The 57,671-nt window shown below is 47.8% G+C and carries 54 protein-coding genes and 1 tRNA gene; 10 read left to right on the top strand and 45 right to left on the bottom strand.

Features of this window, described 5'->3' with window-relative positions; genetic code table 11:
• Positions 1 to 152 precede the first annotated feature (152 nt).
• The 11 genes from nagE to D1B31_RS13160 form a co-directional block, all read right to left on the bottom strand.
• Complete coding sequence (gene nagE, locus D1B31_RS13215) at positions 153 to 1,529, bottom strand: N-acetylglucosamine-specific PTS transporter subunit IIBC (RefSeq protein ID WP_118921269.1); 1,377 nt, start codon at positions 1,527 to 1,529, stop codon at positions 153 to 155.
• A gap of 258 nt (positions 1,530 to 1,787) precedes the next feature.
• Entirely contained in the window at positions 1,788 to 3,083 is a 1,296-nt protein-coding gene (gene eno / locus D1B31_RS13210; RefSeq protein ID WP_118921268.1) for a phosphopyruvate hydratase, read from the bottom strand.
• 41 nt (positions 3,084 to 3,124) lie between these two features.
• Complete coding sequence (locus D1B31_RS13205; RefSeq protein ID WP_142922588.1) at positions 3,125 to 3,367, bottom strand: hypothetical protein; 243 nt, start codon at positions 3,365 to 3,367, stop codon at positions 3,125 to 3,127.
• Between the two features lie 344 nt (positions 3,368 to 3,711).
• Positions 3,712 to 5,247 (bottom strand): 2,3-bisphosphoglycerate-independent phosphoglycerate mutase, encoded by a 1,536-nt coding sequence (gene gpmI / locus D1B31_RS13195; RefSeq protein WP_118921265.1) that lies wholly within the window; start codon positions 5,245 to 5,247, stop codon positions 3,712 to 3,714.
• Positions 5,247 to 6,002: a triose-phosphate isomerase gene (gene tpiA, locus D1B31_RS13190; protein ID WP_118921487.1), complete on the bottom strand. Its 756-nt coding sequence runs from the start codon at positions 6,000 to 6,002 to the stop codon at positions 5,247 to 5,249. Before tpiA ends, gpmI begins: the two co-directional genes overlap by 1 nt.
• Before the next feature lie 223 nt (positions 6,003 to 6,225).
• Positions 6,226 to 7,410 (bottom strand): phosphoglycerate kinase, encoded by a 1,185-nt coding sequence (locus tag D1B31_RS13185; RefSeq protein ID WP_118921264.1) that lies wholly within the window; start codon positions 7,408 to 7,410, stop codon positions 6,226 to 6,228.
• 329 nt (positions 7,411 to 7,739) lie between these two features.
• Positions 7,740 to 8,747, bottom strand: a complete 1,008-nt coding sequence (gene gap, locus D1B31_RS13180) for a type I glyceraldehyde-3-phosphate dehydrogenase (RefSeq protein ID WP_118921263.1) — start codon at positions 8,745 to 8,747, stop codon at positions 7,740 to 7,742.
• Positions 8,748 to 8,936: 189 nt separating this feature from the next.
• A complete protein-coding gene (locus D1B31_RS13175; RefSeq protein WP_118921262.1) occupies positions 8,937 to 9,962 on the bottom strand; it encodes a sugar-binding transcriptional regulator in 1,026 nt (341 codons plus the stop codon).
• Between the two features lie 148 nt (positions 9,963 to 10,110).
• Positions 10,111 to 10,365: a glutaredoxin family protein gene (locus D1B31_RS13170; protein WP_118921261.1), complete on the bottom strand. Its 255-nt coding sequence runs from the start codon at positions 10,363 to 10,365 to the stop codon at positions 10,111 to 10,113.
• 69 nt (positions 10,366 to 10,434) lie between these two features.
• Positions 10,435 to 11,739, bottom strand: coding sequence for an RNA polymerase factor sigma-54 (rpoN, locus tag D1B31_RS13165; RefSeq protein ID WP_240035259.1), 1,305 nt, complete (start codon positions 11,737 to 11,739; stop codon positions 10,435 to 10,437).
• A 195-nt stretch (positions 11,740 to 11,934) separates the two neighbouring features.
• Positions 11,935 to 12,006 (bottom strand) — tRNA-Arg (locus D1B31_RS13160).
• Between the two features lie 221 nt (positions 12,007 to 12,227).
• Here D1B31_RS13160 and clpP point away from each other — a divergent pair.
• Positions 12,228 to 12,833: an ATP-dependent Clp endopeptidase proteolytic subunit ClpP gene (clpP, locus tag D1B31_RS13155; protein WP_118921260.1), complete on the top strand. Its 606-nt coding sequence runs from the start codon at positions 12,228 to 12,230 to the stop codon at positions 12,831 to 12,833.
• A gap of 577 nt (positions 12,834 to 13,410) precedes the next feature.
• Here the strand turns inward: clpP and D1B31_RS13150 are convergent.
• The 12 genes from D1B31_RS13150 to hprK all read right to left on the bottom strand — a co-directional run bounded on the left by D1B31_RS13150 (position 13,411) and on the right by hprK (position 26,043).
• Positions 13,411 to 13,668 carry an HPr family phosphocarrier protein gene (locus tag D1B31_RS13150; protein WP_118921259.1) on the bottom strand — a complete coding sequence of 86 codons (258 nt, stop codon included), beginning with the start codon at positions 13,666 to 13,668 and terminating at the stop codon, positions 13,411 to 13,413.
• A gap of 188 nt (positions 13,669 to 13,856) precedes the next feature.
• Positions 13,857 to 14,804, bottom strand: coding sequence for a DNA-binding protein WhiA (gene whiA / locus D1B31_RS13145; RefSeq protein WP_118921258.1), 948 nt, complete (start codon positions 14,802 to 14,804; stop codon positions 13,857 to 13,859).
• A 259-nt stretch (positions 14,805 to 15,063) separates the two neighbouring features.
• On the bottom strand, positions 15,064 to 16,044 hold the full coding sequence (locus D1B31_RS13140; RefSeq protein ID WP_118921257.1) for a gluconeogenesis factor YvcK family protein: 981 nt from the start codon (positions 16,042 to 16,044) through the stop codon (positions 15,064 to 15,066).
• Positions 16,041 to 16,934: an RNase adapter RapZ gene (rapZ, locus tag D1B31_RS13135; protein ID WP_118921256.1), complete on the bottom strand. Its 894-nt coding sequence runs from the start codon at positions 16,932 to 16,934 to the stop codon at positions 16,041 to 16,043. Before rapZ ends, D1B31_RS13140 begins: the two co-directional genes overlap by 4 nt.
• A gap of 96 nt (positions 16,935 to 17,030) precedes the next feature.
• Positions 17,031 to 17,507 carry an NUDIX hydrolase gene (locus D1B31_RS13130; RefSeq protein WP_420846107.1) on the bottom strand — a complete coding sequence of 159 codons (477 nt, stop codon included), beginning with the start codon at positions 17,505 to 17,507 and terminating at the stop codon, positions 17,031 to 17,033.
• A 430-nt stretch (positions 17,508 to 17,937) separates the two neighbouring features.
• Positions 17,938 to 18,891, bottom strand: coding sequence for a thioredoxin-disulfide reductase (gene trxB / locus D1B31_RS13125; RefSeq protein ID WP_118921255.1), 954 nt, complete (start codon positions 18,889 to 18,891; stop codon positions 17,938 to 17,940).
• Between the two features lie 463 nt (positions 18,892 to 19,354).
• Positions 19,355 to 20,845 (bottom strand): tetratricopeptide repeat protein, encoded by a 1,491-nt coding sequence (locus tag D1B31_RS13120; RefSeq protein ID WP_118921254.1) that lies wholly within the window; start codon positions 20,843 to 20,845, stop codon positions 19,355 to 19,357.
• Positions 20,846 to 21,318: 473 nt separating this feature from the next.
• Entirely contained in the window at positions 21,319 to 21,870 is a 552-nt protein-coding gene (locus D1B31_RS13110; RefSeq protein ID WP_118921252.1) for an acyltransferase, read from the bottom strand.
• Positions 21,867 to 22,523, bottom strand: a complete 657-nt coding sequence (ppaX, locus tag D1B31_RS13105; RefSeq protein WP_118921251.1) for a pyrophosphatase PpaX — start codon at positions 22,521 to 22,523, stop codon at positions 21,867 to 21,869. The genes D1B31_RS13110 and ppaX overlap by 4 nt, the downstream gene beginning before the upstream one ends.
• 339 nt (positions 22,524 to 22,862) lie before the next feature.
• Positions 22,863 to 23,813, bottom strand: coding sequence for a nucleoside recognition domain-containing protein (locus D1B31_RS13100; RefSeq protein WP_118921250.1), 951 nt, complete (start codon positions 23,811 to 23,813; stop codon positions 22,863 to 22,865).
• A 358-nt stretch (positions 23,814 to 24,171) separates the two neighbouring features.
• A complete protein-coding gene (lgt, locus tag D1B31_RS13095) occupies positions 24,172 to 24,996 on the bottom strand; it encodes a prolipoprotein diacylglyceryl transferase (RefSeq protein ID WP_118921249.1) in 825 nt (274 codons plus the stop codon).
• A 108-nt stretch (positions 24,997 to 25,104) separates the two neighbouring features.
• Positions 25,105 to 26,043 carry an HPr(Ser) kinase/phosphatase gene (gene hprK, locus D1B31_RS13090; RefSeq protein ID WP_118921248.1) on the bottom strand — a complete coding sequence of 313 codons (939 nt, stop codon included), beginning with the start codon at positions 26,041 to 26,043 and terminating at the stop codon, positions 25,105 to 25,107.
• Positions 26,044 to 26,247: 204 nt separating this feature from the next.
• Here hprK and nagA point away from each other — a divergent pair, with 204 nt between their 5' ends.
• The 4 genes from nagA to D1B31_RS13070 all read left to right on the top strand — a co-directional run bounded on the left by nagA (position 26,248) and on the right by D1B31_RS13070 (position 29,798).
• Positions 26,248 to 27,441, top strand: a complete 1,194-nt coding sequence (gene nagA, locus D1B31_RS13085; RefSeq protein ID WP_240035258.1) for an N-acetylglucosamine-6-phosphate deacetylase — start codon at positions 26,248 to 26,250, stop codon at positions 27,439 to 27,441.
• A gap of 79 nt (positions 27,442 to 27,520) precedes the next feature.
• Positions 27,521 to 28,252 (top strand): glucosamine-6-phosphate deaminase, encoded by a 732-nt coding sequence (gene nagB, locus D1B31_RS13080; RefSeq protein WP_118921246.1) that lies wholly within the window; start codon positions 27,521 to 27,523, stop codon positions 28,250 to 28,252.
• A 315-nt stretch (positions 28,253 to 28,567) separates the two neighbouring features.
• A complete protein-coding gene (locus tag D1B31_RS13075) occupies positions 28,568 to 28,894 on the top strand; it encodes a YnfA family protein (protein WP_118921245.1) in 327 nt (108 codons plus the stop codon).
• 109 nt (positions 28,895 to 29,003) lie between these two features.
• Positions 29,004 to 29,798: an N-acetylmuramoyl-L-alanine amidase gene (locus D1B31_RS13070; protein WP_118921244.1), complete on the top strand. Its 795-nt coding sequence runs from the start codon at positions 29,004 to 29,006 to the stop codon at positions 29,796 to 29,798.
• Positions 29,799 to 29,881: 83 nt separating this feature from the next.
• On the opposite strand, the gene D1B31_RS13065 is transcribed toward D1B31_RS13070, so the two are convergent.
• The 10 genes from D1B31_RS13065 to D1B31_RS13020 form a co-directional block, all read right to left on the bottom strand.
• The gene (locus D1B31_RS13065) at positions 29,882 to 30,277 is read right to left on the bottom strand and encodes a hypothetical protein (RefSeq protein ID WP_204563015.1); all 396 of its coding nucleotides are present in this window, start codon (positions 30,275 to 30,277) and stop codon (positions 29,882 to 29,884) included.
• The gene (locus D1B31_RS13060; protein ID WP_118921242.1) at positions 30,264 to 30,614 is read right to left on the bottom strand and encodes a phage holin family protein; all 351 of its coding nucleotides are present in this window, start codon (positions 30,612 to 30,614) and stop codon (positions 30,264 to 30,266) included. Before D1B31_RS13060 ends, D1B31_RS13065 begins: the two co-directional genes overlap by 14 nt.
• 34 nt (positions 30,615 to 30,648) lie before the next feature.
• A complete protein-coding gene (locus D1B31_RS13055) occupies positions 30,649 to 31,779 on the bottom strand; it encodes a DUF4097 family beta strand repeat-containing protein (RefSeq protein ID WP_118921241.1) in 1,131 nt (376 codons plus the stop codon).
• A 190-nt stretch (positions 31,780 to 31,969) separates the two neighbouring features.
• The gene (locus D1B31_RS13050) at positions 31,970 to 32,284 is read right to left on the bottom strand and encodes a magnetosome magnetite crystal formation protein family (protein WP_118921240.1); all 315 of its coding nucleotides are present in this window, start codon (positions 32,282 to 32,284) and stop codon (positions 31,970 to 31,972) included.
• Positions 32,285 to 32,389: 105 nt separating this feature from the next.
• On the bottom strand, positions 32,390 to 33,301 hold the full coding sequence (locus D1B31_RS13045) for an ABC transporter permease subunit (protein WP_118921239.1): 912 nt from the start codon (positions 33,299 to 33,301) through the stop codon (positions 32,390 to 32,392).
• Positions 33,298 to 34,248, bottom strand: a complete 951-nt coding sequence (locus tag D1B31_RS13040) for an ABC transporter permease subunit (RefSeq protein ID WP_118921238.1) — start codon at positions 34,246 to 34,248, stop codon at positions 33,298 to 33,300. The genes D1B31_RS13045 and D1B31_RS13040 overlap by 4 nt, the downstream gene beginning before the upstream one ends.
• A gap of 219 nt (positions 34,249 to 34,467) precedes the next feature.
• Positions 34,468 to 37,350 (bottom strand): excinuclease ABC subunit UvrA, encoded by a 2,883-nt coding sequence (gene uvrA, locus D1B31_RS13035; RefSeq protein WP_118921237.1) that lies wholly within the window; start codon positions 37,348 to 37,350, stop codon positions 34,468 to 34,470.
• Between the two features lie 7 nt (positions 37,351 to 37,357).
• Entirely contained in the window at positions 37,358 to 39,337 is a 1,980-nt protein-coding gene (uvrB, locus tag D1B31_RS13030) for an excinuclease ABC subunit UvrB (protein WP_118921236.1), read from the bottom strand.
• Between the two features lie 447 nt (positions 39,338 to 39,784).
• Positions 39,785 to 40,018, bottom strand: coding sequence for a CsbA family protein (locus D1B31_RS13025; RefSeq protein WP_118921235.1), 234 nt, complete (start codon positions 40,016 to 40,018; stop codon positions 39,785 to 39,787).
• Between the two features lie 30 nt (positions 40,019 to 40,048).
• On the bottom strand, positions 40,049 to 40,894 hold the full coding sequence (locus D1B31_RS13020) for an STAS domain-containing protein (RefSeq protein WP_118921234.1): 846 nt from the start codon (positions 40,892 to 40,894) through the stop codon (positions 40,049 to 40,051).
• Between the two features lie 173 nt (positions 40,895 to 41,067).
• Here D1B31_RS13020 and D1B31_RS13015 point away from each other — a divergent pair, with 173 nt between their 5' ends.
• Entirely contained in the window at positions 41,068 to 41,877 is an 810-nt protein-coding gene (locus D1B31_RS13015; protein WP_158587538.1) for a YqjF family protein, read from the top strand.
• 102 nt (positions 41,878 to 41,979) lie between these two features.
• Here D1B31_RS13015 and D1B31_RS13010 read toward each other — a convergent pair whose 3' ends face one another.
• Both D1B31_RS13010 and D1B31_RS13005 read right to left on the bottom strand, forming a co-directional pair.
• Positions 41,980 to 42,840: a YwqG family protein gene (locus D1B31_RS13010; RefSeq protein ID WP_240035257.1), complete on the bottom strand. Its 861-nt coding sequence runs from the start codon at positions 42,838 to 42,840 to the stop codon at positions 41,980 to 41,982.
• Between the two features lie 187 nt (positions 42,841 to 43,027).
• Entirely contained in the window at positions 43,028 to 44,488 is a 1,461-nt protein-coding gene (locus D1B31_RS13005; protein WP_118921479.1) for a spore germination protein, read from the bottom strand.
• 197 nt (positions 44,489 to 44,685) lie between these two features.
• On the opposite strand from D1B31_RS13005, the gene D1B31_RS13000 reads away from it, so the two are divergent.
• Positions 44,686 to 45,018, top strand: a complete 333-nt coding sequence (locus D1B31_RS13000; protein ID WP_158587537.1) for a hypothetical protein — start codon at positions 44,686 to 44,688, stop codon at positions 45,016 to 45,018.
• Between the two features lie 169 nt (positions 45,019 to 45,187).
• Here D1B31_RS13000 and speD read toward each other — a convergent pair whose 3' ends face one another.
• Positions 45,188 to 46,084, bottom strand: coding sequence for an adenosylmethionine decarboxylase (speD, locus tag D1B31_RS12995; RefSeq protein ID WP_118921231.1), 897 nt, complete (start codon positions 46,082 to 46,084; stop codon positions 45,188 to 45,190).
• A 268-nt stretch (positions 46,085 to 46,352) separates the two neighbouring features.
• Here speD and D1B31_RS24870 point away from each other — a divergent pair, with 268 nt between their 5' ends.
• Positions 46,353 to 46,814, top strand: a complete 462-nt coding sequence (locus tag D1B31_RS24870; RefSeq protein ID WP_275670719.1) for a PCYCGC motif-containing (lipo)protein — start codon at positions 46,353 to 46,355, stop codon at positions 46,812 to 46,814.
• A gap of 214 nt (positions 46,815 to 47,028) precedes the next feature.
• The gene (locus D1B31_RS12980; RefSeq protein ID WP_338036473.1) at positions 47,029 to 47,484 is read left to right on the top strand and encodes a PCYCGC motif-containing (lipo)protein; all 456 of its coding nucleotides are present in this window, start codon (positions 47,029 to 47,031) and stop codon (positions 47,482 to 47,484) included.
• Positions 47,485 to 47,559: 75 nt separating this feature from the next.
• On the opposite strand, the gene D1B31_RS12970 is transcribed toward D1B31_RS12980, so the two are convergent.
• From D1B31_RS12970 to D1B31_RS12955, 4 genes are all read right to left on the bottom strand, one after another.
• Complete coding sequence (locus D1B31_RS12970) at positions 47,560 to 47,880, bottom strand: four-helix bundle copper-binding protein (RefSeq protein WP_192894781.1); 321 nt, start codon at positions 47,878 to 47,880, stop codon at positions 47,560 to 47,562.
• A 264-nt stretch (positions 47,881 to 48,144) separates the two neighbouring features.
• Complete coding sequence (locus D1B31_RS12965) at positions 48,145 to 49,083, bottom strand: F510_1955 family glycosylhydrolase (RefSeq protein WP_118921225.1); 939 nt, start codon at positions 49,081 to 49,083, stop codon at positions 48,145 to 48,147.
• Between the two features lie 27 nt (positions 49,084 to 49,110).
• A complete protein-coding gene (locus D1B31_RS12960) occupies positions 49,111 to 50,496 on the bottom strand; it encodes a 4Fe-4S binding protein (protein ID WP_118921224.1) in 1,386 nt (461 codons plus the stop codon).
• Entirely contained in the window at positions 50,462 to 50,833 is a 372-nt protein-coding gene (locus D1B31_RS12955; RefSeq protein ID WP_118921223.1) for a hypothetical protein, read from the bottom strand. Before D1B31_RS12955 ends, D1B31_RS12960 begins: the two co-directional genes overlap by 35 nt.
• 300 nt (positions 50,834 to 51,133) lie before the next feature.
• Here D1B31_RS12955 and D1B31_RS12950 point away from each other — a divergent pair, with 300 nt between their 5' ends.
• On the top strand, positions 51,134 to 51,718 hold the full coding sequence (locus D1B31_RS12950; RefSeq protein ID WP_118921222.1) for a hypothetical protein: 585 nt from the start codon (positions 51,134 to 51,136) through the stop codon (positions 51,716 to 51,718).
• A gap of 554 nt (positions 51,719 to 52,272) precedes the next feature.
• Here the strand turns inward: D1B31_RS12950 and D1B31_RS12945 are convergent.
• From D1B31_RS12945 to D1B31_RS12920, 5 genes are all read right to left on the bottom strand, one after another.
• Positions 52,273 to 54,711 carry a heavy metal translocating P-type ATPase gene (locus tag D1B31_RS12945; protein ID WP_118921221.1) on the bottom strand — a complete coding sequence of 813 codons (2,439 nt, stop codon included), beginning with the start codon at positions 54,709 to 54,711 and terminating at the stop codon, positions 52,273 to 52,275.
• Between the two features lie 124 nt (positions 54,712 to 54,835).
• Positions 54,836 to 55,042 (bottom strand): copper chaperone CopZ, encoded by a 207-nt coding sequence (gene copZ / locus D1B31_RS12940; protein ID WP_118921220.1) that lies wholly within the window; start codon positions 55,040 to 55,042, stop codon positions 54,836 to 54,838.
• A gap of 179 nt (positions 55,043 to 55,221) precedes the next feature.
• Positions 55,222 to 55,605: a metal-sensitive transcriptional regulator gene (locus D1B31_RS12930; protein WP_118921219.1), complete on the bottom strand. Its 384-nt coding sequence runs from the start codon at positions 55,603 to 55,605 to the stop codon at positions 55,222 to 55,224.
• A 117-nt stretch (positions 55,606 to 55,722) separates the two neighbouring features.
• The gene (locus D1B31_RS12925) at positions 55,723 to 56,742 is read right to left on the bottom strand and encodes a YVTN family beta-propeller repeat protein (protein WP_118921218.1); all 1,020 of its coding nucleotides are present in this window, start codon (positions 56,740 to 56,742) and stop codon (positions 55,723 to 55,725) included.
• Entirely contained in the window at positions 56,732 to 57,256 is a 525-nt protein-coding gene (locus tag D1B31_RS12920) for a hypothetical protein (RefSeq protein ID WP_118921217.1), read from the bottom strand. The genes D1B31_RS12925 and D1B31_RS12920 overlap by 11 nt, the downstream gene beginning before the upstream one ends.
• Positions 57,257 to 57,671 lie beyond the last annotated feature (415 nt).

The following is a 57,671-nucleotide window of genomic DNA, read 5'->3' as shown; positions in this document are numbered from 1 at the left end:
ATTGACGCACAAATTAAGTAGCCTGCATCCCCGGTATCAGGAAGGATGACCCATCCATAAGGCGAAAAGTGTTTAAAGCAAGCCACAAGGTTCATTTTGCACATGTAAAAACACCCGGCGGTACGGGGACCGCCAGGCGCTGTCTTCGATTCTTATAGTTTCTTGATTTCGTTTGCAAGGAATTCGACGTCTGTGCCGACGATGACTTGGACGTCTTGCTTCGTCAATTTAAGAACACCTTTGGACCCGAGCTGCTTGAGGCGTGCTTCGTTGACGACCTCGCTATCCTTGACGCGAAGACGCAGACGGGTGACGCAGTTGTCAACATTGAGAAGGTTTGCTTTTCCGCCTAATGCATCAACGTATTGGACTGCTGCTGTATGGTAGTCGCCTTTGATGCTTGTGCTTTCTTCGAATTCTCCTTCTACTTCGTCTTCACGGCCTGGTGTTTTCAGGTCAAGCTTCGTGATAAGGAAGTAGAAGATGACAAAGTAAATGGCTGCGTACACAAGGCCGACGAGCGCGAGTAGGAGCGGCTTTGTGGCGATTCCAAAGTTCAGGAAATAGTCGATGGCGCCTGCCGAGAATCCGAATCCGTGCCTGATGCCCATCAGATAAGTGACGGCAAGTGAAATTCCAGTCAATAGGGCGTGCGCAACGTAAAGGACTGGGGACAGGAACATGAATAGGAATTCGATTGGTTCAGTGATCCCTGTCAGGAATGATGTGAAAGCAAGACCAATCATGACCCCGGCAACCGCTTTGCGCCTTTCTTTCTTGGCTGCGGCAACCATGGCGGCAGCTGCGGCTGGAAGGCCGAACATCATGACTGGGAAGAAGCCTGTCATAAAGATGCCCGCATTCGGATCTTTCGCGAAGAAGCGGGACAGGTCGCCTTTGACGATTTTACCGGCTGCGTTTGTGAATTCACCGAATTCGAACCAGACGAGTGTGTTGAGAACATGGTGCAGTCCGAGCGGGATGAGCAAACGGTTCAAGAAGCCGAACGCCCCAACCCCAAGTGCGCCTGCGCCGACGATCCAGTTGCCTAGAGAGTTGATCGCATGCTGTACAGGCGGCCAGACGTATCCGAAGACTCCGGCAAGGACGAGCATGACAAGCGCGGTAATAATCGGGACAAAGCGGCGTCCGCCGAAGAATCCGAGCCAGTCAGGCAGTTTCGTATCATGATATTTGTTGTACAGGAGACCCGCGATGACCCCGGCAAGGATCCCGCCGAGAACAGCCATGTTGATATCTTTGTTGATGGCTGCTGTACCGTTTGTCAAAATAAGGTAACCGATGGCGCCGGCGAGACCGGCGGCACCGTTGCCGTCTTTGGAAATTCCGACAGCAACACCGATGGCAAAGAGCAATGCAAGGTTTGCGAAGATGGCGTCACCTGAGGCCGCTATAAATTTAATATCCAATAAGTCCGGCTGGCCAAGGCGCAGCAATAGCGCAGCTGCAGGCAACACAGCGATCGGCAGCATGAGCGCACGTCCGATCCGCACCAAAAATCCTAACATACAAATCCACCTCTTCTTTCTGATTTTTATTAGAACTCTTACAACAAAAGGCAAAAAGGATAAATAGTCCCTTTAACCCCCTACCTTTATATTAGCACTATATTTGTACAGGTTAAATAATATGTGTCGAAAATTCGCAATTTTTAATATTATTCTATTTTTATATGTGCAAAATCGGACATTTTCCAAATAGATGGAAAAAAGGGCACGCATTTGGCTGCGTGCCCCTTTTGTTTCATCTAACATTTTATTCAAAGATTATTTCTTCAAGTTATAGAAGCTCTTCAGGCCGAGGTATTGTGCTGTTTCAGCAAGCTGGTCCTCGATACGGAGAAGCTGATTGTATTTTGCCACACGGTCGGTACGGGATGGCGCACCTGTCTTGATTTGGCCTGCATTCGTCGCAACAGCGATGTCCGCGATGGTCGCGTCTTCTGTTTCACCTGAACGGTGGGAGATGACAGCTGTATAGCCCGCGCGCTTCGCCATTTCGATCGCGTCGAATGTCTCGGTGAGTGTACCGATTTGGTTTACTTTGATCAAGATGGAGTTGCTGACCCCCTGCTCGATTCCCTGCGCCAATTTCTTCGTGTTTGTCACGAACAAGTCGTCACCAACAAGCTGGACTTTGTCGCCAAGGCGCTCAGTCAGAAGTTTGTGGCCGTCCCAGTCGTTTTCATCAAGGCCGTCTTCAATCGAAATGATTGGGTACTTAGATGCCATTTCTGCATACCAGTCGACCATTTCTTCTGAGGTTTTCACAACGCCTTCACCGGAAAGGTGGTATTTGCCGTCTTCTCTGTTATAGAACTCGGAAGCAGCCGCATCCATAGCAAGCATGATTTCTTCGCCTGGCTTGTAGCCGGCTTTTTCAATTGCTGTAACGATTGTTTGAAGTGCCTCTTCGTTGGAGCCAAGGTTCGGTGCAAATCCGCCTTCGTCACCAACCGCTGTGTTCAAGCCTTTTTCTTGCAAAACAGATTTCAGGCTGTGGAAAATTTCCGCACCCATGCGAAGCGCTTCACGGAAGTTCGGCGCGCCAACAGGCATAATCATGAATTCCTGAATATCGACGTTGTTGTCCGCATGCTCCCCGCCGTTAACGATGTTCATCATTGGAACTGGCAGCTGCTTGGAGTTGAAACCGCCAAGGTATTGGTAAAGCGGGATGTCAAGGTAGTCTGCTGCAGCGTGAGCGACTGCCATGGAAACACCCAGGATTGCGTTCGCGCCAAGCTTTCCTTTGTTTTCAGTGCCGTCCAGCTCGATCAGCGCGTGGTCAACGCCAACTTGGTCAAGGACGCTGTACTCACCGATTAGTTCAGGCGCAATCAGGTCATTCACGTTTTCAACAGCTTTCAGGACACCTTTTCCAAGGTAACGTCCTTTGTCTCCGTCACGAAGCTCGACTGCCTCGTGCTCGCCTGTCGACGCACCGCTTGGGACAAGCGCGCGGCCAAATGCGCCGGAATCAGTGAAAACTTCTACTTCAACAGTTGGGTTACCGCGGGAATCAAGTACTTCGCGCGCATATACATCAATAATAAATGGCATGGATTATCTCTCCTTTTAGTTGGTTTTGCTTGTGTTGCTGGTTACTTCGAGTTTGCAATCATCGTTAATTGGCGCATAAACACCGCTTTTTGGCGCATAAATCGCCGAAATTGGAGCATAAACACCGCTAATTGACGCATAAATCGCCGAAATTGGAGCATAAACACCGCTAATTGACGCATAAACCGGAGAAATTGGCCCATAAGCATTGCGAATTGACGCATAAACACGGTATGCTGCCCGAGTTTATAAGGAAGCGCCACGCACAAGCGGCTTTTTTGCAAAAACTCCCCCATCTAACACGGTATGCTGCCCGTGTTTTTTAAGGAAGAACCGCGCGATTAAAGCAGCTTTTGCAAAAAATCCCCATCCAGCATGGTATGCTGCCCATGCTTTTAAGGAAGAGTTGCGATTAAAGCGGCTTTTGCAAAAATCCCATCCGGCACGGTATGCTGCCCGTGCTTTTGAGGAAGAAACGTGATTAAGCGGCCTTTTGCAAAAACCTATCCGACACGGTATGCTGCCCGTGTTTTCAAGGAAGATTCGCGTACAAGGCGGCTTTTTTGCAAAAATGGCTTGGTTCGCTCCTGCAATCAACCGCCAAACGGGTCAAATTTCCCCACGAGGCTTACTTCTTCAGCAGTGTATTTCCGGTCATTTCCTTCGGCTGTTCCAGTCCGAGCAAATCAAGAATGGTCGGAGCGAGATCGCCAAGGATGCCGTCTTCACGCAGCTCCACATCTTTCTTTGTCAAGATGACTGGTACTGGGTTGGTCGTATGCGCGGTCATCGGGTTGCCTTTGATGGTGACGACCTCGTCGGCGTTGCCGTGGTCCGCTGTAATGATGGCCGTTCCGCCTTTCTGCAAAAGGAGGTCGACGATTTTACCGAGACATTCATCAACGACTTCGACCGCCTTAATTGTCGGCTCGAGCATGCCCGAGTGGCCGACCATATCAGGGTTGGCGAAATTGAGCAGAATGCATTCGAACTTATCTGCTTCAATTTCTTTCAAAAGGGCATCCGTCACTTCGTATGCGCTCATTTCTGGCTTCAGGTCGTACGTTGCAACCTTTGGTGAATTAATGAGAATCCGCTCTTCGCCAAGGAACTTTTCTTCCCGGCCGCCGCTCATAAAGAACGTGACGTGCGGATATTTTTCGGTTTCCGCGATGCGGAGCTGTTTCATTTTGTTCTGTGAAAGTACTTCACCGAGAGTGTTATCAAGATTCGATGGTTTGAAGGCCACGTAGCCATCAACCGATTCACTAAAGTGTGTCATGCAAACGAAATACAAGTTTTTCGGATGTTCGGGGCCCCGGTCAAAGGCGCGGAAATCTTCATTTGTAAAGGTGTTTGAAATCTGGATGGCTCTGTCTGGACGGAAATTATAGAAAATGACCGCGTCATTGTCTTTGATTTTGCCAACCGGCTCACCCTCAGCATCTGTGATGACAGATGGCAGCACGAATTCATCGAAAATCCCGTGCTGGTAGGAGTCCTCGACTACCTGCATTGGTTCAGAGTACTTTGGTCCGTCGCCATAAACCATTGCCCGGTAAGCTTTCTCGACACGGTCCCAGCGTTTGTCACGGTCCATCGAGTAATAGCGTCCGGAAATGGTCGCGAATTGGCCGACGCCGTACTCTTTGATTTTCTCCAATGTCTGCTCAATGTATGTCCCTGCCGTCTGCGGGCCGACATCACGGCCGTCCAGGAAAGCATGGAGAAATACTTTCTCGACGCCTTTATCGGCAGCAAGCTTCAAGAGCGCGAACATATGTTCAATATGGCTATGAACGCCGCCGTCTGACAAGAGGCCGAACAAATGGAGCGCTCCGCCATTCTTATTGATGTGCTCCATTGCGCCGTTAAATGTTTCATTTTCCGCAAATGCGCCTTCACGGATGGCGATGTTCACCCTCGTCAGGCTTTGATAGACAATCCGGCCGGCCCCAATATTGAGGTGCCCGACTTCGGAGTTGCCCATCTGCCCTTCAGGAAGGCCGACCGCTTCCCCACTTGCCCGTAGCTGGGCGTGCGGGTACTCATTCCAAAAACGTTCGAAATTCGGTTTTTTCGCTTGTGCGATTGCATTTCCGTAACGTTCGCCGCGCAGGGCGAAACCGTCAAGGATGATTAAGGCTACGGGGGATTTCTTCATTACTTCCCCGCCTCCAAGAGCTGAAGGAATGATTGTGGTTCAAGGCTCGCGCCGCCGACGAGCGCTCCGTCGATATCCGGCTGGGCCATGTATTCCCCAATATTTTCAGGCTTTACGCTGCCGCCATACTGGATGCGGACTGCTTCAGCCGCTTCCTGTGAAAACTTGTCTGCCACGACTTTACGAATATGGGCGCACACTTCGTTCGCATCTTCAGCTGTTGATGATTTGCCAGTGCCGATCGCCCAAATTGGTTCGTATGCAATGACAGTTTGTTTGACTTGTTCTTCCGTCAGGCCTTCGAGAGCTTTCTCAATCTGGCCGCCGACGAAGTCATTTGTCTCGCCGTTTTCACGCTGTTCGAGCGTTTCTCCGCAGCAGACGATTGGAACAAGGCCATGTTTGAATGCAGCAAGCGTCTTTTTGTTTACTGCTTCATCTGTTTCGTTGAACATTTCGCGGCGCTCCGAATGGCCGAGAATGACGTATTTTACGCCAAGATCAGCAAGAGCGACAGCGCTGATTTCCCCTGTGAAGGCGCCATTTTCTTCAAAGTGCATATTTTGCGCGCCGATTCCAACCTGAGAATCCTTGATTTCTTCGACTAATGGCTGCAAAAACAGTGCCGGGGCACAGATGACTGATTCGATCTGGCTACTGTCCGGTACAAGGCCTTTTACTTCTTCAACAAAGCTTTTTGCTTCGGTTAATGTTTTATGCATTTTCCAGTTACCCGCAATAATTGGTTTCCGCATTGTTGGGCACATCCTTTCTACGAACTTCCCTCTGTTGATTTCCGCTCCGGGCACACGCTTTCCGCGGAGCGTCAGTGGAGCCTCCTCGGCGCTAAAAGCGCCTGTTTGGCTAGCTGCAGCGCCTAGCCCCTCGAGGTCGCTTCCGCTTTTCATGGGGTCTCCACCTTGCCGCTACATCCCGCCGGAGTCGGTGCCCTGCGCTTCAATCAACCAGAATAAAAATTTATTTATCATTCAATGCGACTACGCCTGGGAGGTCTTTGCCTTCCATGAATTCAAGGGAGGCGCCGCCGCCGGTGGAGATGTGGCTCATCTTGTCTGCAAGGCCGAATTTTTCGACCGCTGCAGCTGAGTCGCCGCCGCCGATGACCGAATATGTACCTTCGGATTCAGCAAGGGCTTTAGCAACTGCTTTCGTTCCTTCGGCGAATATATCAAACTCGAATACACCCATCGGCCCGTTCCAGATGACCAGCTTCGAGCTCTTGATGACGTCACTGTAGAGTTCACGTGTTTTCGGCCCGATATCGAGTGCTTCCCAGTCGGATGGGATTTCGTCGATTGAAACAATTTTGGTATTCGCATCCGGTGAGAAGTCATCCGAAATCACGACATCAACCGGCATATGGAACGAAACGCCTTTTTCCTTTGCCTTTTCCATAAACGATTTTGCTAGATCGATCTTATCTTCTTCAAGCAGCGATTTGCCAATCTCATGGCCCTGGGCTTTGACAAACGTATACGCCAGGCCGCCGCCAATAATCAGGTGGTCCACTTTATCAAGAAGGTTTTCGATGACGCCAATCTTGTCCTTTACTTTAGCGCCGCCGATAATGGCCGTGAATGGGCGTTCCGGATCGGAAAGGGCTTTGCCAAGTACGTCAATTTCCTTTTCCATCAGGAACCCTGCGACCGCTGGCAGATAATGGGCAATTCCTTCTGTAGAAGCATGAGCCCTGTGCGACGTGCCGAATGCATCATTGACATAGATGTCCGCGAGCGAAGCAAATTCTTTTGCCAGCTCAGGGTCGTTTTTCTCCTCACCCGGATAAAAGCGGACGTTTTCGAGAAGAAGGACATCTCCCTCGCTCATGCCGTCGATTTGCTTTTTAACCGAGTCGCCGTACGCTTCATCGGCTGTGAGGACAGTTTTGCCCAAATGCTCGCTAAGGCTTGCGCCAACAGGTGCGAGGCGCATTTCTTCAACCACTTTGCCTTTCGGACGGCCGAAGTGGCTTGCAAGGATGACTTTTGCGCCCTGGTCCATTAAATACTGGATGGTCGGGATGACAGCGCGGATCCTTGTTTCGTCCGTGATTTTGCCGTCCTGCATCGGAACGTTTAAGTCCGCCCGGCAAAATACGCGTTTCCCTTTCACATCCACATCTTTTAACGTCTTCTTGTTCATGGAATCCCTCCTGGAACGTTGATTTCTCAAACATTTTAAATAAAGGCTGTGTTAAAAATGTATATGGATTTATAACTACGTTGATTGGAGCGCAGGGCACCGACTCCTGCGGGATGAAGCGGCAAGGTGGAGACCCCGCAGGCGCTTTTAGCGCCGAGGAGGCTCCACTGACGCCCCGCGGAAAGCGTGTGCCCGTAGCGGAAATCAACAAACAAATTTAACACAGCCTAAATAAAAAAGGAGAGGGGGAATCATCCCCGCTCCCCGTTAAAAGCAACTTCATTATAGATGTTTTTTTATACGATAGCCAATTTTACCCGTAGGACGGATTAAATGCCTTTTTCAGCGATGTATTCGCAAAGGTCAACTACACGGCTTGAGTAAGCGAACTCGTTGTCGTACCAAGAAAGGACTTTCACCATGTTGCCTTCTAGAACCATCGTGGACAAGCCATCAACAATGGATGATTCCGTGCTGCCGTTGTAGTCAGAAGAGACTAGCGGAAGATCAGAGAACTTAAGAACTCCCTTCAACGGGCCTTCAGCCGCTTCCTTCAACGCCTGGTTCACTTCATCAGCTGTTGCGTCTTTCTCAAGCTCCGCTACAAGGTCAACAACAGAAACGTTTGGAGTTGGAACACGCATAGCCATCCCATTCAGCTTGCCTTTCAGTTCTGGAAGAACAAGGGCAACCGCTTTTGCAGCACCAGTTGTTGTTGGAATGATGTTTTCAGCTGCAGCACGCGCGCGGCGATAGTCTTTATGCGGCAAATCAAGGATTTGCTGATCATTTGTATAAGAGTGGACAGTCGTCATCATGCCGCGCTTGATGCCGAATTTGTCGTTAAGTACTTTTGCAAAAGGCGCAAGGCAGTTTGTCGTACATGAAGCATTCGAGATGACATGGTGGTTCGCTGCATCATACTTGTCATGGTTAACGCCCATTACAATTGTGATATCTTCATCGGAAGCCGGAGCAGAGATGATGACTTTCTTCGCACCTGCTTCAAGGTGTTTCGCAGCGTCAGCGCGGTTAGTAAAGCGGCCTGTTGATTCAATTACAACTTCAACGCCAAGGTCGCCCCAGCCAAGCAATGCAGGGTCGCGCTCTGCAAGAACTTTTACTTTTTTTCCGCCGACAACAAGGTTGGAGCCGTCGACTGTTACTTCCTCGGAAAGTGTTCCGTGGACTGTGTCATATTTCAAAAGGTGTGCTAGCATGTTTGCATCTGTCAGGTCGTTTACTGCAACGATTTCAATGTTCGGATTGTTAAGGGCTGCGCGGAATACGTTACGTCCGATACGTCCAAATCCGTTAATACCTACTTTTAATGCCATGAGTTAGTTCCTCCTTTTATTCGGTAAGGCTTTAGTTTTTTGGCTTTGTTAATTGGCTGTTGATTTCCACTTCGGGGACACGCTTTCCGCGGACACATCCCGCCGGAGTCGGTTCCCTGCGTTCCAATCAACTTATTAACATAGCCTAATTTTTATATCAAAGGGTATATACCCTTTAATTAACATTTATTACCCGCTTTTTAATAGAAGCTTTGCGGCGCCTTCGTCGGTTATTAGGATTGTTTGCGGGGGCGCTTGTTTTAAATAGGAGCGAATCGCTTTTGCTTTTGAACTTCCGCCGGCTACTGCCAGGACATTCGGAATTTCCTTTAGGTCATCGAGCTGGAGGCCGATGGTGAGCACTTTATGGATAATTTCGCCCTGCTCATTGAAATAGTAGCCGAATGCTTCAGCAACTGCGTCATGCTCAACGATTTTTCTCATATCTTCTGGAACTGCTTTTCGCCGCTCCGCCATTGTGATAGCATCCCCAATTCCATGGAGAACCATGCCCGCTGACTTGATTAGTGCGAGCACTTCATGGACAAGCGGCTCCTTGATGAAGGATTCATAAATCTCAATGCTAACCTGGTCGGGAACGTAAAATACGCGGTGGCGTGATTTCGTATTAGCCGCCATGATGGCGCAAATCGTATTCGCCTGGTTTTGGACATCTTCGCCAATCCCGCCGCGGGCCGGTACAAACATCAGCTCATCATTGTAAATGCCAGGTTTCATTTCTTCAGCAACAGCGGCCATCGTCGATCCGCCTGTCACGGCAATGATATTTTTGCCAGCAAGAAGCTGTCTCATTCCCTTAACTGTCGCGCGGCCCATTTCCTTTTTCGCCAATGGCGATAAGTCGCTGTCACCTGGAACGATAATTACGTTGCGGATCCCAAGCCTATGTTTCAGTTCCATTTCCATTACATCTATACCCTTTAGCTCCCGCATTAAGCTTTCAAGGTCTTCAAGCAAATTCTTTCCTTCGTCCGAAAGAGACATCCCGCCAGCATTGGAAACAACTAAATTTTGTTGTTTAAGGAAGTCTACTTCTGCACGCAGAACGCGCTCTGAATAACCAAGATTCGTGGCTAAACTTCTTCTGCCGACTGGCTGCAAAAAATTAATTGTCTTAAGGAGCGAATATCTTTCCTGCATAACTGCAAGCAAGTCAGGTAATAATCTTTTTTGAATGTCCAGAAATGAATGCATCTTGGCAGCTCCTTTGCAAAAGTGAAGAAAGTGTCCTGATGGATGTTGGGACGTTTTTTGTCCCGCCTAGACAAATTATGTCCCACTTGTTGCAAAAAAAATCACTCCTGCTCAAATTCATTGTATCAGTAGTGATTTTCTTATTCAACTATTTTAACCTGCTGGATTCACGAATCAGATTGCGCATATACAATTTATCAATGATGCCATATCCTGCTTCTTCTCCATTAAGATAAACGACAGGAATCATTAAACCGAATTGCTCAGTCAATTCGTCGCTTGTCTCAATATCGATTTCTTCAAGCTCAAACGGCAGCTCTTCACGGATTTCCAATAAGTCTGCCTTCGCTTTGTCACAAAGCGGACAGCGGTCCCGTGTATAGAAATTAATTTTTACGGTCATTTCAATCATCCTTTTTAGCTTTTGCAAAATCTAAACAACGTCGAGCTTTCATTCGGAACCATGGATCCGCTAGAATCGTCTTCTTTTTGATGAAGAAAAAATGCCAAGTTGCTCCCGGTACTTGGCAACTGTCCTCCGTGAAATGGAAATCCCCTCTTGCTCTTTTAGCATCCCAGCAACTTCTTGATCCGAAACAGGACGTTTTTTATCTTCCCCTTCTATAATAGCTGAAATGATCTTTTTTACATAAGAAGACGAAGTCGGTTGGTCATCTCCGCCCATGACGCCGGATGTAAAAAACGACTTCAATTCAAACGTACCGAACGGGGTGCCAATATATTTATCCCGTACAGTCCGGCTGACAGTGGATTCATGGATATCTAGGCTTTCCGCGATTTCCTTCATGGTAAGCGGAACAAGCTGCCCTTTTCCCCAGGCAAAAAACAGCGGCTGTTTCTCGACAATTTTTGAGGCAACCTTAATGATTGTTTCATTTCTCTGTTTGATGCTCCTGGCAAGCCATTGATAATCCTGATATTTTTCCCGAAGGAATCTTATCGCCTGCTCATCATCGCTGTGGGTAATCGCCTGATACATCTCATCATTAAAATCAATTGAAGGAACTGTGCTATAAAGCTGGACATGCCAAGTCCCGTTGAATTGTTCCGCGAGAACATCCGGAATAAGGTAAGCCGCTTTATCCTGGTGGAAAACGGCTCCCGGCCTCGGATTCAATTTTTGCAAAAGATCATGGACCTCCTGAATGTCCTGGAGGCTAATTTTCAGCTCCCTCGCAAGAAGCTTCCACTTCTTTTCGGCAAAAGAAGTGAAATATCCAGAAACAATCTTCTGGGCCAAATCCGCTTTCTCGCCAAGCCGCATAAGCTGCAAAAGAAGGCATTCCTGTAAATCGCGCGCACCAATACCGGCCGGGTCCAATTGTTGGATTTTTCGGAGAGCGCCCTCTGCCTCGTCCGTGTCTATTTTCGCAATGACAGCGATTTCATTTGTGTCGCCGCGAAAATAACCATTTTCATCTATATATCCAATAAGAAGCCGAAAAATCTTCAAAGAATTCTTCAATTCGTTGGGGCTAAGTTGTGCCAGGAGGTGATCCTCCAACGTCGTCCGTGTCTCAGAGGCAATTCCGTTAATATCGAATTCAGCTTCCTTAGCGGCTTTCTTCCTCGTACGGGTTTTGAATTGTCCAGATGTTTCCACTTCCAGCAACGGGTTTTCAAGCGCCTTCGCCTCAAGGAAACGGGAAAGTTCCTGTGAATTATATTGAAGCAAAGCAATCGCCTGCGACAATTCCTGGGTCATCGACAATCTAAGCTGCATTTGCTGCGAAAGGCTCGCATTCATGTTCATCATCCGCCACTCCCCCCTCCCCCTATTCTACATCATATTGATGGAGCGCGGTAGAACAGGATATGGTGTGTAGTGAAGGAATAACTTCTCTATTGGGTGATCGCAAAGTTGTTAGAATGACCGATTCAATGTCAAAAGGACATTTTTTGCAAAAAAAATCAACGGCCCCAAATTGGAACCGTTGATTTTTATTCATAGCGCCCTCGTCAGGACTCGAACCCGAATTTCAAGAACCGGAATCTTGCGTGCTATCCATTGCACCACGAGGGCATGTAATTTGTATCACAATTTCATATTATAGTGGAAAGCCGGCAGCTTTGCAAGTGCAGAATATGTTTAAAATGGGGAACGTTGGGTAAGATGGATGACATGGATAAGGTGTCGAACGAAACTGTGCGGTGTGCGGAGTGATTTGTTTGACCTTCATTGACCATCGTTGTATGATACTTACATAAGGAAATTTATTAAAATGTTCCTAAGGAGGCAATTTCATGAATTTAATCCCAACAGTCATTGAACAGACAAACCGGGGCGAAAGAGCGTACGATATATATTCACGCCTGCTAAAAGACCGGATCATCATGCTCGGAAGCGGGATTGACGACCATGTATCGAACTCGATCGTGGCACAGCTCCTGTTTCTCGAAGCTGAAAACCCTGAAAAGGATATTTCCATCTACATCAACTCACCTGGCGGAAGCATCACAGCCGGAATGGCCATTTATGACACGATGCAATTCATTAAGCCGGACGTGCAGACAATCTGCATCGGCATGGCTGCTTCAATGGGCGCGTTCCTTCTCGCAGCTGGTACGAAAGGCAAGCGCTATAGCCTTCCAAACGCTGAAGTGATGATTCATCAGCCGCTTGGAGGCGCACAAGGGCAGGCAACTGAAATTGAAATCGCCGCCAAGCGCATCCTGTTCCTTCGCGACAAGCTGAACAATATCCTTGCGGAGCGTACAGGCCAGCCGCTTGAAACGATCGCGCGCGACACAGACCGCGATAACTTCATGACTGCTGAGCGTGCGAAAGAGTACGGACTTGTCGATCATATCATTTCTCGTAACGAAGTTGAAAAGAAGAAAGACCAGTAATTTTTGTGCAAGTCAACCCGTTTCCTGATGGAGGCGGGTTTTTTTATTTGTGGCCGCTTTTACTTTGAATCGTGCTTTTTGTGCGGATTGAGGGGTTAACTAGTTCGTTAGAAGTTCATCTTGCTAGTTATTTTTTCCGAATTCACGTAAAACGACTAGTTATAACTATATAGTCTACCATTAGAAATAACTATAAATTTCGGCAAAATATAGTAAGCGTCTGACCCCTACTACTTAGCAAGCAAATTAGTAGCAAAAATTCACTAGTCAACTCTGCCACCTATTAACTAGAAAAATCCCATTTACCTAGTTACCAACAAGTTAACAGTAGCAAAAACTAACTAGACCCCCTTCCCTAGCTCAATATGCAACATGTAGTCGTCCTCTTTTCAAAACCTCACCAAATAAAATGTTACAAAAAACCAGCCACACTCCCCTCTGAATACATTTATCGAGTCTTAGAATAACCAGTTCGCCGCTTTATTTCGGGACCCGAATGAAGCAACGGAACCGTCCCCCTGCCTCACTAAAAAAAGCGGACTCCACCCAAATATTGGCGAATCCGCTTTCAATTTTTTCAGTCTTCGTTTTGGACGTATTCGGCTAGGGCGGTTACGGCGTTTTGTTCGTCGGAGCCGTCGGCTGCGATTGTGATGAGTGAGCCGGTGCTCACTGCGAGGCTCATGAGGCCCATGATGCTTTTAGCGTTAACTTTTTTACCGTCTTTTAGTAAGTATACTTCTGATGAAAAACGGTTTGCCTCCTGTACGAACAGGGCAGCCGGCCGTGCTTGGAGGCCGGTCTTTAATTTCACTTCCACTTCTTTTTCTACCATCACATTTTTCCTCCTTTATTTATTGTTACGGCAGCTGCCTAATTCATTCATGTAAATTTTATGCAAAGTTCTGCTAGTTAAATAAATGATAAGTTCTTACCGCGATACCTTTACCATGGTGCCTGGCACCCATCTGGGGTAAAAAACGTCCCGGACCGGTGCCAGGCACTTGGTATTGAAGTAAAGATTTATTTTTTCGGCAGGTCGGCTGCTCTTAGTTTTTCGGCGATTTCGTCGATTTTGCGGAGGCGGTGGTTGATGCCGGATTTGCTGATGGCACCGCCCGCTACCATTTCACCGAGTTCTTTTAAGGTCACATCCTGATAGGTGACCCGCAATTCGGCGATTTCCCTGAGCCTTTCCGGCAAAATCTGCAGTCCAACAGTTCTGTCGATGTAGCGGATATTTTCAACCTGTCTTAGGGAAGCGCCAATCGTTTTATTCAAGTTTGCTGTTTCACAATTGACTAGACGGTTGACTGAATTACGCATATCCCTGACGATTCGGACATCCTCGAAACGGAGCAAAGCGTTATGGGCCCCGATAATGTTCAGGAATTCGGTAATTTTTTCAGCTTCCTTCAAATAGGTAATATACCCTTTTTTCCGTTCTAGAGTTTTACTGTTGAGCGCGAACGTATTCATCAGCTCGCATAGCGAATCATTATGCAGTTTGTAAAGCGAAGCAATCTCCAAGTGGTAGGATGAGGTTTCAGGGTTATTGACCGATCCTCCCGCCAAAAACGCTCCCCGTAAATAGGAACGCCGGCAGCATTTCTTTTTGACAAGCCGGGGTGAGATGTTATGGATGATTGTAAAGCTTTCGCCAAGAATCATCAAATCTTCGAGAATTTCCCTCGCTTCCTCAGTAAGCCTGACAATGTAGACGTTATTCTTTTTCAGGCGCATCTTTTTCCGGACGAGCAGTTCGACCTGGATTGGATAATGCTTTTTGATCAGCGTATAAATCCTTCTTGCAATGGCGGCATTCTCCGTTTGAATATCCACCATCAGCTTCCGGTTTGAAAAGGAAAGCGAACCATTCATCCTGATCAGGGCGGAAAGTTCAGCTGTGCCGCAGCAAGGCTTAACTTCCAGGTTCGTCAATTCTTTTTTCGTTTCTGAAGCAAAAGACAATTCCTCACCTCCAGGCCAAGCAAACGTTTGCATGGCAGTTAATCATTATACGTAAACCTTATACTTTAGTTTCAACCTTTTTGCAAAAAGTCATCTTGCTAACCTTGTAGTCGCTTTCCGCGGGGCGTCAGTGGAGCCTCCTCGGCGCATCGGCGCCTGTGGGGTCTCCACCTTGCCGCTTCATCCCGCCGGAGTCGGTGCCCTCCGTTCCAATCAACTAGCTTTGAAACCTGGCTTTTATGATTTTCAAGTCCATTCCCTAAGCATGGTTGTGTTTTTCTGATTCCTCGACCAGCATCGAATGAAGTATGGCGGATACTTTCTTTGTGTCGTGGCGGAGGGCGGTTCCGTCCTGGACGGCGATTTCCGCATAGACCACTTCCACGCCCAGTTCCATCAGCTTCTCTGTGTCGTATTTAACCGGATGGGCTTTTTCCTCTTTATAAAGGAGCTGGATATGCTCATCAATTTCTTCATTGTTAACGAGAATCGTATCAATGAATGAGCAGCCCATATGCTTATAGATTGCCTTTACATGGTCACTCGCTGTATAGCCGAAAGTTTCGCCAGCCTGGGTCATCAGGTTGCATATATAGACTTTCCGTGCCTTCGCGCGGCAGACTTCATCCCCGAGCCTTTTCACAAGCAGATTTGGCAAAATGCTTGTATATAGGCTTCCTGGACCGATAATAATCATGTCAGCCTGTCTGATTGCCTGAAGTGTTTCCGGCAGCGGCTGGATATCGGAAGGGGTGAGATACACCCGTTTTATTTTTTTGCCCGAATAGGGGATTTTCGATTCTCCTGACACGACTGTGCCGTCTTCCATCTCCGCATGCAGAACGACACTTTCGATCGCTGCCGGGAGCACCTTTCCTCTAACGTTCAGAACCTTGCTCATTTCCTGGATGGCATGAGTGAAGTTCCCCGTAATCGAAGCCATTGCAGCCAAAATCAAATTTCCGAGTGAATGGCCGGACAATTCATTTGAGGTTGAAAAACGGTGCTGGAACATTTCCTCCACCAACGGTTCGACGTCTGACAAGGCCGCTAAAACATTTCGGACATCACCTGGCGGCGGGATATTCAAATCCTGCCGAAGCCTGCCCGAGCTGCCGCCGTCATCCGCAACGGTCACAATCGCTGTTATATCAACCGGATACCGCTTCAGTCCCCTTAAGAGGACTGGCAAACCGGTTCCGCCGCCAATAATTACAACCTTAGGTGTCTGTTTCGTCATGTTGTCTTTTCCTTTCGCTTCGCAATATCGCGGTGTGAAACGACAGTCTTGTATTCATCTTCAAAATAGTGGCCAATGTATTCAGAAAGCGCCACGGAACGATGCTGGCCGCCTGTGCAGCCAATCGCAATAACGAGTTGGGACTTCCCTTCCCGTTTATAATGAGGAAGCATAAATGTCAGCAAATCGGTCACTTTTGCCAGGAATTTCTGTGTTTCATTCCATTTAAGCACATATTCCGACACTTCCGACTCCAGACCCGTTTTCGGTCTCATATGCTCGATATAATGGGGATTCGGAAGGAAGCGGACGTCAAAGACGAGGTCTGCGTCAATTGGCAGGCCATGCTTAAAACCGAATGATACCACATTGACAGTGAAAATAGGCTGATTGTCCTTCGAAAATTCATTGAGAATTTTTTCTCGAAGCTCTCTTGGCTTCATTTCACTTGTGTTATAAATAACCTGGGCCCTGCCCTTCAGTTCCTCGAGCAGCTCGCGTTCAAGCTTGATGCCCTCGAGCGGCAGTCCGGAACTAGCGAGCGGATGGGACCTGCGCGTTTCCTTGTATCTTCTGACAAGCGCCGCATCGTCCGCATTCAGGAACAAGATTTTCGGGGTCACCCAGTCCGTTTCCGCGAGCTCGTCAAGCGCTTTGAACAAGTGGTCGAAAAACTCCCTGCCACGCAAATCCATGACAAGGGCGACCTTATTCATTTTGTTTCCCGATTCCTTCATCAGTTCCAGAAATTTTGGCAAGAGGGTCGGAGGCAAGTTATCGACGCAAAAAAAGCCGAGGTCTTCAAAGCTTTGAATGGCGACCGTTTTACCTGCACCCGACATGCCTGTAATGATGACCATTTGTGTTTCATTTACCGATCCGGTGCTCATGTTTTTCCCCCTTCAATAAGTGGAATCTGCCAGTCGGCAGCACACGAATGAGCCGGTCCTGCCAGAATTGATTCCTTCATTTTACGAACCAAGTAGTTAGCTTGGATCGAGCCGGTAGCCGATTAATTCAAACTCCGGTGTGTATGTGAATGTTCCAAAAATCATATCAGTTCCGTGAATCGTGTAATCAAGAATATGAACATCGCCAGGCGCCATCGGCAGTTCAGCAAGCTTATCGACCTGATGCCACTTCAAGATTCCTTCCTGGCAGCTTTCAAGTGGTTTTCCTTCGAAGTCTTTTGCAAAAAAGGTGAACATCATCCATTCATTCACCGTTTTCCCATCTTCCTGAATGACAATGGTAAAAACACCTTTCAGCTTCGGGTGTTTCAAATAGATGCCGGTCTCTTCCCGGTATTCGCGAATACAGGCATCTCGGACAGATTCACCTGTTTCCATTTTTCCTCCAGGAGCAGACCACCAGCCCCGCCGCGGTTTTTGCAGCAGGAAAATTTCATTGCCTTTCATCAACACGCAATTGGCGACCCTCTGCACAGCTTTCACCTCAATCATTGCAAAGACTGAATAAAACAACCTTCATTCAATCCATTATACTATTTTTTAACTGTACCCACAATGAACCGAATTCCAGATTTCCTATTAAGCAAATTTCAAAAAAAACAAAAAAAGGGCACGAGCCGAAGCCCGTGCAGAAGGGTATATAAAAAAGGGGGTCAATTTCTATTTTTATCATACCCTACCAGTATTTCACTTCTGTTACAATTTAATTAAAAGAAAATTACTTTTTTCGGACAGCCTTTCCCTTCCTTCGACACTTTCCGACCCTAAATGAAGCAGGGGGACGGTTCCAGTGCCTCATTAGGGTCCCGAAAGAAGAGCTGTTGAAGCAAGGCGGTGGTTCTGGTGCCCCACACTTTTCAGGAAAGTTCGGGCCGTGCTTCATAGCCTCTTCAGAAAATCCCCAAGCCTTCCTGAATTTTAATTAAGACTGTTTTTGCGTAAGTTTATCCTTCAGTTGTTCAATATAGTTCTGAGCCGACTGGGCCGCGATACTGCCGTCTCCGGTTGCCGTCACAATCTGGCGAAGCGTTTTTTCACGGATGTCTCCCGCCGCGAAAACGCCAGGCACGCGGGTCTCCATCCGCTCATTTGTCTCAATGTAGCCATTCGCATTCGTAATGCCAAGGCCTTCAAACGGTTTCGACAGCGGCACCATGCCGATATAAACGAACACGCCGTCTGTCGGGAACTCTGTTTCGGACCCGTCTACAGTCGACACAAGTGTAACGCCGCCAACCTTGCCGTCCTTATCATTGATTTCCTTGACAGTATGGTTCCAGATGAAATCAACCTTCTCATTGGCAAAAGCGCGATCCTGAAGGATTTTTTGCGCGCGAAGCTCGTCACGGCGGTGAACGATTGTCACCTTGTTCGCAAACCGCGTCAAATAAACGCCTTCCTCAACAGCCGAATCCCCGCCGCCAATCACGACTAGGTCCCTGTTTTTGAAAAAAGCGCCATCGCATACGGCACAATAGGAAACGCCGCGTCCGCCGAGTTCCTTCTCGCCTGGAACGCCGATTTTCTTATACTCGGCACCAGCAGAAATGATAATGGTATACGCCTTGTATTCCTTCGAACCCGCTACGACTGTTTTATAATCGCCATGGTCGATGACTTCCTTTATATCGCCATACGCATATTCGGCGCCGAATTTTTTGGCGTGGTCGAACATTTTCGTCGACAAATCCGGGCCGAGGATATGATCAAAACCAGGATAGTTTTCAATATCTTCGGTGTTCGCCATTTGTCCGCCTGGGATACCGCGCTCAATCATGAGTGTCGACAAATTGGCTCTGGATGTATAAACAGCTGCAGTCATACCGGCCGGGCCGGCACCCGCGATAATCACATCATAAATTTTCTCTTCTGACATGCCCTTCACTCCTTATGCAGAACAATCATTGCACGTAAATTAGTCTTTCCTTTTCATTCTATCCTATTAAACAACGGCCATTCCGTCCAAGCATTTGCTCATCGATGTCTATGTCATTTTATAATTGTGACAAATATGTCGCAGTTTGCGACAGTATATTTTTTATGCACCATTTCATGGCGTAATGCGTTTTTTCATTATCTCTATTGATTGAGGCCGCAAAACACTTCTGATACTGTCTCTCTGACCGATTGATGCTTTTCGTAGCAGGTTCGGGCTTAGAGACGCCTTCTCTGTGACCAAATGATCCTCCTAGACGCGGGTTCGGGCGTAGAAAACAGACCATTTGCATCCGCCCTTCCGGTAGGAATGAGCTTATTCGCCCACACAGTAAAAGGCCACCCCGCCTCGGCGGAATGGCCTTATTTTTGCAAAAATCGTTTTATGACTATGAGAAATGAACTCATTCCAGGCAGCTTTCAGCCATTTTTACGTATTTCCTGACTGTGGCGGCAGATAGATCATACCGTCCGGCCAGCTCCTGCATCGATGTTTTTTCATTTTCGCATTTCAGCCAAATATATTCTACCGCCGCGGCCCAGGCATGGTGGTTTTTCAGGCTGAGCCCCTTCGCGCGGGCCTCCCCGTAAATTGTGAACCATAATTGATAAAGGCCTGCTTCGTCTTCGCTAATCGGATAGGCTGAACCATAAAGCGTTTCAGCCGTTTGATGCGCATCCGCTATACTCGAGTGGCTTCCTGTTTTCAGATAAGCAAGATACTCCCGCTCCACGGCAGTCAGTCCGTTGCTTCGGGAATCCTCCGCGGATGCAAGCAGTTCTTCCCTGCTCGGCGAAACTGAAATGAGGAAGATCCCAAACAGCCGTTCTTCAGAATGGACGCTGTCCAGCTTTTGCAGAATGGTTTGCGGCAGGTCCTCAAGCCCTGCCTCAGCGGCGTTCTCTCCCCACGGCTCTGCTCCTTCTTTATCTGGGGAAATGGCAATGACTTTTTGCCATAGCGACTGGGCGAGGTCTTCCTTTCCTATATGATAGGCAGCATACGAAAACCAGTAATAAAATGGCCCGTCTCCCTCATAGCCGGATTTGTACAGTTTTTTCAGCCAATCGAAGGCTAGCTTGTACTCGCCTGCTAAGGCAAAGGACGCGCCAAGCTTGAACTGATGCTCCACCAAGAGCGGCTTAACTTTGCTAAGAACGCCAATCAGCCGGTCAATTTCCTCCCGATCCTTCCGGTAATGGGCGAACACGAGCAGGTTGCATAGGGCATGCAGGTTGCCTGGGTTGCGCTCAAGTACGTCGGCCAGTACACCATGGGCCCGCTCCGGATGGCCAAGATAAAAGTGAGCCAGAGCCAGATTGTTATAGGCAGACCAATACTCCGGGTACTCCTCCACAATCACTTCCAGCATCTCAATCGCTTTGAGGAAATGGCCGGCTTCGAGAAGGCCGCGCGCCTCCTCCTGCTTGAGCATTAAATCATCTTCCTCGAAAAGCTCATCCTCCTCGTCAACGCCCTCAAGGTAAAGGAGTTCGAGCAAGTCCTCGGCATCTTCCGCGAACTCGCCGTCCTCCTCAAGTTCAAGGTATCTCCTGGAATAGCGGGCCGCTTCTTTAAACATGCCGAGATGGGCGTAATTATTCGCCAAGAAATAATGGCACTCCGTCATATCAGGGTCCATTTCATCCAAAATCAGGTGCAGGAGCACGTTTGAATTCTCGTATTCTCCTATTTCTGTATTCACCAATGCAAGCTGGCATGCGATCATCGGCTCTCCTGGTTCAAGCTGGAATGCCCGCTGCAAATATTTATTAGCTTTCTCAAAATCCCGTCGGTGGTAGGCCTTCAGCCCTTTTGCAAAATAATGCTCACCTGTCGGGAAAAATGAAAGAAGTTTTCCTTTGTTTTTCATTGCTTTCGAATCTTTCCCCATGAAGTCCTCCACGAATGTAGTAACTTAAGTAGTATAACACAAATTTGGAAGCGCGGGGCTGCGATTTCTTCTGCAAAAGCCTCATCGCATTGGGAAAATTTCACAAGGTTGGGATTAGGATTATGAGGAAAAGAACCTTTTCCGAATAAATCGGAAATAGTCCGGATAACGCCATAAAATTTCCGGATAAATTGGGAAAATTCCGGATAACGCCACATATTTTTCGGATAAACAGGAAAAAGGCCGGATAAAGCCAGTTGGGTGCTAGCAGAGTGATAGGAATTTGGTTTCAGGGCGGGTGCTTTTAGGGCGTGAGCCCAGGTTGCTTGCAAAAAGGCCGCAGGGGAAGCTGCGCTGAGCAGCTTATCCCGCGGCCTAAGCCGAACAGCGCCCCTGGGAGCCGAAGCTCCGAGGAAGTGGATACTTGTTTCCTTTTGCAAAAGGGGCTTATAGGATTTTTGTTCTGATTTTTTCTAAACATGCCCTCCCGATTGGCCTTTGCCTCCGTAAATCGGGTCGTCGGCCCATCGCTGGGCGAGCTGCTCGGGGGTATAGATGACCCGCATCGGGTTTCCGCCTACAAAGCTGCCGGCTGGGACGTCTTTGTGGACGAGTGTGCCGGCCGAGACGATGGCGCCGTCGCCGATGACGACACCGGGCAGGATGGTTGAGTTGGCGCCGATCATGACTTCGCTGCCAATCCGGACCTCACCGAGACGATATTCCTTGATTAGATATTCGTGGGCGAGGATTGTGGTGTTGTAGCCGATGACGGTGTTGCGGCCGACCGAGATTTTCTCGGGGAACATGACGTCGAGCATGACCATGAGTGCGAAGGATGTCTGTTGTCCGACGTTCATGCCGAGAAATGTGCGGTAGAGCCAGTTTTTCATGCCAAGCACCGGGGTGTAGCGCGCAAGTTGAATGATAATGAAATTTTTAACGACTTTCCAGAACGGGACGGTTTTATAAACGTGCCAGAGAGAGTTGGCGCCTTCGACCGGGAAGCGTTCTGTCCGTCTCATTGACCGCCTACTCCAACGATGTCTAGGATGTCAGCCATGTTTTCGAGCATGAAATCCGGTTCGAATTGTTCGAGAAAGTCGCGGCCTTTGACGGACCAGGCGACTGCGGCAGTCTTGGTGCCAGCGTTTCTGCCGCCAAGGATGTCGTGGTAGTTGTCGCCAACCATGATGGCTGTTTCCGGCTTGGAGCCAAGCTGTTCAAGGGCCAGCAGGACTGGCTCTGGATCCGGTTTCGGATTCTTGACGTGGTCTAGGGCGACGATGACATCAAAGAATTGTTCGAGATTGGACAGCTTCAGTCCCTTTAGGACGACGTCGTGCATTTTTGTTGTGACGATGCCGAGTTTGTAGCCGGATTCCTTCAGTGTACGAACGGTTTCAAAAACGCCTGTGAATTCCTTGACGAGCATGTCGTGGTTGGCAATGTTATAGGTTCTGTAGATTTGAATCATTTCTTCGATATTTTCTGGATTAAGCTTTCCGAATGTTTCCGCGAGTGTTGGTCCAAGGAATGGAAGCACGTCTTCACGGGTGTATTGATTTGGATAATAGCGGTTTAGTGTATGCAAAAATGAGTTTATGATCAGGTCGTTCGTATCAATCAATGTCCCGTCGAGGTCGAACAGGACGGTGTCTATTGTGTTGGCGGTCATAGGTTTACTTCCTTTCTTTGGTTAACCAGGCGATTGGTGATTGGTGACGTTTGATGAACTTTTTGTTCCGAAAAGTCACCAAGACTGGCTGTTGGTGACGTTTAATGAAATTTTCGCTTTGTAAAGTCACCAAGACGCACTATTGGTGACTTTTGACAGAAGTTTTGCTTCGAAAAGTCACCAAGATTGTTTATTGGCGAGTTTAGACTGAGTTTTCGCTCCGTAAACTCGCCAAGACTACTTATTGACGAACTTAGACGAACTTTTTGCTTCGTAAACTCGCCAAGACTTCTTATTGGCGAACTTAGCAAGACTTCCCGCGACGCAAAATCGCCAAGGCTACTGAATATTTTTCAGTTGGCCTTTTTCTTGTACAAGGCCGGACCTTTTCCATAGCGTCCCGACGATTAAGGTCAGGAGGACGGCGACGCCAATCCGGATCAGCAGCAGCGGCCAAACCGGGATGCCGAGCGGAATGAATATCAATGTATCTTCAACGACCGCATGGCAGGCAACGAGGAAAATGAAGGCGAGCGTGACATCTTTTTTGCTGACGCCATCTTCTTCAACTGCCTGGATCATGACGCCGGCTCCGTAAGCAAGGCCGAACAGAAGGCCCGCTGCCATTGTTGTCGATGTGTTTTCCTTCATGCCAAGCGTCCTTGTCATCGGCTCCATTGTCTTCGAAAATTTGCCGAGCCATTGCAAGTCTTTGAGGATCTGGATGGCGGCCATAAGCGGGATGACGATAAGCGCCAGCTGGACGATTCCAAGGCCGGCTTTCTCTACAGCTTCGAGAATAATGTTGAGGGCACCTGTTGCAGGCTCTGCTTTTGCCTGTATGAGCCCGTAAACAGCCTGTTCCCCTCCCCCGTGCCAGACGAGGTTGATGACAGCTGCCGAAACAACAGCCAGGCCAAGCCTGACCACAAGGACAATCCACAGCTTGACCCCGGCTTTCAGGGCAACCGTTGATTCTACGAGTAAATTATGCGAAAAGCTCAGCATAACCGCGAGGATGAATACCTCTTTCACGCTGAAATCAAGGGTCAGGATGGCGCCGATTGCGGCATAAAGATTAAGGAAATTGCCCAATACGAGCGGAATCGCCGCATCTCCCGGCAGGCCAATCAATTTCATCAGCGGGCCGATCGCTTTGATGAGCCATGGCAGGAGGGGCGTATATTGCAAAATTGAAACGGCCAGCGTAACCGGAAAAATGACTTTTCCGAGCGACCAGGTTGTCTTCAAGCCAACGAGCAAGCCCTTCTTGATCGAATTGATTAGCATTTACTCACTTTTCCCCTTTGTTTGTATGGTTTTCGAGATGTTTTGCATTGATACATCCCAGAACGAATATAACGATTCAATGATTTCGTCGATTGTTTTTGCAAAAAGCTTGTGATGTAAGGATGATTCGGACAATCAGCGACTAAAAACACAAGTCTGTGTCCGAATCAAGGCACTATTTGGACTCTCAGCCGCGAAAAAACTGGACGCTGTCCGAATCACAACACTATTCGGACTCTTAGCCGCCAAAAAGACTGGTCTGAGTCCGAATCACAACACTATTCGGACTCTCAGCCGCCAAAAAGACTGGACGCTGTCCGAACACAACACAATTCCAAAGCCGTTTTGCCAGCTGGCCTTATCTCCCTTTCCCATCATCATCGAGATAATGCGCATCGGCTAACCCTTTTTTCCTGCGGTAAATAATTAAACCAGCGGCCAGGAAAATCAAGCCAAGCGCGACAAGCTGGGAAACCCGGATATCGCCGAGCATCAGGCTGTCCGTGCGCATTCCTTCAATGAAGAAACGGCCGATTGAATACCAGATGACATAAGTCAGGAAGCTTTCCCCGCGGCGCAGGTTGACGCGGCGCAGGAAGAGAAGCAGCGCGACACCGGCAAAGTTCCAAAGTGATTCATACAGGAAAGTCGGGTGGTAGTACTGTCCGTCAATATACATTTGGTTAATGATCCAATCAGGCAGGTACAGGCCTTCGAGGAAGGAGCGCGAGACGGCTTCTCCATGGGCTTCCTGGTTCATGAAATTGCCCCAGCGGCCGATTGCCTGGCCGAGGATGATGCTCGGAGCGGCGATGTCGGCGAGTTTCCAAAAGGAAATGCCCCGCCCTTTCGTAAAGAAATACGCCGTCAAGACGGAACCGATCAGCGCGCCGTAGATGGCGATTCCGCCGTTCCAGATTTTAATGATATCGCCGGGATGGGCGGCGTAATAATCCCATTGAAAAATAACATAATAAATGCGCGCTGAAATGATCGCGATTGGGATCGCCCAGATGAGCAGGTCGGAGAAGGTCTCTTTCGGCAGCCCCCTCCGGTCTCCTTCCCGCATCGCCAAGTATAACGCAAGTGCCAAGCCGGTCCCGATAATTAATCCATACCAGTGGACCGCAAAGGGGCCTAGCTGGAATGCAATTGGATCAAGCGGTTTGATCGTTCCTATCATTCTCATTCTCCTTTGTTCTCTCTGTCTTTTGGCAAAAGTGGCCCCACTCTATCATGCGGCAGCTTCAATCAATACTCCCAAAAATTATTCGTGAACAACCCTATAAATTTAATCTTCATCTTGAATCGCTTTCTCATGGATCACATCTGAGAGGCGGTCGGTGAATTGCTGGGCGGCGTTGACGCCCATCCTCTTCAGGCGGAAGTTCATTGCGGCCACTTCGATAATGACAGCAAGGTTCCGGCCCGGACGAACTGGAACAGTTAGTTTAGGAACTTCCGAGTCAATGATTTTCATTTTTTCCTCGTCAAGCCCAAGCCGGTCATATTGCTTATCCTGATCCCATAATTCCAAGTCGATATTCAAAGTGATCTGCTTGCTGGTGCGGACTGCTCCCGCTCCGAACAAGGTCATCACATTGATGATGCCAAGCCCGCGGATTTCCAAGAGATGCTCGATTAGCTCCGGGGATGTGCCGACTAATGTATCCTGGTCTTCCTGGCGGATCTCAACACAGTCATCGGCAACAAGGCGGTGGCCGCGTTTCACTAACTCAAGCGCGGTCTCACTTTTTCCGACGCCGCTTTTGCCGGTAATCAGGACACCGACCCCATAGATGTCAACCAAAACACCGTGGACCGCTGTCGTCGGAGCGAGCTTGCTCTCAAGGAAGTTCGTCAGGTTTCCGGAAAAACGGGTCGTCTTGAACTTCGTCCGGAGGATCGGAACCGATTCACGCTCGGCCGCATCAATCAATTCTTGTGGAACCTCCAGCCCGCGGGTAATGATGATTGCCGGTGTGATGTCTGTGCAAAGCTCATCCATTCTAGTAATCCGTGCTTCATCACTCAGCTGTTCAAAAAATGACAATTCGGTCATGCCGAGCAGTTGGATGCGCTCAGCTGGATAATAATCAAAAAAACCTGCAAGCTCGATGCCGGGCCTTGACAGATCACTTGTCGTAATCGGCCTGTCAATTCCTTCTTCGCCCGCAACAAGCTCAAGGCTGAACTTTTCATAAATGTCTCTCGTGCGTACTTTTAACAAGGCGGTTCCTCCTTCTCTCTTGGAAAGGCAATTTGGATACTCTAGATTCTATTTATTTTAGCATTAATTTTGCCAGAACCAAATGAAGTGACATTATTTTATTCTCACCCATTTGGTGGTATAGACAAGGAAACGGCTAAATTTTATACTTATAAAGGATTTAGACTTATACTAGAAACTGACAGAAGAGCGAATGTTAGCAGAATGGAGCTGATCATGTTGGGCACGTTACTGGCCATTCGGGGAAAGGCCGTTTTTGAAAAAGAAGTAAAAACGAATCAGTACGTATACATCGAAGGCGGGAAAATCGTTGCAGCCGGGCCACTTTCCGAAATGCCGGCAAAATACGAACAGGCCGAAGTGGTTGAGATTCCGAATTCCCATACTGTCGTTCCAGGTTTTGTCGACCTCCATATCCATGGCGCTGCCGGAGCGGATACGATGGATGCGACGCCTGAAGCGCTCGCGACGATGGCGGAAGCACTCCCTGCCGAGGGGACGACTGCCTTCCTTGCAACAACAATCACCCAGGAGCATGGAAATATTGACCTCGCCCTGAAAAATGCTGCCGGTTATTGTAAAGCGGATAATGGGCCAGGAAAAGCAGAAGTTGTTGGCGTCCACCTCGAGGGCCCTTTCATTAATACAAAAAGAAAAGGCGCCCAGCCGGAGGAATACATCCTTGATCCGGATATTGAACTGTTCAGCAAGTGGCAGGAAAGTGCGGACGGTTTGATTAAACTGGTCACGATGGCGCCAGAGCTTGAGAATGGGCTGGAGTTTGTTGAATACCTCGATAAAAATGGCGTTGTTGCCTCCATTGGGCATACGGATGCGGTTTATGAGGAAGTGGAAAAGGCGGTTAAAGCGGGCGCGAAGCATGTAACCCATCTTTATAACGGCATGCGCGGAATGCACCACCGCGAACCTGGGACTGCCGGAGCTGCATTGCTGTTCAAGGAACTGATGGTCGAAATGATTGTTGACGGCATTCACATCGCGCCCAAAATGGTCAAGTTGTCGGTCGCCGCGAAAGGAACGGATCGACTGCTGCTCGTGACGGATTCAATGCGGGCGAAATGCTTGAATGCAGGGGTATACGACCTTGGCGGGCAGGACGTCACTGTTGGGGATGGCAAGGTAGTTTTGGCAGACGGGACTCTGGCTGGAAGCATTTTGAAAATGAATGAAGCCGTCCGGAACGTTGCCAAATTTTCAGACCTTTCCCTTCTGGACGCTGTCAAAATGGCTAGTGAAAACCCAGCCAGGCAAATCGGGATTTTTGGCAAAAAAGGAAGCATTGCTGCCGGCAAGGATGCCGACCTTGTCGTGCTTGATACCGGCATGAATGTGGTAAAGACCTACTGCCGCGGAGAATTGGCTTTTCAAAAAAGTTAGTAAGTATAGCAAATTGGGCAGATGGCGAACCAAATGGTTTTTCCGTCCAGTTTAACATTATAGAAGAGAGGGATACACGTTGAAGATTATTAAAGTTACAAATGAATTAGAGCTAAGTAAAACAGCCGGAGAAATGATTGCCGGAAAGGTGCGCAGCAATCCCGAGATTGTCCTCGGTTTGGCAACAGGCGGGACACCGGTCGGGACCTATAAATACATGATTGAGGACCATAAAACAAACGGCACTTCATACAGCAAGGTTTCAACAGTGAACCTCGATGAATATATCGGACTGCAAAAATCTAACCCGAATAGCTACTATTCGTTTATGAAGGAAACGTTGTTCGACCATATCGATATCAACCAGGAAAACACATTCATTCCTGACGGCAATGCATCTGACCTTGAGGCTGAGTGCGCCAATTATGAAAAGAGAATCGCCGAGCTTGGCGGGGTCGACCTACAGCTGCTCGGCATCGGCCGAAACGGACATATCGCGTTCAATGAACCGGGAACTTCGTTTGACAGCCGCACCCAAGTCGTGCCGCTGACAAAGGAAACGATTGAAGATAATGCGCGCTTCTTCTCATCAAGGGAGGAAGTTCCAACAAAGGCCATTTCAATGGGAATACAGACCATTCTTGAAAGCAAGGAAATTATATTGCTTGCAACCGGAAAATCAAAGGCTGATGCCATGTCCAAGCTGATTAACGGCGAAGTGACCGAAGATTTCCCGGCATCTGCACTGCAGAAGCACAGCAATGTGACGATTATTGCCGATGAAGAAGCGCTAAGCCTTGTGAAAGAATAATAAATTTCATTTTGCAAAAGAGAGCCGGGATTTGCGGCTCTTTTTTGTTCCTGTTTTTAGAATTGTGCTGCATGGGGTTCTTCTACGACAGGATAGGCAGATAATCTTGAATGTGGGCATTGAGACAGGTTCTCTGTGACCGATTGGATGCCTCTCCGGCTGATTCGGGCTTCGAGAAACCTTTTCTACCGGCAGTTTCCTCTACTTACCGGCCAATTCTGTTGCCTTTTTACAATTTCTATTTCAAACTTTGGTACTTCCCCCCATGTAGCATTACAATGAAATAAACTAGAGTCAACATAAATGGAGGTCACTATGCTAATAGCAATATTATTATTTGTAGTCGCCGGGCTGGCGGAAATCGGGGGAGGCTATTTAGTCTGGCTCTGGCTTAGAGAAAGCAGGCCGCTTTGGTACGGCATCGTTGGCAGCCTCATCCTCGTTTCATATGGGGTCATTCCCACATTACAGAAGTTCCCCACGTTCGGCCGCGTGTATGCCGCTTATGGAGGGGTTTTTATCATCCTTGCAGTGCTGTGGGGCTGGGGAATCGATAAGAAAACCCCGGACTTGTATGACTGGGTTGGTGCGGCGATCTGCATTGTCGGCGTTTCAGTCATTCTCTGGGCACCGAGGCATTAGGAAGTCTGCCACAATCATCGAGAATAAAATTTTAGTTTGTCCATGTCTTCAGCCACTTCTTTTCCATATGTTAATTATGTGAAACCAACATGGAAAGGAGTTGTTCTGAATGAAGATTATGCTAGATGCAGGCCATGGATACTCCACGGCTGGCAAAAGGAGCCCTTCGGGAATGAGGGAATACGAGTTTAACAGGGCCGTGGCCAATTTTGCAAAAAAAGAACTTGAAACCTACCAAAACGTGACGGTTTATTTCGCCCATTCCGATGACCGTGATGTGCCGCTCAAAGAACGGACGGATAAGGCTAATAAGCTGGGGATCGATGTGTATGTGGCAATTCACGCAAACGCCTACCAGGATACATGGAACAGCGCGAACGGAATCGATACATTCGTGTATGTCACGAAGCCACGGGAAGCGGTTGATCTGGCTCAAAAGGTTCAGCGCCACCTTGTCGCGAAAACAGGGCTGCGGGACCGCGGTGTCAAGACTGCTAACTTCCATGTCCTTCGTGAAACGAAAATGACTTCCATGCTCGCCGAGTGCGGCTTCATGACAAACCGGGAGGAAGAGGCGCTGCTCCGCTCTGATACTTACAGGATGACGTGCGCCAAAGCCATTACCGCCGGAATTGTCGAGCAATACGGCTTGAAGAAAAAACCAGTTGCTCCGAAACCAGTTAAAAGCCTTTATAAGGTTCAAGTTGGTGCGTTCCGTGACAAAAGCCATGCCGACGAACTCGTCAAAAAAGTAACCGCAAAAGGCTACCAGGCATTCGCAGTAAAGGATAAGGACGGCCTTTACAAAGTCCAGGCGGGGGCTTTTACAAAAAAGGAAAACGCGGATGCGCTGGTGAAAAAGCTGAAAGCTGATGGGTTTGAAGCTTTTGTCTATTCGGAATAAAGAAAGAACCTGTGGGATACCCCACAGGCTCTTTTTGCAAAAATCTGCTTCCCAGCAAAAGGCTTCCTTCGGTTTAGGAACCCTTATCTCAGTTCCAGAACAACCTCGGACAACCTATGCCTGATCACTAATTGAGCTTTCTGCGCTCTCGGGTCCAGTTCTTGGAGGTCCTCCGCCTGAATTTCCCATGGCCGCTTCGTTTCTTGCTCAAGTTTTATGACTTCACATTCAATCCATAAGCTATGGCGCTCATAAAAGGCAATTGCAATTTGCTCGTCTTTGTACCCCTCGGGGACTCTGTAATGCAGGTATTTCAGCCACTTCCGGAATGCCCTCTCACCAGAGCGCTTCAACCTCTCCTCAAGGAACACCATTAGCTCCTCTAGTGCAGACTGCTCAAACTCCATTTCCCGCATCGTGCTTTCAATTTTTCCAAGTGTAAGTTTTGTTTTGATAAACAATTCGTCACTTCTTCTCAAAGACCATCTTTTGCATGATGACATTCACAATCGAAATGATGACTGCCGCGAGCAGGGCCATGCCAAAGCCTGAGATTTCAAATGCCGCCCCCATCAAAGAGTCTGTCATCAGCAGCGTTAGCGCGTTGATTACGAACAGGAACAGGCCTAGTGTCAGGATGGTTGCCGGAAGAGTGAGCAAAATGAGCACCGGCCTCACAAGCACATTGAGGATGGAAAGCACGAAACTGGCGGTAATTGCTGCGCCCGCTCCAGTAACCTGGAAATCATCCTGGAAGTACCCCGCCAATGCCATAAACAAAACTGCGTTAATCCCAATCCCTATCAGCCATCTCATCAAGCATCACCCTTCCCTGCGTGGTAAAACTCACTTAAATATCAAATTCCTGCTGTTTGTTTTGGATAGATTTTTTAATTGAAATTCCGCCTGTTTTCGTTTCAACGATAATTTTTGCCGGTTGGCTGGCTTCCTGGATGGTTTTAAAGCGAAGTAATTTCTGAATCATTTCGCTTTTTTCCTCGAGAAGCTGGATTCTGTCTAAGTCGACCTCGAATCCGCCGAGATTGGATCTTAGTTCACCATCAATCGCGGTTCCTTCCGGGACGTAAATCTCAATGCCGCCGGTTGTCGTTTTCGCGGTAATGTATTCGGAAGCTCCTTGCAATTCGCAGCGGATTCCGCCGTTAAAGGTCCTAAGGTCGGCAGTCCGAATCGAACCATCCACCTTTACCCCGCCGTTGATTGTTTCCACCTCAAGCTTATCAAGTTCACAGCCGTTTACCTCAATATGTCCATTTGCTGTTTCGGCTTCCAGCTTCCTGCCGTTGACATTTTTGAAAGAAACCTTGCCATTTCCAGTCTTGGCCTTCAAATCTTCAATCTTCAGGTTTTCACCAGAAACCGGGCCGTTGAATAACTTTGCGCGGACTTTTTCATACGCCGCATCCGGCACATACAGGACGGTGTCCACTTTCATCCATTTGTGCTGGGCGATGAAGCGTAGCCGGTCATCTTCCACATTGAACACAACCGAATCCAGCAGTTCCTTCCGGGCCTCATCCTGGTTGTCAACGCGGTACACCCTTGCCTGAACTTCAGCGCGGACATTCTGCTGGTCCCATGGCAAAAGCTTGATTGAACCATTGGCAATGCTCACATCGATATCTTTCAGGCTGACAGCGTTCTGATGGAAAATATGCGAGACTTCCACCGATTGGCCGAAATTGAAATCGAGATCCAATTCCCTAATTTTCTTGATTGCCGTTTCGAGCAAGTCGAACAGTTTATCCTTTGGCGAACTGCTTTTATAGGGCCCATCCCCAGCAGTTTTCCTGTCCTCTTCTTCATTGACGACCACGGCAAGCTCGTTGATGATCTCCTGCTCCTTTTGCCCGGCGGACTGCGTTGACTTTTCCAACTCCTCAAGCAGCGTAATCGCCTCAGTTGCAGAAAGGCTTCCACGCTCAACCATCTCTAAAATCCGTTTCCGTTCTTCCTTCACATAAAACTCCCCTTTCATTTTTTACTACTATCATATCCAATTTCATAGATGAACAGTTTTGCGTTTTGGATCAAAAGTTTTTTGGCAAAATGACTCCGCCACCCAAGCATGTTTTCAATAACATTGCCGATTCTTACATTTTCTTAGTGAGGCATCGGAACCGTCCCCACGCTTCATTCGGGACACGAAATTAATTCTCCTGAAACACTTTAATCCCTTTAATGAGGTTCCAGATGACGACGGCCAAAGATAGGATTCCGTATGCCGCGAACCCGAGAAAAGCTACTGCCAGCCCGGCTGCCGATTCAGCGGAGGCGCTGAAAAAGAAAGCGAGCATCGCAATTGGAATTGCCGCGAATGGAAGCAGATGCGACCAAAAAGCACTTTTTGCATGGCTTTTCGTACCTGAATCTTCTGCCACGAAATAAACGACGATTGGAAACAGGAACGGGGCGAAAAAGATACTGAAATAACACAAACCTGACAGGACTTTCTTTGTATCCATACCATTTCCCCTCCTATCTCTGTTTTACGTACGGGTGAAGCAAAAAGTTTCAGCTTTTTTTCCTGCCGTATGAAAATCCTGCTGCCGAGATTGAATCTGACCCGCTTACAAATCATTCCTGACGGTTCTGTGCTTCGTTTCAAAATAACGCTGTACTCCACCGGCAAACAAGTTCAGGAACAGTAACGTCAGTCCGATAGCACCGATGGCCGACAATGGAACCCACCTGTATATCCGTACATCATCCAGAATCGTCATGAACAGCATGGGCCATGTTGGGGAGGTATTCACTACTTCATACCCCGATCCCCATTCATTCATCATGAATTTCATACTGATGAAAATATAGATAACTCCCATTTGGGCCAACAGAAACAGAACCCTGCCGATATCATTGATTACCAGTACAATAATATTTGGTATGACAACAGGCAGGTAATAATTCCTAAATAATCGATAAGGCGAGCAGCCAGATACAATTCCCGCCTCAATATACGGGCGTTTTTCAGTATCACGCAAGTGGGTATGGATAATTTCCGCTACCCGGCCGGTTTCAAGCAAGGCAAGGACGAGAATCATCCAGACCGGCCGCCAGTCTGAGAAAAAGATGAATGGCAGGCCGGAGAAAAATGAAACGAAAAAGATGGGTGGCATGAATGAAAAAAGCTGCTGCCAGCCATGCATAATTCCTTCCAAGACTTTCGAATAAAAACCCGCTACTGCCAAAGGAATCGCAAAAGCATATCGAAGCACGACTACACTCAGGACAATTTTCAACGTTTCCCCCGCCCCCATAATGAGCAGGCTGAGAATGTCTACCCCGTAACGATTGCTGCCAAGCGGATAGCCCTCCATTGGCGGAAAAGGCGGAAGGACAAATTTTCCCTCTTCCGTTTTGAACGCTCCTAGTTCCTTTAGTTCGGTATCAACAAATGGCCATGTTGGTCCTACTAAAGCCACAATCACCAACAAGATTAAAAAGAAAGCCCCTGTCCAAAGTCTCCAGTTTTTCTTCATAAAAGTTGATTCCTTTCAAGCGGATACAGCATGTTCTTTCCAATCTGGCTGGCTACTTTTGATAGAAAAATGACCGCTGTGAAGAGGAAGATATAGCCCGCGGCACTGAATAAATTGATTGGAAACTGGCTTTGGCCGACTGCAAAAGCATACGGCGATGCGACAGACTCATAAAAAAAGTAAGCCGCCCCACGGAAATTTGTCAATTTCTCGACAATGAACAGGTTTGAAAGTGTATAGAGCGTAATTGTATTTGTGTGGCTGAGAATTTTTGGATAGCAATTCTTTAAAACGTGTCGGTACAAAACCTCGAGGGAAGACGTCCCTTTTGAAAAAGCGGTCTTAATATAGTCCATTGCCTGCTCATCGCGGATGCTCGAAAAGGTTATGTTCGCGATATAGAAAACCGGATAAATGGTAAGATAAATAATTCCCAGAATTGTCGTACTGAGGGTATCGCTTCCGTAAACCTTCATGTACGGCAAAAGGCCCCATCCGTAGGCCGTCATAATTGCGATTTGAATGAAAATGATGAGAAACAAGTCCGGAATTGACATAAAAAACCTAGTGAGTGTTTCCCCAAAAATTTTCGTTTTCCTGTTCCGGATCCGATAATCGAACACACCCTTTGCCACCCCACCAAACAGGCCGATAATAAGAGCCGGAATCGTGATTTTCATGCTCTTCATAAACGTATTCCAGATGCTGTCGACCCGGGATTGCCCTTCCCTGACTTCGCCCAGTCCCTTGTTTTCTTTCACATATGTAAAAAAATCCTTGAATTGCGCTATATGTTTTTCGACCGAATAATCGTACTTTGACTCTAAAGAGTATTTCGAACCCGGCTCCAGGAAAATAATATCCCTTGGCAAAAATAGCAGCGCCAAAAAGATGGCCATGACGATTATCCATAGAATTCCCTGTCTAAAAATATATTTTATGATCAAAGCTGTTCCCCCTTTGGCCCGAATTCTCTTTCTTTACTGCTCGAGCTCTGTTTGAAATCTTTTACATATATTTTACATAAATTTCAGAATTGTTACAATTATAGAAAACCCTTCTCTTTTATAGACGAAAATTTTGCAAAAAAGTTCTTCGTGTGACGCCGGAAAATAAAAACGGGACTGCGCCCCTTTAAGAGTGCAATCCCGTTCCGTTTGAACTATTTACTTTGCTTTAGCTACTTCTTTTTCTTCCGCCTTAATCAGCTTTAGCATCCGATCGCGGTCCCGCTCAAGGATTGGCTTCAGATAGTGGCCGGTATGGGATCCTGGAGCTTCGGCAATCTGCTCCGGCGTCCCGGTTGCCACAATCGTACCGCCCTTGTCCCCGCCTTCCGGACCGAGGTCGACAATGTAGTCCGCGGCTTTGATGACATCGAGGTTATGCTCGATGACCAGGACGGTATCGCCATTTTCGACGAGCCGCTGCAAGACGTTCAGCAGCCTGGCGATGTCATCGACATGAAGCCCGGTTGTCGGCTCATCTAAAATATAGAACGACTTGCCATTTGAGCGCCTATGCAGCTCGGAAGCAAGCTTGACCCTTTGCGCTTCCCCGCCGGACAGTGTCGTTGCCGGCTGGCCAAGCTTGATATATCCTAGGCCGACATCGGCAATCGTTTTAAGCTTTCGGCTGATTTTCGGGATGTTGGCAAAAAACTCAACCGCATCTTCAACGGTCATGTCGAGGATGTCGGAAATATTTTTGCCTTTGTATTTGACTTCAAGCGTTTCGCGGTTGTAGCGTTTCCCGTGGCATACTTCGCACGGCACATAAACGTCTGGCAGGAAGTGCATCTCAATTTTAATAATCCCATCGCCTCGGCACGCTTCACAGCGGCCGCCTTTCACGTTGAAGGAGAATCGGCCTTTTTTATAGCCGCGCACTTTCGCTTCGTTTGTTGAGGCAAAAACATCACGGATGTCATCGAAAACGCCCGTATAGGTCGCCGGGTTGGATCTCGGTGTCCGGCCGATTGGCGATTGGTCGATGTCGATGACTTTCTCGAGGTTTTCAACACCCTTGATGCTCTTAAAGCGCCCCGGCTTCGCTTTTGCCCGGTGGAGCTTCTGAGCAAGCGATTTATGCAGTATCTCATTAATGAGGGTACTTTTGCCAGAGCCCGACACACCCGTGACGGCCATGAACACGCCGAGAGGGAACTTGACGGAAACGTTTTTCAGGTTGTTTTCAGAGGCGCCTTTTATTTCAATAAAGCGGCCATCCGGTTTTCTGCGCTCGATTGGGAGCGGAATGAATTTTTTGCCGGAAAGATATTGTCCTGTCAATGAGGCTGAGTCATTCATGACTTCTTCCGGTGTTCCAGCTGAAACAATTTCCCCGCCATGGACGCCAGCACCAGGGCCTATATCAATTAAATAGTCGGCAGCAAGCATTGTATCCTCATCATGTTCAACAACAATCAGCGTGTTGCCGATATCGCGCATGTTTTTCAGCGTGCCAATCAGCCGGTCATTGTCGCGCTGATGAAGTCCGATAGATGGCTCATCAAGGATATAAAGGACCCCGGTCAAACGCGAGCCAATCTGGGTCGCCAGCCTGATTCGCTGCGCTTCCCCGCCCGAAAGCGTTCCGGCAGCCCGGCTCAGCGACAGGTAATCAAGGCCGACATTGATTAAGAAACCGAGGCGCTCACCGATTTCCCTGAGGACGAGCCTGGCAATTTTCATTTCTTTTTCAGTTAAATTCAGCGTCTCGAAAAATTCATGTGCTTCCTCGACGGATAACTCGGTTAATTCGCCGACATGTCTCCCGGAAACGAGTACCGCAAGGCTTTCACGCTTCAGCCTGTAGCCCTTGCATGTCGGGCATGCATGCTGGGACATGTATTTTTCCATCTGCTCCCGGATCCAGTCCGAGCTAGTTTCCTTAAAACGGCGCTCAATATTTCGCAGCACACCTTCGAAAACAATATATCCTTCCTTTACTTGTCCGAAGTCATTGCGGTACTTGAAATAGACCTTTTTCCCTTCAGAGCCGTACAAAATACGGTCCAGTTTGCTTTTCGGCAGGTTCTTTACAGGAACGTCCATCTCAATGCCGTAATGATTACAGACCGCCTTAAGCAGCTGCGGGTAATATTGGGAGGAAACAGATTCCCATGCGGCAATCGCATTCTCATTTAAGGTTAGATCCTTATCTGGTATGACAAGATCCGGGTCGACTTCAAGCGTCGCCCCAAGCCCGTCACAATCAGGGCAAGCCCCGAACGGGCTGTTGAACGAAAACATCCTCGGCTCCAGCTCGCCAATCGAAAAGCCGCAGAGCGGGCAGGCGTGATGCTCGCTGAACAGCAGCTCTTCTTCGCCGATCACATCAATGACCACTTTTCCATCGCCAAGGCCCAGCGCGGTTTCAAGCGAGTCCGCAAGCCGGGCCGCGACGCCTTCCTTGACAACGACGCGGTCGACAACGACATCAATCGAGTGTTTCTTATTTTTTTCAAGCGTAATCTCATCGCTTAGGTCGAGCATTTCCCCGTTCACCCGGACGCGCACAAATCCCTGTTTCTTAATATCATCAAGAACCTGGACATGTGTTCCTTTCCTCCCGGACACAACCGGCGCAAGAATCTGCAGCCTCGTCCTTTCCGGGTATTCGAGGATCCGGTCAACCATTTGCTCAATGGTCTGTGAGGTGATTTCAATTCCGTGGTTCGGGCAGACAGGCCGGCCCACCCTGGCAAAAAGAAGCCTCAAATAATCATAGATTTCGGTAACCGTTCCAACTGTCGAACGCGGGTTCCGGCTCGTCGTTTTCTGGTCAATCGATATCGCCGGTGAAAGGCCCTCGATTGCATCGACGTCCGGCTTGTCCATTTGCCCAAGGAACTGGCGGGCATAGGCGGACAGCGACTCAACATAACGGCGCTGCCCTTCCGCATAAATCGTATCGAAAGCTAGCGAAGACTTTCCGGATCCGGAAAGTCCCGTCAGTACGACAAGTTTGTCTCTCGGAATGGTGACATCGATATTTTTAAGATTATGGGCTCTGGCGCCTTTTACAATCAGTTTATCCATCGCCATGTTGCAGTCATCCTTCCGCTTTCAGCTCTAATATCAGGTCACGAAGCTCGGCGGCGCGCTCGAAGTCCAGCGCCCGTGCGGCTTCCTTCATTTCTTTTTCCATATTCGCGATAACAAGCTCGCGGTCCTTTTTGGCCAGCTTGCTGAGTGATTGCGCTGGTGAATATGTTTCTGTATCCTCGGCGGCCTGGGTCGCCCGGATTGAATCACGAATTTCCTTTTGGATTGTCTTCGGCGTGATGCCGTGCTTTTCGTTGTATTCTTCCTGGATGGCGCGGCGGCGCTTCGTTTCTTCAATGGCAATCTGCATCGAATTCGTTATTCTATCCGCATACATAATGACATGGCCCCGTTCGTTCCTGGCAGCGCGTCCAATCGTCTGGATCAGCGAGCGTTCGGAACGGAGGAAGCCTTCCTTGTCGGCATCCAGAATGGCGACAAGCGACACTTCCGGAAGATCGAGCCCTTCACGGAGAAGGTTGATTCCGACAAGCACATCGTATTTGCCAAGCCGCAGTTCACGGATGATTTCAATCCGTTCCAGTGTCTTTACCTCTGAATGGAGATAATTGACCTTGATGCCGATTTCTTTCAAGTAATCGGTCAGGTCTTCGGACATTTTCTTCGTCAGCGTCGTAACAAGCACACGCTCGTTCCGCTTGACCCGCTCGTTGATTTCCCCAATCAGGTCATCAATCTGGCCTTCAATCGGACGAACATCAATCGTCGGATCGAGAAGGCCGGTTGGGCGGATGATTTGCTCGACCATTTCCGGTGTATGCTCAAGCTCATACGGCCCAGGAGTCGCCGAAACGGCAATCAGCTGGTTAATATGCTGCTCGAATTCCTCGAAAGTCAGCGGGCGGTTATCAAGCGCCGACGGCAGTCGGAAGCCGTGGTCAACCAGCACCTGCTTGCGCGCCTTGTCCCCATTAAACATACCCCTGATTTGCGGCAGTGTAACATGGGACTCGTCGGCGACGATCAGGAAGTCATCCGGAAAATAATCGAGAAGCGTGTACGGCGTCGACCCAGGAGGCCTTAATGTCAAATGGCGGGAATAGTTTTCAATGCCTGAGCAAAAGCCCATTTCCCTCATCATTTCGAGGTCATAGCGGGTCCGCTGCTCAAGCCGTTGTGCTTCGAGCAGTTTTTCCTCGGCACGGAGCTCCTCTAACCGCTCCTCTAGTTCTTTTTCAATATTTTCAATCGCAATCCTAAGCTTCGCTTCCCTCGTGACGAAGTGGGAAGCCGGGAAAATCGCGACATGGTTTCGCTCACCAATAATTTCGCCGGTCAGCGCATCCACCTCGCGAATCCGCTCAACTTCATCACCGAAAAATTCAACCCTGATGCAATGTTCATCTTTTGACACAGGAAAAATCTCGACGACATCGCCGCGCACTCTGAACGTCCCGCGCTTGAAATCGATATCGTTACGGGCGTACTGAATGTCGACAAGCTTATGAAGCAGCTTATTGCGCTCAATCTCCATTCCAGTCCTGAGGCTGAGCACCATTTCCCTATATTCTTCAGGCGAACCTAAGCCGTAGATGCACGAAACAGACGCAATGATAATCACATCGCGCCTTTCAAAAAGAGCTGACGTCGCCGAGTGGCGCAGTTTGTCTATCTCGTCGTTGATGCTCGCGTCTTTTTCAATAAAGGTATCCGTTGAAGGCACATAGGCTTCCGGCTGGTAATAGTCGTAGTAGCTGACGAAATACTCGACAGCATTGTTAGGAAAGAATTCCTTGAACTCACTGTAGAGCTGGCCGGCCAGTGTCTTGTTGTGGGCGATGACAAGTGTGGGCTTGTTCACTTCCTTAATCACATTAGAAACAGTAAACGTCTTTCCTGTCCCTGTCGCGCCGAGCAATGTCTGAATGCGCTTTTTCTTATATATGCCATCGACCAGCTGGGTAATCGCTGTCGGCTGGTCTCCTTGGGGTGTATATTTGGATACTAATTCGAATTGGTTCTTCATGTGCTGAACCTCCAATTAAATGAAACTTAAATACTTCGTAAAGTCCACGGCCACAGTTTACATACGCTTTTTTGCAAAATAACAGTCACACGATTGTCCGAAAATCTCATATGAACATTCTACCACAAAGCATATCTTACAAACCAATAATATACGAACAAATATTCGATAAAGTTTTAGGGTTTTCGCTCCTGTTTTGTCTATTCTAACCATCTTTCTGGCGAAACAACGTGGAGTGGGAGTGAAAGTCTTTGAATTCCGGATAAAATGAAAAAAGTCCGGATAACGTCACAAAGTTTCCGGATAACGCCACACATTTTACGGATAAAGCTAGCAATCAGCGATATAAACGAGTGGAATTCCCGAGTACGGATTAAATTTCGCCAAAAATAAAGCCCGCCGGAATGGTTTCCGGTCGGGCAGTTGATACGAACTATCGATGGACATTCACGTACTTTTCTCCGGCGGCTTCGGCATCAGCTTTGATGCTCCCCAGAAGCCGACCGTGAGCGAGAAGGCGTCGACGATGATCAGCCCCCAGCTATCGGTGTAGCCTTTGTAAGCAGATGCGGCAATCAGGGCGACGGTCAGGGCGAGCCCGATGACCCGGTTATAGGTGACCCGGGCGAAAAGCATGACTGCCAGCCCCGGCAGGAAGAAAGCAGATAAATATTGAATCACCTTTTACACCCCTCTTTCATCTGTGAACCGTCAGTTTTGCCAGTGGATTTTTTCCAGTGCGGCAGCCAGGTCTGTCTCAAAATCAGTGTTATCAAAAGTAATGCCAAGCGCGACGGCAGCCTGAGCGACCTCTGGCCTGATGCCGGAAAGTGTCGCGTTGATGCCAATCAGATTGAGCCCTTTAATCAGCTTTGATAACTGGCAGGCAACAGCCGTATCCATAGCCGGCACGCCAGACAGGTCGATCACAAGCTGGCTAAGCCGCATCGCTGTGCTTTGAGTCAGGACAGACTCCATAATCGCTGTCGCGCGGTCGAGATCAATTTCGCCGATGAGCGGCAGGACGCCGGTGCCTTTCGTGACCGGAATGACCGGCGAACTCAGCTCGGAAATGATTTTTTCTTTTTCTGAAATGATGTCATTGTTTATTTCATAGAAGTGTCTTGAGAATAGATCAATCACCATCTCAAAGGCAAAATTGATTTTATTCGTCCATCTGAATACACACTCGATGCCGACAGAGTCATGTTGCTCCCTGGCAAATCTTTCGATGAAATGCATGATGACGCTTCTGAAGACCCCGAATTGTTCAAGGACATAGTAAAGCGGAACATTCGAGTTTGCCCTGTCCTCGGAAACAGCCCGCGTCCACGGAATGATTCCTTTCTTGAACGTCTCTTCATCCTCTATGAAAACTTCTGTAATTTTTTCATTAAAAAGCGCATTTTGGTCACGGAGCTTCCTGACAAGCTCAGGGGAAGCGTCGCTTGAGTAAAGTGAACCAGCCTTTGAATCGCGGCGGCTGAGCCATTCTTCTGTCATATTCTCTGAATGGGAAAGTAAATATTGATATAAAGCCTCGTCTAATTCTCTCATATTTCCTCCCGTTTTCTATATGTAATTTACTATTCTATCATAACCGATAAAATGGGAAAATGCATATTCTCCGCTGAATAAAAAAACCTCTCCCGCAGGGGTGGACTACATGAATGCAGGGTATGGATAGAAAAAGAGTGATTCTGAGAATAGCTATGAACGGAGGTCTATCAATGGAAGATTTGCTTAAGGAGACCGGACACAGGCCCTATCCTTTGCCGGATGCGCCGTGGCTGATGACCCAGACATGGGAGAACCTGTTGTTTCTTCACTGGCCGGTTGACGCTGAACTTGTCAGGCAACACGTGCCTGCTGAGTTGGAGCTTGATACATGGGATGGCTCGGCATGGATTTCGATTTCCCCTTTTCAGGTGAAGCACCAGCGTTTCCGGCTTCTTCCGGAAATCCCGATGCTGAATGAGTATCTCGAGCTCAACGCCAGGACGTATGTAAAACGGAACGGCAAGCAGGGCATCTGGTTCTTTTCTCTAGACGCAAACCTGGCGCCAGCTGTGTTCGCGGCGAACGGGCTGTTAGGGCTGCCCTATAAACATGCGGAGATGAAGTTTGAAGAAGTGGAGCCCGACGAACCTGGCGCGTCCGCAAACATGGAAAATAAGAATATGTCCCGAGAGCGTATCCCCATTTTTGCTAAAAGGAAAAAGGGCTTCCGGTTTACGAATGAGCGGATAAATGCGGAGGACGGCTTCGGCCGGTTCGACATCACCTTCCGGCCTGTATCGGGTGCCAGTTTGACAAGGCCTGGGACGCTGGAGCACTGGCTGGTCGAGCGCTACTGCCTGTTTACGGTACGGGACGGCAAGGTGCTGCGAGGCGATATCCACCATCTGCCCTGGGACGTTTCCGATGGCGAGGCAGTCGTGTCCATTAATTCGATGAGCCCTGTTGCTTTGTCCGGTGAGCCGCGGTTGCAGTACTGCGAATCGAAGAAGGTGCTGATGTTCCCGTTTGTAGAAGATTAAATGCCTTTTTGGGCAAAAGCGGACAACCCGCACGGCGGCTGAATCATTCATTTTTCGGACCAGGCCACACGTGCGGGTTTCGTTTGTTTTCGCTGTGGGATTTCAGCAGCAATCCCAGTTATATAGCACGTTTTGAAAGTTTCGATTTCGTAAATCCTCTTCTCTTATGAAGAAATTGGCAACGCCACAGTCACCGAACATGAGGCCGATTTCATCGTCCGTGTCCGCCTGGAAGAGAAGGATTTCGGGGTCCCCTTTCTCGCGTGGATCCATTTGAGTAAAATACGGATAACCGCCAATCCGGTGGCCTTCCGCCGCGAGTTCCTCAGTATATAATTCCAATAAATCCTCATATTTTTTATGATTAATAGGCTTGGAGAGATCTGCATCAAGCAACTCTTCAAAGCGGAAATCACCATTAGAAACGGGCGACGCAATGAGCTCAAACTTCATCCTTCCTTCTTCTACAATAGATTCATAGTCGTCCCCAAGGTCTGGGATGTAGGAAAAATCCGTTATAAGCTCAGACTCTTCAACAACCTTTTCATGGAAGACAATCCGAAAGTTCTTTTGCGAATAAGGATCATCAAAGTCAAGGCCGTACATATCATCAACCGGCGACAAATAAAATTGAAGAATGCCGGTTTTAGGCATTGCCTCAATATGCGGTACTTCACTGAAATTGATCTGGGCGAACAACGCCATGTAATGATTATGCTCATCTTTTGGATGTGTGCACTCTTTCGGCATGTAGGGCTGCCCTCCAAATTTGCTTTGAGTAAGCGAGGTTTCCCCTTTTTCAGTCGTAATCCTGACGCACGGCTTTACAGTCTTATCAATTTCGCTTCTGTAAACCTCTAGTTCCTTTGGCAGCTTGAGTGCTGGATGAATCATATTTTCCCGGCCTCCCTTTTCCAATTGTTCGAGCGAATCTGGCTGATAATCCCAGTTTATCACACTCATTTTGGAAGGGAGTAGTCTCATCTATCGGGGAGCCTCGTTTTGAGGGATAGCTGCCGCAAATCCAAGCCTTGCGCGACAGCTAAGCACCATTCCCGCAATTCTCTGTCGCGATCGCCTTTTTGGCCAGGAAACCCATTCGCAATCCCATATTATAAAGTTATTTAGACAGGAATGGGCTTCTCCTTTTCTACCGGTCCGGATCCTTTGGCTGCAGGATTTTCGGCCTTCTGTGCTTAAGCGGGATCGGCGACCGGAACACCACGTCCTTGAAAGCCCTTGCCTCAAAAGGAAGGAACGGCCATAGATACGGAACGCCGAAGCTTTTCATCCGCGCTAAAAAAAGGATGACGAGTGCGAAGCCGACGACGAGCCCGAGCGTATGGAACAGAGATGTCGTGATGAGTAAAAACAGGCGAATAAGCCTGTTGGCGAGGCTCAGCTCATAGCTTGGTGTGGCAAACGTTCCGATTGCGGCCAGCGCCAAGTAAAGGATGACTTCGTTCGTCAGAAGACCAACTTCAACGGCGACCTGCCCAATCATCAAAGCTGCGACAAGCCCAAGCGCTGTCGCAAGCGAAGTCGGCGTATGGATGGCCGCCATCCGCAGCATATCAATCCCTATTTCCACCATAAAAAACTGGAGGAACAAAGGAATTTTGCCGGGATCATTCGGCCCGATGAATTTCATGTTCCCAGGAACGAGGCTCGGATCGATCACGAGCAAGTACCAAAGCGGCAGCAAAAACAGCGAGGCCCACACCGCCACAAATCGAACCATCCTTAAGTAGGCGCCAACAACCGGTTTGTTCCGGTATTCTTCGGCGTGCTGGAGATGGTCCCAATACGTTGTCGGGGTAATGATGACACTCGGCGAGCCGTCGACGAGGACGCACACATGGCCTTCATATAAATGGACCGCGGCGGTGTCCGGCCGCTCCGTATAACGGACGGCGGGAAACGGGTTCCAGTGTTTCCCGGTAATGAACTCCTCAACCGTTTTCTCGGCCATCGGCAGACCGTCGGTATCAATGGCGGACAATTTATCCTTTATGCGCGAAACCAAATCATTGTCGGCAATATCTTCTATGTAACAGACAATCATATCGGTTTTCGAGCGGCGGCCGGCCTGGATGTATTCCATCCGAAGAGTCCTGTCGCGGACACGCCTTCTAATCAGGGCCGTGTTAAAAACAATCGTTTCAACAAAGCCATCACGCGAGCCGCGGACAACCCGCTCCGTATCAGGCTCCTCAGGTCCCCTAACCGGATACGTCCGGGCATCGATTAAAATGATTTCCGATTCGCCGTCCACGACGAGCGCAGTCGGGCCGGCGAGAACCGTATCAGCGGCCTTGTCAAGATCCGCTGTCGATTCGAGTTCAATATAAGGAATGTATGCTTTCATCATTTCTTTGATGGTTACGTCCTTGAGCTGCTCCTGTTTCAGGTTCGCCATGAATTTCAGGAGCAAATGGAGCATATCGTCCTTGACGAGTCCATCAATCATGAATAGCGCCATTTTACGGCCGGCATATTCCACTTCAAGGTGAATGACATCGAAGTTTTTTTCAACCCCAAGCTCTCTTTTCAAAAAGTCCGCATTCGCCTCAAGACTTGTACTTACTTTATTCTTTATTTCCGTTTGCATTTTCGCCTCAGCCCCATTTGGCAAAATAGTTTCCAAAATCTACATCTCATCATAGCCATTAAGAAGGACATTCATACTTTTTAGAGCACGCATATTTGTTGGAAAATTCTAAAAATCAGGCATGAAGTTATATTTTTTGTGGTAAAATTAGGAGAGAAAACCTGTTGCGGGAGGGGATGAACATAAGTCGAAAATCCGTGAAGAAACCTCTGGTGCTTGTTGCCGTTGCCACGATCCTCCTCTATTCGTTTATTTTTCTGCCATATGAAAATCCCGAAAAGTTTGAAGGTTTCCCTGTTCCGCGGTTTGCAAAGGTGGCCACCGAAAAGAACATGGTCACGACCTATGACTGGTCCCATGCTTCAGAGGAAAATGGCCTGCCCTTTACATACCTCCTCAGGATTAAGCTCGCCGGCTGGAAAGCCGTTACGCGCGAGGGGGCTATGACCGTGTACAGTAAAAACGGGCGTGAAATTGAAGTGACGTCTTTAACCGATTATCTTGGGGTAGCGGAGCGGGAATCCGAGTAGTGAAGCTGCTCCTCATCCACACTTTGGATGACAACAAACCCAAGTTTCGAACGTTTGTTGTCACCCATCCGGCACTTGAGTGACAGCAATTGGGGTTTGCCCCAACGCCCATCTCTTCAATCAACGTAGTTAAAAATCAACCTTAAAAGAAAAGACCGGTCCGGAATCCTTATTCAGGCTCCGAATCGGTCTTTTTCTTTTGCACTTCAGATTCTAGGTTATCGCGAAACGCTTTCGCGGCATTTTTGTCAAAACTGCCCTGGTACATATTTTTGCCATAAAAAATCTCGTCCATTTCCCATTTAATGCTTTCCTCGATTTCCTGGCGCTGTTCCTCGGTCAGTTTATCCTTTGTGTAGCCAAACAGGTAATTGTTCAAATCAAAATCGCGGAGCTTACATTTCGTATGGAAAATGTGTTCCTGGTACACATTCACATCAATCATTTGGTACCGGTCGATGACCTCGTCCGGTATATAGTTCTGAATCGATGAAATCTCATGGTCGATGAACAGCTTGTAGCCTTCTTTATCCCGCGTGAAACCTCGCACGCGGTAGTCCATCGTCATCACGTCTGTCTCAAATGAATGAATCAAGTAATTGAGCGCTTTCAGCGGCGAAATTTCCCCGCACGTGGAAACATCGATATCGGCGCGAAAGGTGCTGATTCCCTCATCCGGATGGTACTCGGGATACGTATGCACCGTGATGTGGCTTTTGTCGAGCGCGATCGTCACGTTGCTTGGCAGCGGCCCGGGCGATTCCTCGAATACTTCGTTCGGCACCTCGACAACCGGCCCTTCCGACACAAGCATTGTCACACTCGCACCTTGGGGCACGTAATCCTGCTTCGCCACATTCAGCACATTCGCGCCAATGATATCCGCAACATGTTTCAGAATTCTCGTCAGGCGATCTGCATTATACCGCTCATCTATATACTCTAGATACGCCTCCCGCTCCTCCTTCGTCTGCGTATAGCAAATATCATACATATTAAAACTCAAGCTCTTCGTCAGATTATTGAACCCATGCAGCTCCACCCGCTGCTGCGGTGTAAAATCCATGATGCCATCCCCCTTCACATTCCGTAAATATTGTTATAATACCCCAATCTTTTCTCAAAAAAACAGCAGGTGGACGGCACCTCCTCCGGGACGTGTTAATCATGGCTCGGTTCGGCGCGGTGTATCTATACACTACGTATTCAGTCTCGTTCTGGTGCAAGGCCTATATTACATCCCATTTGCTGTCACAAAACGTTTGAAATAAGTAAGGTTTCCAACATCCATTCCTTGTTAAAATAGGTTTATCAATAAGAGAGGGAGAAGGGCTATGAAGTATACGAAGTTGTTGTTGCTGGTGTTGGCGATTTTGGCCATTGGCATCATCTCGGCCTGCAGTTCGAATTCGGCAAAAACCGATGAGCTGAAGCTTGACAAGAAGCATGCCGCTTTGCCGGATTATGTGCTGGCAACTCCTAAAATGGTTCAGGAAACATATGTAATGGCCGGGGAATATCCTGCAGTGCTGGCCTCCGTACCGTGCTATTGCAGCTGCGGCGTCGGCTCTGGCCATAAGAGCAATCTTGATTGTTTTGTAAAAGGCATGGGAGATCATAATGCAGTAACCGAGTGGGATCCCCACGGCACCGCTTGAGACATTTGTGTCAACATCGCCCGGGAGGCGGTACAAATGAAGCAAGATGGTAAAGGCATGAAGGAAATCCACGAAAAAATCGTTGATAAATACTCCTCCTATGGAGAAGGAACACCAACACCGGTTCCCTCCAATTAATTTTATAACTGGCCTCTCCATTGCAGGAGGGGCTTTTTTAGCAAAAATAAGGGGCTATTTGTTCGAAATTCCTTAACCTTTTCTCGATACTTTCTGCACATTTCTCCCCCATTATTAAGATTAGGAATAGTCATCATAGCTGACTCACGGCAACATCCCAACCAAACTTGTTCCGTGGCCATGTCCGTTAAACAACTTATAAAAGGAGAGGCAAATGAAACGATCAAGATTCTTGTTGCTAATAATGGCGATTCTTGCAATCGGTATTATTTCTGCCTGCAGCTCTTTGGATACTGCAAATCTAGAGCTAGATCAGAAGCACTTGGCCCTGCCAGATTATGTAACCAATTCTCCAAAGAAAGTGGAAGAGACTTATCTATTAGCCGCACAATATCCTGAAGTGCTTGAATCAGTTCCATGCTATTGTGGATGTGGCGCTGAATCAGGCCATGAAAACAACCTTGACTGCTTTGTTGTTGATATGGATGATAATCAAGCTGTAACCGAATGGACACCGCACGGGACTGCCTGAGACATCTGTGTCAATATCGCCCGTGAGGCGGTAATGTTGAAACAAAACGGCAAAGACCTGAAGGTAATCCACGAGAAAATCGTTGACCATTATTCTACATTCGGTGAAGGGACGCCAACACCCGCACCGAAAAATTAAGGTTCATTCATTTGACGTAAATGAAAAGCATTCGCGGGACTTTCTGCCGCGAATGCTTTTTTAATTCTCATGCCGTTAGGCAACCATTTTCCGGCACACCTCGGCACAGCGGAAACAGGCCTCGGCACACTTCCGGCAATGGTCGTGGTGGCTGTGCTTCTGGCACTCCTCCCCGCAGGCCTGGCAAATCTCGGCGCACAAGGCGATGATTTGTTTTGCAAAAGGAGAATTGGACTGCATGGCTTTTATTGCAAAAGCGCAAATATCCGCACACTCCCTATCCATCCTGATGCAATCGGCCATCATCTTGACATCTTCTTCACGCAGGCAGGCATCATAGCAAGAATTGCATGCCTCCATGCATTCGAGACAGGCATCAATGCACTCCTGATACATTTGATTTACCACCGTGATTTCACCTCCCTTTTCGGGCTATTTTATACTGTTACCCACACCCAAAGGAGGTAAACTGCAGCTCTTATCCTAATAAATTTGTAACATAAAGCAGGATCGGCTCAGCATACAATGCGGTTTCTTCCCAGAGGGTTCACCTAAATCTGAACTCAAAAAAGCCAAGGCATCGGTCCTTGGCTTTTTTGAGGATTGGTAAAGATATTTCGAAGGCCGACTGGGCCCACGGTGTCCTTGCTCTTTGCGTTCTTACTGGACAACTCCCTTGTCCATGAGCGGTGTCCAATTTTCTCCCCCATTATCTGTAGCGAACACACTATTTTCAAATGTGGAAATGGCAATTTTTTTCGAATCCTTTGGGTTGACCCCAAAGTAAGCTACCGCATCCTGGCCAAGGTCAAATCCCTTGTTTTCCCATGTTTGGCCATTATCCGCACTTGTCATGATTCCGGCTTCCTGGTTTGTAATCGAGTAACCGATCAATTCCTTCGTGTCAGGCAATACGCCAAACGCAGTGATTAAGCGAGACTGGTCGAACATCCCCCATGTCATGCCACCATCTTCAGATTTAAGGATTCCAGCATCTGTTCCTGCCAACAGGATGTTCTCATCATTTGGCATTGACACAATTGAGTAAATCGTATGCAAATCCTGAGGGAGACCCGTCGATTTCAGAAGTTCCCAGTCTTTGCCCTTATTAGTACTCTTATAAATTCCTGCTTTGTAATTGCCGCTATCCATCTGGTTGATACCGTAAATGACATCTGGATTGCTAAAGTTTGACGAAAGGATGTGGAAGTCCACTTTTCCGAGCAGTGAGATTGGTTCCCATTTCTCGCCGTTATTCTTGCTGACCATGAAACCGAGAGGATTTGGCAGGTTGGAAGCCTTCCCAGGGTGCCCGCTGCTAATCATCGTCCCATCGCTCATCACATTGTAGCCCATGAAATCAAAGTCATAGTTCCCTTTCATCGTCCATTTTTGTCCGCCATCTGTAGCCAGCATTCCTTCATGTGTGGCAATATAAATGTTCTGATCTTCCGAATAGGCAACACCGTGAAGGTGCTCCGCCTTAAATCCTTTACTGACTTCAATTGCTTCTGATTTTCCTTTGGATGAAGCAGAACTACATCCGGTAATGACCAGGCCTAAAGTTAACACTCCTGCAAGTACTGTTATTTTTTTCATTATGTTGATTCCTCTTTCTTTTTTTAGTTATACCCTGTGGCTCATTGGCAGAGAGAATAAATAGATATTTATAACTGCAAGCAGCAGCATCAGGCCATAGATTGGCAGCATGCCCTTGATTTTGGAGTTGCCTCCCATTTTATAAACCGTGAGCATCGAGCCGAAAAATCCAATTGCAATGACGGCATATTGCAAAAGTTGTACCGCCGATGTTGGCATAAGCGCCAGGCTGCCGGGATATGTTTCAAACCCGAACAGAGCGATAGAATTGTACCAGATCGCTTTTCCTTCTGTGATGACATGGAAAAGATTGTGGCCCAGGTGTCCGGCAAGGTCCAACGGAATAATCGCATAGCCGAAACGGATAAAATTCCGTTTGACAGTATCAGCCATGCCCATTCTGTTTGCCAGCTTCGCCGTACCAAGGAGAAGTAAAATCGGAAGTGCCATTGATATCACATAAGCGATTGAAAAATTAATCACATAACTGTTTGTGCCCGTCATATTTCCGATCGCAGCCAGGATTTCTCCCCATATCTCAAGCATTGTAATGTTTTGGACAAAAACAATTCCCATTATGACCGCGGCCAATGCGGCATGTTCCAATTTCGGGTTCTTAATGAACCATAATTCCTTCGTTGGTTTTCGGAAAGACAGCCTGATGGAGTCATTCGGGCAGTTTTTAATGCAATTCGCGCATACATTACACTCCGCGCTTGAGTCCATTGTTCGGACAAACTGAAACATCGGGCAGCCTTCCGCTTTGTCGCTTCCTTTAAAACAAGATTGCGATTTGCATGTTTTGCAAATTTCAGGCGTTCCCCTCAGCTCAAGTGACCCAGCCCGCGAATAGTTTCCTGCGAGGCCGCCAAGGAAGCAGAGCGTTTTGCAAAAAGTCCGCCTTTCATAAAACACCGATGTGCCAACCACCATGGTGACTAGAACGAGTAACAGGTAACCAGACCCTCTTGGTGACTCGACAATTCCCCAGACATGGTCGCTGAAGGTAATCATAATGAAGAAAAGGTCGATCATCCAAATCCCGTATTTTTTTAGAAATTTAGGCATCGGCCTTTCACTTCCAACAAGCTTCCTGACAATGTCGCTCAGTTTTCCAAATGGGCAGATCGCACACCAAAAGCGGCCAAGTGCGATGAACAGAATCGGAATAATTGGCCACCAGAGAACCCACGTCATCGTTGTTCCGAAATTCTTTGACGGATTAACGGTTCCTGCAACCAGCTCGAATACGATATAGGAAAAGACCATAATGACAATCCATTGGAAAATGCCAGGATACCACCGGCTTTGCATGAACTTCTTAATCAAGGGTATGGAAAGCAGGTTAAACGGCTGGGCTATAGCTTTCTCGTCTGCTTTAGGCACAGGGAGGTTTTTTTCTGGGATTGCCATGTTTTTCACCATTCCTTCTGAACCGTTTATTCCAGATGCCAATGAAAATAAAGGAGAGATTTATACCACCGAAAGTCCCAAGGATCTTCATGTTCGGTGGAGTTTCCACAACAGGGCCGTGGCTATGCCCCCCTGCAGAACCGCTTCCATCATGGTTGTGTGTCCCACTAACTTTGCTGCCGTTCCCCTGATCGGATAATCCATTTCCACCATTCCTGAATTTCTGGGCCGCATTCAGAACATCCTGATTGCCGCTTTGCCCTTGGTGGGCAGAGGCGATTGGATTAAATGACAGAATTATAACCAAACCCAATAATAAAGATAACCACTTCTTCATTTCTTCACCTCCGCTGCCTGCGACTGTTTGCTTCATAGGTACAATGTAAACCTAATTTGTGCAGATTCTTTGCGTTTTTTATGCCGATATTGTGGATATGAATGAAAAATCGCTAATCTTCATTTTTCTGTAAAAATTCGAGTTTACAATCGTTATTCATATGAATTTAGAGCGAAGAAAATTTAGTCTGCAAATTTCTCGGAAACAGTGCGTCACTTTTTCTATCACAATAAGCTTTCAAAAAATCAATGTATGTCCTCCCTGAAGGTTTCATATGAATAGACCGAGGTGGTGAAAGCTATGTCCATGCATTCTCTGTTTGTTTTATTTTCGCTTAGCGGTGCCGTTATTGTTTCGTCAGTAATCTCCTGGAAACTAAAGCACCAGCTCGGACATTCTGAAGGAATGGCCATTACGATGCTTTTGGGCATGCTGATAGGCCTGGCCGGAGGGACCGCATTTGGTTCCATTTTCCAAGGAAACTTGTATGCTTCTACTTTATATTCAATCCTGTTTGGTGCTGTTGCTGGCACGGCAGTTGCTCCGTCGTTAGGGTTGATGGCGATACTCGAAGGCTTTGCGGGCGGGTTGATGGGCGGCATGATGGGCGCAATGCTTGGGGAAATGATTTCTCCTGTTGAATCTATAAAACTCGTTAACATTCTTCTTGCGTTAACCTTTTGTTCGCTGCTATTGTTTGCCGTGCTATCTTCAAGATCCGATAAGGAAGCTTTCATCCCTTCAAAAGGGTGGTTCATGAAGCCTTTTATCACTTTTCTTCTAATTTCCGGAGTATTGATAGGGGGTACGCAGGCTGCGAAGTATATGGATCATAAGAAGGCATATGAGCAAGTGGAAAAAAGGCAGGAGGAACATAACCACTGAGATGGAAGTTTCAAAATATTTTAGATAGCTATATAGGTTGTACTAGAGATTTTCTTTTCAAGATGAATCTTGGTTGATTTTCGCTTCACAAAGGAAAGCTTCTGAGAATAATCATCGCAGGGACACAAAGGAAAGCTCCAAGGAATTTGCATCGCAGAGACAGGCGATCTTTGCCTGTCTCGAGGCGGTTTTTGCCTGTCACGAGGCACTTCGCTTTCCGCGGGGCGTCAGTGGAGCCTCCTCGGCGCCTTGGCGCCTGTGGGGTCTCCACCTTGCCGCATCCCGCAGGACATACAGCTTCCCCGAATAGGCTTTGCACGAAGAAAATGCGATAGCACAAAGGAAAGCTTCTGTGAATCCTCATCGCACGAAATTATGCGTTAGCATAATTGAGGATTTTCGAGGAGTCTTCGTGCCTTCCGCTTCAATCAACTTACTTTCTTGGCTAATTTTGTAAAAATTAAGTTCAACCTATATATTCATCTTAATTCATTTGCATAACACCAAAAAAGCAGGCTCCTTCAATACAAAGAGCCTGCTTCCCTTTTTCTATTTTACAGCTTAACTTTTTGGAGCCTTAAAGCATTCAACACTACAGAAACCGAACTGAATGCCATTGCCGCACCTGCGAGCCATGGTGCGAGGAAACCAAGCGCCGCAATCGGAATGCCGAGCGTGTTATAGCCGAAAGCCCAGAACAGGTTCTGCTTAATATTCCGGATTGTCAGCTTGCTCATGAAAATCGCATCGGCAATACTGTTCAAATCGCCGCGAATCAGCGTGATGTCCGCCGCTTCCATCGCGACATCGGTTCCAGTGCCAATCGCCATGCCGATATCGGCAACCGCGAGGGCAGGCGCGTCATTGATGCCGTCGCCGACCATGGCGACTTTTTTCCCAGCCGCCTGCAGCTTTTTCACTTCTTCTGCTTTGCCCTCAGGAAGAACTTCGGCAATCACATTATCGATGCCCGCTTCAGCCGCGATTGCCAGGGCGGTCTGCCTGTTGTCGCCAGTGATCATGATGACCTCAAGCCCAAGCTCCTTCAGGCGTTTCACCGCTGTCTTCGATGTATCCTTTATCGTATCGGCAACGGCGACGATGCCGGCAACTTCCCCGTCAACAGCAAACAGCATCGCTGTTTTGCCTTCCCGTTCAAGCTCTTCCATTTTTGCAAAAGCGGCCTCCGCCTTCACGTTGAATTTCGCCATCAGCTTGCGCGTTCCCGCAAGCAGTTCGCGGCCGCCAACAGTCGCTTTAATTCCGTAACCAGGTATCGCTTCAAACGACTCAACCGGTTGCAATCCGATTCCTTTTTCCTGAATCCCCTGGACAATTGCCTGGGCGAGCGGGTGCTCAGACTGTTTTTCCGCGGCGCCGACAAGTGCGAGCAGTTCCGCCTCTTCAAGCGCGCCGGTCACAATGACGTCGGTTAAAACTGGCTCGCCGTTCGTGACCGTCCCGGTTTTATCCAAAATCACCGTTGTGATCCGGTGGGTCTGTTCAAGGTGCTCGCCACCTTTAAAGAGGATGCCATGTTCCGCCGCCCGGCCCGAACCCGCCATGATCGATGTCGGTGTCGCGAGTCCTAGCGCACATGGGCAGGCGATTACCAAAACAGCAATCATATTTTCAAGCGCCTCGGCAAAGTTGCCGGGTGCAGCCCAGAAATACCAGATTAGAAACGTTACGACCGCAATCCCGACAACAATCGGAACAAATATACCGGAAATTTTGTCCGCGAGCCGCTGGATCGGAGCCTTGGAGCCCTGCGCCTCTTCTACGACCTTAATAATCTGCGCAAGCGCAGTATCCTTGCCGACCTTCGTGGCTTCTATTTTGATAAAGCCATTCTTATTAATGGTTGCGCCGATAACTCCGTCGCCGACTGTTTTATCGACAGGGACGCTTTCCCCGGTCAGCATAGACTCATCAATCGCTGAGAGCCCTTCGACAATTTTGCCATCGACCGGAATTTTATCGCCAGGTTTTACATGAATAATATCGCCGACAAGCACTTCCTCAAGCGGAACTTCCACTTCAACGCCATTCCGCTCGACAATCGCTGTCTTCGCCTGAAGGCCCATCAATTTCTTAATCGCTTCCGACGACCGGCCTTTCGCCTTTGCTTCAAACAGCTTGCCAAGGATAATCAGTGTGATCAGCACCGCGCTCGTTTCAAAATAAAGCTCAACGGTGTGCGCATTACTTCCAAGAGAAGCAATAGCAAGATAAAGACTGTAAAAATAGGCGGCCGATGTGCCGAGAGCGACAAGGACATCCATGTTTGCACTGCCGTTTTTAAGGGCTTTGTAGGCGCCGACGTAAAATTGTCCGCCGATGTAAAATTGGACGGGTGTTGCCAATAAAAACTGCACCCACGGATTCATGAACGCATCTGGAACATATATAAATGATGTAAACGAAAAGTGTCCAACCATGGACCAAAGGAGCGGCAAAGAAAGAATCATTGAGAAGATAAATTTTTTCGTCTGCCGTTTGATTTCCTGTTGGCGATGGTCCGCAGTTTCCTGATTGCTCTGTTCTTCTTTCAAAATGGCTCCGTACCCGAGTGCCTCAACCTTCTTGATAATATCGCGGTCGGACAGGACAGACGGATTGTATTCAACCGTCGCTTTTTCGAGCGCCAAGTTGACGGACGCTTTCGATACGCCCTCCATTCTGTTCAATCCCTTTTCAACCCGGGTGGAGCAGGCCGCGCACGTCATGCCGGTAATGTCAAATTCCTTCTTCTCGGCGATGACATCATACCCGAGGTCACGCACCTTCTTTTCAAGCGCTTCGACGTTTGTGACAGCCGGGTCGAATTTGACCGCCGCACGTTCGAGGGCTAAATTGACACTCGCCTCCTCGACCCCGTCCATCCGCTTCAAACCTTTTTCAATCCGGATAGCACAGGCGGCGCACGTCATGCCGGTAATTTGCATGGTTGTTTCTTTTTGAGCAGTTGCTGCTGCTGTTGCTTGGCTCATATTCCTCAACTCCCGATACCCATAAGGGGTATATTTTGTTGAAAAAAGGAACGTGCCAGTCTAGCCGGACACGTGCCTTTTAAGCGGAAAACTTTTTAAAAAAGTGCTTTCCGCAAAATTTCACTTAAACGATGTCGTAACCCTGGTCCTCGATCGTTTCCTTGATCTTGTCAAGCGTGACAGAATCGTTCTTATACTCGACTGCTACTGTTTTTTCCTTAAGGTCAACTAGGACGCGCTCAACACCATCAAGCTTTCCAACGCTTCCTTCAACTGCTTTGACGCAATGGCCGCAAGACATACCTTCTACATTCAATAGAGCTTTTTCCATAAGAGAATTCCCCTCTCAAAATAAAGTTGTCCCGCATTAACGGGCAGTAAGCCCCCCCACCCCATAATTCTGATTATACGAAGCAGATAGGTGGGGGACCAACTGCCCGTAAAAGCCCGATTGGTTCATCTAACAATCAGTGGGGCAGAGAAAAATCCCCCCTGATTGTAAGATTCACTTTATTTTTTCATAAGTCTTTGGATGGTCACAAGAAGCTCATCAATCACTTCGTCGTCGCCTTCCTGGATTCTTTCTATAACGCAACTTTTCATATGGCCTTCAAATAAAATTTTCGCGACAGAATTCAAGGCTGCCTGCGTGGCGGAAATCTGTGTAATGACATCATCGCAATACGTATCCTTTTCAATCAGGCCCTTAATGCCCCGGATTTGCCCTTCAATTCGGTTTAATCTCGTGATGAGATTGCTCTTCGTCTTTTCCGAATGATGGCTTTTCCGGACCGAGTCTTCATGGCAGCAATGATGTTCAGATGATTCCTCATTTTGGCGGCCCTGGCTTGTATTTGTTGCAGATACCAGCTCTTCAGGATTCAAAAGATCCATTCCATCGCCTCCCTGCTTAAAATATACTATACCCCCTCATGGTATGCAAGTAACTTTTTTTGTCTTTTTTGTGAATGTTTCAATTCACTTATGATTATAGTGAAGTGCAACGCCCTTTCATTTGGCAACGGAAAAACTGATTTCATGAGGCGTTCTCCCCACTGGGATTTTCTTTATTACTTTTAAACTTTCCGCATCCACTACCGCCAGATCATTTGAATCCTTATTTGTAATATATAACTTGTTTGAATTCGGAACAAAGGAAACATGATTCGCCGTCTTCCCGACAATTGTTTTCCCGATAATTTTATTATTACTTAAATCAACTTTGACAATGTCATTTGATCCCCTATTCGATGCGTATAAAAATTTCCCATCCAGCGAAAGGGCAAGGCCATGTGTTCCTTCACCAGTATGAATCGTTTTAATTTGTTCCCTTTTCTTAATATCCAAAATGGATACCGTTCCGTCTATAACATTTGCTACATACAAATATTTATCATCCTTCGAAGGTTCCACTTCATTCGGAATCGTTCCAACAGGAATAGTAGCTATAATTTCCAGCGAATTTGTCTCAATCAGTGTAATATCGTTCGACATAACATTGGATACGTATGCCAAGCTCCCATCACGGCTGAAATCAATATGGGCGGGACTCTTTGATGTTGTTTGTATTTGTTTTGCTATCTCATTCTTCTTTGTGTCAATCACTGTAATATAATTGAATTCCATTCCTTCTTTTAAATCCCCGCTTGCCAAAAACAAATAGTTCCCGTTGGGGGTTATATCAATTCCATGCAGGTTTTTACCGGTTTTAATTTTTTTCTTCACCTTCCCATTCTTCGCATCAATTACAAATAATTCACCTTTCTTATAGTTCCCGGCATATACCCATTTCCCATCCTTGCTCGCCTCTATTCCATCCGACAGAGTTTCAGCAACTTTCATTGTTTCTATGACTTTGTCCTTTTTGGTATCAATCACAGATATTGTTCCATCATCTACATTGGGAACATAGGCCAGCGGAATTTCCTTCACACTTTTATTAAGAACAATGAACAAAAGCAATCCGGCCGTAACTGCGGTGAGGAAGAATATTAATTTTTTGTTCAGCGTTGCTCCCCCCTTATTGGACATTCATGCCCCTCAATTCATCCTGTTTCCAAAAGAAACGTTTTTCCGGAATATTACCGATATCCTTCAACACTAGTTTAAGGTCCTTGTCCAAAGATACCGTCCCAGTCCAGACAAGCATTCCCTTCATATGATGTGAATCCTGCCCATCTGTTTTCCATTCAAAACTTGCTGGGAGCTCCTTGCCTCCGGAACTGATTGTGGCCATTTCAGCCAAATTATATTGAGATAAATCTACAGAGTGCGTGTTCATTAAAATTTCAAAGGTAAGTTTTCCATCGCCGCTTTCTTCAGGTAAAATTGAAGCTCTGATTGTAACCGCACCCTGGGCATCTGTTTTTGACAACGGGCTTTCTGTTCCCTGAACATCTGGTCTTTGTTCATTTGATTCCTGAACCCGCTGTGCAATTGCCGTTTCCGGCCCCTCTTGACCTACGTTGTTGTTAAGCAGCATAATCCCCAGCCCTATGGCGGCAATAGCCGCTATTATCAATGCAGTCACTTTACTAATGCCCACATGTATTCCTCCAATGGTTTCGTTTTTATATTTCCAATGCTAAAAGGCAAGTGTGGAGAAATCATCAAGAAAGTGTTACAACTATGTGCCAATAATAAAATGAGGAATGCATTTATAAATATGGGGTAAATAAAATAGGCTACCCATTATAAAAAAATTGTCGAAAAACCCGGAAGAAAGGATGGTACATGAATGAAAAAAAATATATTTCTCAGAGGGATTGTCTCTATACTTGCAATTTTTTCCCTATCAGCATGCGCGGGACAGGATAATAATGCAGCAGAAAAAGTAGAGTAGAAAACAGGAATTAGACTTTGCCCTTCTTGTCCTCGGGTTTCAGGGTGTTCCACCTTACTAAGCCAGACAAGTGGGCAAGTCCTTTTCCTGTTCCCCCTCATCAAACCGTACGTGAGGT

This window comes from Neobacillus notoginsengisoli (assembly GCF_003515685.1).
Taxonomy (GTDB): Bacteria; Bacillota; Bacilli; order Bacillales; family Cytobacillaceae; genus Bacillus_D; species Bacillus_D notoginsengisoli.
The sequence above is the reverse complement of the archived record's forward strand: the minus strand, read 5'-3'. Positions and strand labels throughout refer to the sequence as shown.

Excerpts from the sequence above, each read along its gene's own strand:
- D1B31_RS13005 (WP_118921479.1), bottom strand. The coding sequence starts at position 44,488 with ATGCAAACGGAAATAAAGAATAAAGTAAGTACAAGTCTTGAGGCGAAT.
- D1B31_RS12950 (WP_118921222.1), top strand. The coding sequence starts at position 51,134 with ATGTCCATGCATTCTCTGTTTGTTTTATTTTCGCTTAGCGGTGCCGTT.
- copZ (WP_118921220.1), bottom strand. The coding sequence starts at position 55,042 with ATGGAAAAAGCTCTATTGAATGTAGAAGGTATGTCTTGCGGCCATTGC.
- rapZ (WP_118921256.1), bottom strand. The coding sequence starts at position 16,934 with ATGAGCACCGGATCGGTAAATGAAACACAAATGGTCATCATTACAGGC.
- eno (WP_118921268.1), bottom strand. The coding sequence starts at position 3,083 with ATGCCATTTATTATTGATGTATATGCGCGCGAAGTACTTGATTCCCGC.
- uvrB (WP_118921236.1), bottom strand. The coding sequence starts at position 39,337 with ATGAAGAACCAATTCGAATTAGTATCCAAATATACACCCCAAGGAGAC.
- nagA (WP_240035258.1), top strand. The coding sequence starts at position 26,248 with ATGGAGCTGATCATGTTGGGCACGTTACTGGCCATTCGGGGAAAGGCC.
- D1B31_RS13130 (WP_420846107.1), bottom strand. The coding sequence starts at position 17,507 with ATGATTGAGGTGAAAGCTGTGCAGAGGGTCGCCAATTGCGTGTTGATG.
- speD (WP_118921231.1), bottom strand. The coding sequence starts at position 46,084 with ATGGATTTTACACCGCAGCAGCGGGTGGAGCTGCATGGGTTCAATAAT.
- ppaX (WP_118921251.1), bottom strand. The coding sequence starts at position 22,523 with ATGACCGCCAACACAATAGACACCGTCCTGTTCGACCTCGACGGGACA.
- D1B31_RS12930 (WP_118921219.1), bottom strand. The coding sequence starts at position 55,605 with ATGGATCTTTTGAATCCTGAAGAGCTGGTATCTGCAACAAATACAAGC.
- gap (WP_118921263.1), bottom strand. The coding sequence starts at position 8,747 with ATGGCATTAAAAGTAGGTATTAACGGATTTGGACGTATCGGACGTAAC.
- D1B31_RS13185 (WP_118921264.1), bottom strand. The coding sequence starts at position 7,410 with ATGAACAAGAAGACGTTAAAAGATGTGGATGTGAAAGGGAAACGCGTA.
- D1B31_RS13120 (WP_118921254.1), bottom strand. The coding sequence starts at position 20,845 with ATGGGGAAAGATTCGAAAGCAATGAAAAACAAAGGAAAACTTCTTTCA.
- D1B31_RS12965 (WP_118921225.1), bottom strand. The coding sequence starts at position 49,083 with ATGAAAAAAATAACAGTACTTGCAGGAGTGTTAACTTTAGGCCTGGTC.
- D1B31_RS12970 (WP_192894781.1), bottom strand. The coding sequence starts at position 47,880 with ATGTATCAGGAGTGCATTGATGCCTGTCTCGAATGCATGGAGGCATGC.
- D1B31_RS13045 (WP_118921239.1), bottom strand. The coding sequence starts at position 33,301 with ATGAAGAAAAACTGGAGACTTTGGACAGGGGCTTTCTTTTTAATCTTG.
- D1B31_RS13110 (WP_118921252.1), bottom strand. The coding sequence starts at position 21,870 with ATGAGACGGACAGAACGCTTCCCGGTCGAAGGCGCCAACTCTCTCTGG.
- lgt (WP_118921249.1), bottom strand. The coding sequence starts at position 24,996 with ATGATAGGAACGATCAAACCGCTTGATCCAATTGCATTCCAGCTAGGC.
- D1B31_RS13020 (WP_118921234.1), bottom strand. The coding sequence starts at position 40,894 with ATGAGAGAATTAGACGAGGCTTTATATCAATATTTACTTTCCCATTCA.
- gpmI (WP_118921265.1), bottom strand. The coding sequence starts at position 5,247 with ATGAAGAAATCCCCCGTAGCCTTAATCATCCTTGACGGTTTCGCCCTG.
- D1B31_RS13075 (WP_118921245.1), top strand. The coding sequence starts at position 28,568 with ATGCTAATAGCAATATTATTATTTGTAGTCGCCGGGCTGGCGGAAATC.
- D1B31_RS13150 (WP_118921259.1), bottom strand. The coding sequence starts at position 13,668 with ATGGTAGAAAAAGAAGTGGAAGTGAAATTAAAGACCGGCCTCCAAGCA.
- D1B31_RS12960 (WP_118921224.1), bottom strand. The coding sequence starts at position 50,496 with ATGGCAATCCCAGAAAAAAACCTCCCTGTGCCTAAAGCAGACGAGAAA.
- D1B31_RS13050 (WP_118921240.1), bottom strand. The coding sequence starts at position 32,284 with ATGGATACAAAGAAAGTCCTGTCAGGTTTGTGTTATTTCAGTATCTTT.
- D1B31_RS13010 (WP_240035257.1), bottom strand. The coding sequence starts at position 42,840 with ATGAGTGTGATAAACTGGGATTATCAGCCAGATTCGCTCGAACAATTG.
- D1B31_RS13015 (WP_158587538.1), top strand. The coding sequence starts at position 41,068 with ATGGAAGATTTGCTTAAGGAGACCGGACACAGGCCCTATCCTTTGCCG.
- trxB (WP_118921255.1), bottom strand. The coding sequence starts at position 18,891 with ATGTCAGAAGAGAAAATTTATGATGTGATTATCGCGGGTGCCGGCCCG.
- uvrA (WP_118921237.1), bottom strand. The coding sequence starts at position 37,350 with ATGGCGATGGATAAACTGATTGTAAAAGGCGCCAGAGCCCATAATCTT.
- rpoN (WP_240035259.1), bottom strand. The coding sequence starts at position 11,739 with ATGATGAACATGAATGCGAGCCTTTCGCAGCAAATGCAGCTTAGATTG.
- D1B31_RS13100 (WP_118921250.1), bottom strand. The coding sequence starts at position 23,813 with ATGCTAATCAATTCGATCAAGAAGGGCTTGCTCGTTGGCTTGAAGACA.
- D1B31_RS13175 (WP_118921262.1), bottom strand. The coding sequence starts at position 9,962 with ATGCATTCATTTCTGGACATTCAAAAAAGATTATTACCTGACTTGCTT.
- clpP (WP_118921260.1), top strand. The coding sequence starts at position 12,228 with ATGAATTTAATCCCAACAGTCATTGAACAGACAAACCGGGGCGAAAGA.
- tpiA (WP_118921487.1), bottom strand. The coding sequence starts at position 6,002 with ATGCGGAAACCAATTATTGCGGGTAACTGGAAAATGCATAAAACATTA.
- D1B31_RS12925 (WP_118921218.1), bottom strand. The coding sequence starts at position 56,742 with ATGTCCAATAAGGGGGGAGCAACGCTGAACAAAAAATTAATATTCTTC.
- D1B31_RS12955 (WP_118921223.1), bottom strand. The coding sequence starts at position 50,833 with ATGAAGAAGTGGTTATCTTTATTATTGGGTTTGGTTATAATTCTGTCA.
- D1B31_RS13060 (WP_118921242.1), bottom strand. The coding sequence starts at position 30,614 with ATGAGATGGCTGATAGGGATTGGGATTAACGCAGTTTTGTTTATGGCA.
- D1B31_RS13170 (WP_118921261.1), bottom strand. The coding sequence starts at position 10,365 with ATGACCGTAAAAATTAATTTCTATACACGGGACCGCTGTCCGCTTTGT.
- nagE (WP_118921269.1), bottom strand. The coding sequence starts at position 1,529 with ATGTTAGGATTTTTGGTGCGGATCGGACGTGCGCTCATGCTGCCGATC.
- D1B31_RS12945 (WP_118921221.1), bottom strand. The coding sequence starts at position 54,711 with ATGAGCCAAGCAACAGCAGCAGCAACTGCTCAAAAAGAAACAACCATG.
- D1B31_RS13070 (WP_118921244.1), top strand. The coding sequence starts at position 29,004 with ATGAAGATTATGCTAGATGCAGGCCATGGATACTCCACGGCTGGCAAA.
- D1B31_RS13140 (WP_118921257.1), bottom strand. The coding sequence starts at position 16,044 with ATGACGAAACAGACACCTAAGGTTGTAATTATTGGCGGCGGAACCGGT.